The 57671-nt window shown below is 30.8% G+C and carries 62 protein-coding genes and 1 tRNA gene (2 of these 63 only partly in view); 37 read left to right on the top strand and 26 right to left on the bottom strand.

The genetic code is table 11. The features are described from left to right. Positions 1-76, bottom strand: the 5' end (the start) of a protein-coding gene (locus C8N27_RS07540) for a Crp/Fnr family transcriptional regulator (RefSeq protein WP_121146872.1). Its footprint begins 482 nt before the window's first position; the window shows 76 of its 558 coding nt (coding positions 1-76); the start codon lies at positions 74-76; the stop codon falls past the left edge of the window. 91 nt (positions 77-167) lie between these two features. Here C8N27_RS07540 and C8N27_RS07535 point away from each other — a divergent pair, with 91 nt between their 5' ends. After that, positions 168-743, top strand: a complete 576-nt coding sequence (locus C8N27_RS07535; RefSeq protein WP_099214363.1) for an HD domain-containing protein — start codon at positions 168-170, stop codon at positions 741-743. A 9-nt stretch (positions 744-752) separates the two neighbouring features. Further along, positions 753-1925 (top strand): MFS transporter, encoded by a 1173-nt coding sequence (locus C8N27_RS07530; RefSeq protein ID WP_121146871.1) that lies wholly within the window; start codon positions 753-755, stop codon positions 1923-1925. 44 nt (positions 1926-1969) lie between these two features. On the opposite strand, the gene fahA is transcribed toward C8N27_RS07530, so the two are convergent. After that, positions 1970-3250 (bottom strand): fumarylacetoacetase, encoded by a 1281-nt coding sequence (gene fahA / locus C8N27_RS07525; protein WP_121146870.1) that lies wholly within the window; start codon positions 3248-3250, stop codon positions 1970-1972. 168 nt (positions 3251-3418) lie between these two features. On the opposite strand from fahA, the gene glyA reads away from it, so the two are divergent. After that, a complete protein-coding gene (glyA, locus tag C8N27_RS07520; RefSeq protein WP_099214366.1) occupies positions 3419-4693 on the top strand; it encodes a serine hydroxymethyltransferase in 1275 nt (424 codons plus the stop codon). Between the two features lie 66 nt (positions 4694-4759). Here glyA and rmuC read toward each other — a convergent pair whose 3' ends face one another. Further along, positions 4760-6139, bottom strand: a complete 1380-nt coding sequence (gene rmuC / locus C8N27_RS07515; RefSeq protein ID WP_121146869.1) for a DNA recombination protein RmuC — start codon at positions 6137-6139, stop codon at positions 4760-4762. A gap of 105 nt (positions 6140-6244) precedes the next feature. On the opposite strand from rmuC, the gene C8N27_RS07510 reads away from it, so the two are divergent. The 6 genes from C8N27_RS07510 to C8N27_RS07485 all read left to right on the top strand — a co-directional run bounded on the left by C8N27_RS07510 (position 6245) and on the right by C8N27_RS07485 (position 9915). Continuing rightward, positions 6245-6796, top strand: coding sequence for a 1-acyl-sn-glycerol-3-phosphate acyltransferase (locus C8N27_RS07510; protein ID WP_099214368.1), 552 nt, complete (start codon positions 6245-6247; stop codon positions 6794-6796). Positions 6797-6876: 80 nt separating this feature from the next. Then, positions 6877-7431 (top strand): DUF4251 domain-containing protein, encoded by a 555-nt coding sequence (locus tag C8N27_RS07505; RefSeq protein ID WP_121146868.1) that lies wholly within the window; start codon positions 6877-6879, stop codon positions 7429-7431. A 47-nt stretch (positions 7432-7478) separates the two neighbouring features. Then, on the top strand, positions 7479-8078 hold the full coding sequence (locus C8N27_RS07500; RefSeq protein WP_121146867.1) for a Crp/Fnr family transcriptional regulator: 600 nt from the start codon (positions 7479-7481) through the stop codon (positions 8076-8078). Positions 8079-8294: 216 nt separating this feature from the next. Next, positions 8295-8636, top strand: a complete 342-nt coding sequence (locus tag C8N27_RS07495; RefSeq protein WP_121146866.1) for a hypothetical protein — start codon at positions 8295-8297, stop codon at positions 8634-8636. Between the two features lie 23 nt (positions 8637-8659). Beyond that, a complete protein-coding gene (locus C8N27_RS07490) occupies positions 8660-9532 on the top strand; it encodes a pirin family protein (RefSeq protein WP_121146865.1) in 873 nt (290 codons plus the stop codon). A gap of 200 nt (positions 9533-9732) precedes the next feature. Further along, on the top strand, positions 9733-9915 hold the full coding sequence (locus tag C8N27_RS07485; RefSeq protein WP_099214373.1) for a hypothetical protein: 183 nt from the start codon (positions 9733-9735) through the stop codon (positions 9913-9915). Positions 9916-9969: 54 nt separating this feature from the next. Here the strand turns inward: C8N27_RS07485 and C8N27_RS07480 are convergent, their stop codons facing one another. The 5 genes from C8N27_RS07480 to C8N27_RS07460 form a co-directional block, all read right to left on the bottom strand. Then, complete coding sequence (locus tag C8N27_RS07480) at positions 9970-10887, bottom strand: polysaccharide deacetylase family protein (RefSeq protein ID WP_121146864.1); 918 nt, start codon at positions 10885-10887, stop codon at positions 9970-9972. 84 nt (positions 10888-10971) lie between these two features. Continuing rightward, positions 10972-12306: a M23/M56 family metallopeptidase gene (locus C8N27_RS07475; protein WP_121146863.1), complete on the bottom strand. Its 1335-nt coding sequence runs from the start codon at positions 12304-12306 to the stop codon at positions 10972-10974. Beyond that, positions 12299-12682 (bottom strand): BlaI/MecI/CopY family transcriptional regulator, encoded by a 384-nt coding sequence (locus tag C8N27_RS07470; protein ID WP_121146862.1) that lies wholly within the window; start codon positions 12680-12682, stop codon positions 12299-12301. Before C8N27_RS07470 ends, C8N27_RS07475 begins: the two co-directional genes overlap by 8 nt. 168 nt (positions 12683-12850) lie before the next feature. After that, positions 12851-13552 (bottom strand): LytR/AlgR family response regulator transcription factor, encoded by a 702-nt coding sequence (locus C8N27_RS07465; protein WP_121146861.1) that lies wholly within the window; start codon positions 13550-13552, stop codon positions 12851-12853. Beyond that, complete coding sequence (locus C8N27_RS07460) at positions 13549-14343, bottom strand: sensor histidine kinase (RefSeq protein ID WP_121146860.1); 795 nt, start codon at positions 14341-14343, stop codon at positions 13549-13551. Before C8N27_RS07460 ends, C8N27_RS07465 begins: the two co-directional genes overlap by 4 nt. Before the next feature lie 211 nt (positions 14344-14554). Here C8N27_RS07460 and C8N27_RS07450 point away from each other — a divergent pair, with 211 nt between their 5' ends. Together C8N27_RS07450 and C8N27_RS07445 are read left to right on the top strand one after the other, a co-directional pair. Further along, positions 14555-15427: an ABC transporter ATP-binding protein gene (locus tag C8N27_RS07450; RefSeq protein ID WP_121146859.1), complete on the top strand. Its 873-nt coding sequence runs from the start codon at positions 14555-14557 to the stop codon at positions 15425-15427. A 13-nt stretch (positions 15428-15440) separates the two neighbouring features. Further along, a complete protein-coding gene (locus tag C8N27_RS07445; RefSeq protein WP_121147011.1) occupies positions 15441-18722 on the top strand; it encodes a M1 family aminopeptidase in 3282 nt (1093 codons plus the stop codon). A gap of 39 nt (positions 18723-18761) precedes the next feature. On the opposite strand, the gene C8N27_RS07440 is transcribed toward C8N27_RS07445, so the two are convergent. Continuing rightward, the gene (locus C8N27_RS07440; protein WP_121146858.1) at positions 18762-19505 is read right to left on the bottom strand and encodes a slipin family protein; all 744 of its coding nucleotides are present in this window, start codon (positions 19503-19505) and stop codon (positions 18762-18764) included. A gap of 314 nt (positions 19506-19819) precedes the next feature. On the opposite strand from C8N27_RS07440, the gene C8N27_RS15900 reads away from it, so the two are divergent. Continuing rightward, positions 19820-19975 (top strand): hypothetical protein, encoded by a 156-nt coding sequence (locus tag C8N27_RS15900; RefSeq protein ID WP_167444734.1) that lies wholly within the window; start codon positions 19820-19822, stop codon positions 19973-19975. A 68-nt stretch (positions 19976-20043) separates the two neighbouring features. Here the strand turns inward: C8N27_RS15900 and C8N27_RS07435 are convergent, their stop codons facing one another. Continuing rightward, positions 20044-21051, bottom strand: a complete 1008-nt coding sequence (locus tag C8N27_RS07435) for a helix-turn-helix transcriptional regulator (protein WP_121146857.1) — start codon at positions 21049-21051, stop codon at positions 20044-20046. 150 nt (positions 21052-21201) lie between these two features. Between C8N27_RS07435 and C8N27_RS07430 the strand changes: the two genes are divergently transcribed. From C8N27_RS07430 to C8N27_RS07400, 8 genes are all read left to right on the top strand, one after another. Continuing rightward, positions 21202-21657, top strand: a complete 456-nt coding sequence (locus C8N27_RS07430) for a phosphatase domain-containing protein (protein ID WP_208639309.1) — start codon at positions 21202-21204, stop codon at positions 21655-21657. A 145-nt stretch (positions 21658-21802) separates the two neighbouring features. Further along, entirely contained in the window at positions 21803-22099 is a 297-nt protein-coding gene (locus tag C8N27_RS07425; RefSeq protein WP_099214383.1) for a phage repressor protein, read from the top strand. A 707-nt stretch (positions 22100-22806) separates the two neighbouring features. Beyond that, positions 22807-24198 (top strand): RtcB family protein, encoded by a 1392-nt coding sequence (locus tag C8N27_RS07420; protein WP_121146856.1) that lies wholly within the window; start codon positions 22807-22809, stop codon positions 24196-24198. A gap of 111 nt (positions 24199-24309) precedes the next feature. After that, positions 24310-24999: a peptide chain release factor H gene (prfH, locus tag C8N27_RS07415; RefSeq protein WP_121146855.1), complete on the top strand. Its 690-nt coding sequence runs from the start codon at positions 24310-24312 to the stop codon at positions 24997-24999. A 4-nt stretch (positions 25000-25003) separates the two neighbouring features. Then, positions 25004-25519 (top strand): tetratricopeptide repeat protein, encoded by a 516-nt coding sequence (locus C8N27_RS07410; RefSeq protein ID WP_121146854.1) that lies wholly within the window; start codon positions 25004-25006, stop codon positions 25517-25519. Positions 25520-25905: 386 nt separating this feature from the next. Next, a tRNA-Leu gene (locus C8N27_RS15895) sits at positions 25906-25997 on the top strand. A 367-nt stretch (positions 25998-26364) separates the two neighbouring features. After that, positions 26365-27465 carry a slipin family protein gene (locus tag C8N27_RS07405; RefSeq protein WP_121146853.1) on the top strand — a complete coding sequence of 367 codons (1101 nt, stop codon included), beginning with the start codon at positions 26365-26367 and terminating at the stop codon, positions 27463-27465. Positions 27466-27720: 255 nt separating this feature from the next. Then, complete coding sequence (locus tag C8N27_RS07400; protein WP_208639308.1) at positions 27721-28614, top strand: TolB-like translocation protein; 894 nt, start codon at positions 27721-27723, stop codon at positions 28612-28614. Positions 28615-28663: 49 nt separating this feature from the next. Here C8N27_RS07400 and C8N27_RS07395 read toward each other — a convergent pair whose 3' ends face one another. Together C8N27_RS07395 and C8N27_RS07390 are read right to left on the bottom strand one after the other, a co-directional pair. Then, entirely contained in the window at positions 28664-29578 is a 915-nt protein-coding gene (locus C8N27_RS07395) for an NAD(P)/FAD-dependent oxidoreductase (protein ID WP_121146852.1), read from the bottom strand. A 24-nt stretch (positions 29579-29602) separates the two neighbouring features. Continuing rightward, a complete protein-coding gene (locus tag C8N27_RS07390; RefSeq protein ID WP_121146851.1) occupies positions 29603-30157 on the bottom strand; it encodes a TetR/AcrR family transcriptional regulator in 555 nt (184 codons plus the stop codon). Between the two features lie 644 nt (positions 30158-30801). Here C8N27_RS07390 and C8N27_RS07385 point away from each other — a divergent pair. From C8N27_RS07385 to C8N27_RS07335, 10 genes are all read left to right on the top strand, one after another. Next, a complete protein-coding gene (locus tag C8N27_RS07385; protein WP_121146850.1) occupies positions 30802-31365 on the top strand; it encodes a hypothetical protein in 564 nt (187 codons plus the stop codon). Positions 31366-31798: 433 nt separating this feature from the next. Then, on the top strand, positions 31799-32035 hold the full coding sequence (locus C8N27_RS07375; protein ID WP_121146848.1) for a hypothetical protein: 237 nt from the start codon (positions 31799-31801) through the stop codon (positions 32033-32035). Continuing rightward, entirely contained in the window at positions 32035-32328 is a 294-nt protein-coding gene (locus C8N27_RS07370) for a hypothetical protein (RefSeq protein WP_121146847.1), read from the top strand. Before C8N27_RS07375 ends, C8N27_RS07370 begins: the two co-directional genes overlap by 1 nt. 133 nt (positions 32329-32461) lie before the next feature. Beyond that, positions 32462-33625 carry a rolling circle replication-associated protein gene (locus C8N27_RS07365; protein WP_121146846.1) on the top strand — a complete coding sequence of 388 codons (1164 nt, stop codon included), beginning with the start codon at positions 32462-32464 and terminating at the stop codon, positions 33623-33625. 97 nt (positions 33626-33722) lie between these two features. Beyond that, a complete protein-coding gene (locus tag C8N27_RS07360) occupies positions 33723-34496 on the top strand; it encodes a hypothetical protein (protein WP_121146845.1) in 774 nt (257 codons plus the stop codon). Then, positions 34496-35278, top strand: coding sequence for a hypothetical protein (locus tag C8N27_RS07355; protein WP_121146844.1), 783 nt, complete (start codon positions 34496-34498; stop codon positions 35276-35278). The genes C8N27_RS07360 and C8N27_RS07355 overlap by 1 nt, the downstream gene beginning before the upstream one ends. A 160-nt stretch (positions 35279-35438) precedes the next feature. Next, entirely contained in the window at positions 35439-35849 is a 411-nt protein-coding gene (locus C8N27_RS07350) for a hypothetical protein (protein WP_121146843.1), read from the top strand. A gap of 5 nt (positions 35850-35854) precedes the next feature. Continuing rightward, complete coding sequence (locus C8N27_RS07345; protein WP_121146842.1) at positions 35855-36058, top strand: Ntn hydrolase family protein; 204 nt, start codon at positions 35855-35857, stop codon at positions 36056-36058. Positions 36059-36060: 2 nt separating this feature from the next. Then, the gene (locus C8N27_RS07340) at positions 36061-36711 is read left to right on the top strand and encodes a D-Ala-D-Ala carboxypeptidase family metallohydrolase (protein WP_121146841.1); all 651 of its coding nucleotides are present in this window, start codon (positions 36061-36063) and stop codon (positions 36709-36711) included. Next, entirely contained in the window at positions 36708-37157 is a 450-nt protein-coding gene (locus C8N27_RS07335; protein ID WP_121146840.1) for a hypothetical protein, read from the top strand. Before C8N27_RS07340 ends, C8N27_RS07335 begins: the two co-directional genes overlap by 4 nt. Here the strand turns inward: C8N27_RS07335 and C8N27_RS07330 are convergent. Continuing rightward, the gene (locus C8N27_RS07330) at positions 37147-37569 is read right to left on the bottom strand and encodes a hypothetical protein (protein ID WP_121146839.1); all 423 of its coding nucleotides are present in this window, start codon (positions 37567-37569) and stop codon (positions 37147-37149) included. The two genes, C8N27_RS07335 and C8N27_RS07330, sit on opposite strands and share 11 nt — an antisense overlap. 44 nt (positions 37570-37613) lie before the next feature. On the opposite strand from C8N27_RS07330, the gene C8N27_RS15890 reads away from it, so the two are divergent. The 5 genes from C8N27_RS15890 (at position 37614) to C8N27_RS07310 (ending at position 42243) form a co-directional block, all read left to right on the top strand. Next, positions 37614-37769 (top strand): hypothetical protein, encoded by a 156-nt coding sequence (locus C8N27_RS15890; protein WP_167444733.1) that lies wholly within the window; start codon positions 37614-37616, stop codon positions 37767-37769. A gap of 177 nt (positions 37770-37946) precedes the next feature. Beyond that, positions 37947-38312 (top strand): hypothetical protein, encoded by a 366-nt coding sequence (locus C8N27_RS07325; RefSeq protein ID WP_147431707.1) that lies wholly within the window; start codon positions 37947-37949, stop codon positions 38310-38312. Between the two features lie 1000 nt (positions 38313-39312). Beyond that, positions 39313-40515: a multidrug effflux MFS transporter gene (locus C8N27_RS07320; protein WP_121146837.1), complete on the top strand. Its 1203-nt coding sequence runs from the start codon at positions 39313-39315 to the stop codon at positions 40513-40515. Beyond that, a complete protein-coding gene (locus C8N27_RS07315; RefSeq protein ID WP_317125075.1) occupies positions 40508-41215 on the top strand; it encodes a pseudouridine synthase in 708 nt (235 codons plus the stop codon). The genes C8N27_RS07320 and C8N27_RS07315 overlap by 8 nt, the downstream gene beginning before the upstream one ends. Before the next feature lie 167 nt (positions 41216-41382). Beyond that, positions 41383-42243: a neutral zinc metallopeptidase gene (locus C8N27_RS07310; protein WP_121146836.1), complete on the top strand. Its 861-nt coding sequence runs from the start codon at positions 41383-41385 to the stop codon at positions 42241-42243. 97 nt (positions 42244-42340) lie between these two features. On the opposite strand, the gene C8N27_RS07305 is transcribed toward C8N27_RS07310, so the two are convergent. From C8N27_RS07305 to C8N27_RS07245, 13 genes are all read right to left on the bottom strand, one after another. Next, positions 42341-42820 (bottom strand): Lrp/AsnC family transcriptional regulator, encoded by a 480-nt coding sequence (locus C8N27_RS07305; protein ID WP_099214393.1) that lies wholly within the window; start codon positions 42818-42820, stop codon positions 42341-42343. A gap of 82 nt (positions 42821-42902) precedes the next feature. Continuing rightward, complete coding sequence (locus C8N27_RS07300) at positions 42903-43958, bottom strand: M14 family zinc carboxypeptidase (protein ID WP_121146835.1); 1056 nt, start codon at positions 43956-43958, stop codon at positions 42903-42905. 6 nt (positions 43959-43964) lie between these two features. Then, positions 43965-45431, bottom strand: coding sequence for an aminotransferase class V-fold PLP-dependent enzyme (locus C8N27_RS07295; protein ID WP_121146834.1), 1467 nt, complete (start codon positions 45429-45431; stop codon positions 43965-43967). Positions 45432-45533: 102 nt separating this feature from the next. After that, complete coding sequence (locus C8N27_RS07290; RefSeq protein WP_121146833.1) at positions 45534-46352, bottom strand: hypothetical protein; 819 nt, start codon at positions 46350-46352, stop codon at positions 45534-45536. 31 nt (positions 46353-46383) lie between these two features. Continuing rightward, the gene (gene glmM / locus C8N27_RS07285; protein WP_121146832.1) at positions 46384-47778 is read right to left on the bottom strand and encodes a phosphoglucosamine mutase; all 1395 of its coding nucleotides are present in this window, start codon (positions 47776-47778) and stop codon (positions 46384-46386) included. Between the two features lie 155 nt (positions 47779-47933). Next, complete coding sequence (rpsA, locus tag C8N27_RS07280; protein WP_099214398.1) at positions 47934-49703, bottom strand: 30S ribosomal protein S1; 1770 nt, start codon at positions 49701-49703, stop codon at positions 47934-47936. Positions 49704-49907: 204 nt separating this feature from the next. Continuing rightward, positions 49908-50255 (bottom strand): hypothetical protein, encoded by a 348-nt coding sequence (locus tag C8N27_RS07275; RefSeq protein WP_147431706.1) that lies wholly within the window; start codon positions 50253-50255, stop codon positions 49908-49910. A 210-nt stretch (positions 50256-50465) separates the two neighbouring features. Then, the gene (locus C8N27_RS07270) at positions 50466-53063 is read right to left on the bottom strand and encodes an FIDD domain-containing protein (protein WP_167444732.1); all 2598 of its coding nucleotides are present in this window, start codon (positions 53061-53063) and stop codon (positions 50466-50468) included. 47 nt (positions 53064-53110) lie between these two features. Then, positions 53111-53728 (bottom strand): IMPACT family protein, encoded by a 618-nt coding sequence (locus tag C8N27_RS07265; RefSeq protein ID WP_208639307.1) that lies wholly within the window; start codon positions 53726-53728, stop codon positions 53111-53113. Further along, positions 53728-54591, bottom strand: a complete 864-nt coding sequence (locus C8N27_RS07260; protein ID WP_121146829.1) for an EamA family transporter — start codon at positions 54589-54591, stop codon at positions 53728-53730. Before C8N27_RS07260 ends, C8N27_RS07265 begins: the two co-directional genes overlap by 1 nt. Beyond that, on the bottom strand, positions 54588-55199 hold the full coding sequence (locus tag C8N27_RS07255; RefSeq protein WP_099214402.1) for an HAD-IA family hydrolase: 612 nt from the start codon (positions 55197-55199) through the stop codon (positions 54588-54590). Before C8N27_RS07255 ends, C8N27_RS07260 begins: the two co-directional genes overlap by 4 nt. Then, on the bottom strand, positions 55192-56244 hold the full coding sequence (ribD, locus tag C8N27_RS07250; protein ID WP_121146828.1) for a bifunctional diaminohydroxyphosphoribosylaminopyrimidine deaminase/5-amino-6-(5-phosphoribosylamino)uracil reductase RibD: 1053 nt from the start codon (positions 56242-56244) through the stop codon (positions 55192-55194). Before ribD ends, C8N27_RS07255 begins: the two co-directional genes overlap by 8 nt. Positions 56245-56248: 4 nt before the next feature. Further along, a complete protein-coding gene (locus C8N27_RS07245) occupies positions 56249-56713 on the bottom strand; it encodes an LEA type 2 family protein (RefSeq protein ID WP_121146827.1) in 465 nt (154 codons plus the stop codon). Positions 56714-56764: 51 nt separating this feature from the next. Here C8N27_RS07245 and C8N27_RS07240 point away from each other — a divergent pair, with 51 nt between their 5' ends. Then, positions 56765-57256 carry a GNAT family N-acetyltransferase gene (locus C8N27_RS07240; RefSeq protein ID WP_121146826.1) on the top strand — a complete coding sequence of 164 codons (492 nt, stop codon included), beginning with the start codon at positions 56765-56767 and terminating at the stop codon, positions 57254-57256. Positions 57257-57284: 28 nt separating this feature from the next. Continuing rightward, positions 57285-57671 carry the start of a peptide chain release factor N(5)-glutamine methyltransferase gene (prmC, locus tag C8N27_RS07235; protein WP_121146825.1) on the top strand. The gene runs 462 nt beyond the window's last position, so 387 of the gene's 849 nt are visible here — the first part of the coding sequence; it begins with the start codon at positions 57285-57287; the stop codon falls past the right edge of the window.

Below are 57671 nucleotides of genomic sequence, written 5' to 3'. Positions count from 1 at the left end.
CTTTTTGAAAAAAATCAGGATGTCTTTCATTTATTTTTTCAACGTATTCTAAAAAATCAATATCAGTTCTAATCATTTTCAGGGTTGGGACAAATGTCCTTTTTTAAAATTCTTATTCTAAAGTTCTTTGCAAGGTAAAATTATATAATAAAATAGAATTGTAACTAATGAAGAATAGTTTATTGCAGCAAATTCAGTTTATCAAAGAAATAGACAAGTTAAAATACATCCAAAGAAAAACCAAGCTATTTGATAGTGATAGGTGTGAAAATGATGCCGAACATAGTTGGCATTTGGCTATAATGACTTTGGTATTAGCAGAACACAGCAATACAGAAATAGACATTTTAAAAGTTTTAAAAATGGTGTTGATTCATGATATAGTTGAAATCGACTCAGGAGATGTTTTTATTTTTGATACTTCAAAAGAACATAAAAACACCAAAGAAGAATTAAAAGCAGCGAAAAGAATTTTTGGTATACTTCCTGAAAATCAAGCACAGGAACTTATAAACCTATGGTTGGAATTTGAAGAAGGGATTACTAACGAAGCACAGTTTGCAAAAGCGATGGATCGTTTTGAGCCTATTTTACAAAATACTTCTAATAAAGGAGGTACTTGGAGAGAATTTATGGTTCCTAAAGAAAAGGTAATAGATAAAACAAAGAGTATCTCTAAAGGATCTGAAACAATATGGGATTATTCTCAAAATGAAATAGAATCAATATTTAATAAGTTTTAAATCGGAGGAATGAAAGTTTTACAAGCAACTCACCAAAGTATTTATACTACTCAATTTTTATTAATTTGTTTAAGCTCCTTATTTTTTTCTGCAAGTTATAATATGTTAATTCCAGAGCTACCAAGCTACTTAACAGGCTTAGGAGGAGCTGAATATAAAGGACTTATAATTGCATTGTTTACTTTAACTGCTGGATTATCAAGACCTTTTAGTGGTAAGTTAACTGATACTATAGGAAGAAAACCTGTATTAATTATTGGAGCTTTGGTTTGTGTAATAACAGGTATGTTTTATCCAATTTTAACTAGTGTTTCAGGATTCTTGTTTTTACGGTTATTACATGGCTTTTCTACAGGTTTTAGTCCTACAGCGATTGCTACTTATGTTTCTGATATTATTCCTTCTAACAGGTTAGGGGAGGCAATGGGAGTTCAAGGTTTATGCTTTAGTACAGGTTTGGCTTTAGGACCAGCTTTAGGTAGTTATGTAAAGCTGTTGACAAATTACAATGTATTGTTTTATAGTTCTTCTATAATGGCATTACTATCAATAGTATTGGTTTTTAAAGTACAAGAAACCTTACAAACAAAGCAAGCTTTTATGCTAAAAACACTTTTAATTTCTAAATCTGATGTTTTGGCGAAAGAGGCATTACTACCAGCCATGATTACTTTTGTTTCGTATTTAGGGTTTGGAGTAATACTTACGTTAATACCTGATTGGAGTGACCATTTAGGTATTATTAATAAAGGAACTTTTTTTATAGCATTTACTATAGCATCAGTTTTAGTAAGAATTATAGCAGGGAAAGTTTCGGATGTTTATGGGAGAAAATTTGTAATCATTATAGGGTTACTAATTTTAACATTAGCTTTAATTCTCTTAGGTAAATTTGAAAGTATTAATGGATTATTAGTTTCAGCAATATTATATGGTGTGGCTATGGGAATTTTATCACCTACCATTAATGCTTGGACCATTGATCTAAGTAAACCATCAACTAAAGGAAAGTCTATTGCTACTATGTATATTGCTTTAGAGGCAAGCATTGGTTTAGGAGCTCTTTTCTCTGGATGGTATTATAGTAACAATATAGCAAACATTCCTGTTATTTTTTATACTTGTTCATGCATAGTTGGTATGGGGTTTCTTTTTATGATATATATTAAAAAACCTCGCTAATTTTAGCGAGGTTTTAAATAGAATATAAAGGTTTTATATGTGTTCTATTCTTTAGCAGGTAAAACTTTACCAGAACATTCACCAAAACCAATACGGATTTTTTCATTTTTACAGTAACCGCGCATAATAACTGTATCGTTATCATTGATAAATTTACGTTCGCTACCATCGTTCATTTTAATAGGATTTTGACCTCTCCAAGTCAATTCTAACATAGATCCAAAGCTATCTTGAGTTGGTCCAGAAATAGTACCACTTCCCATCATATCACCTGCATTTACAGGGCATCCGTTTACCGTGTGATGCGCCAATTGTTGTACCATTGTCCAGTACATATACTTAAAGTTAGAGTTACAAACTACAGTTTCTTCTTTACCTTCTGGTTGAATAGCCATTTGTAAATTAATATCGTAACTGTCTTTTCCTTCTTTCTTTAAATAAGGTAAAGGCTCATAAACTTGCTCTGGGTTATCTACTCTAAAAGGCTCTAAAGCATCTAAAGTAACAATCCAAGGAGAAATTGTTGAAGCAAAATTCTTTCCTAAGAAAGGTCCTAAAGGAACATATTCCCAAGCTTGAATATCACGAGCAGACCAGTCATTAAATAATACTAATCCAAAGATATATTCTTCTGCTTCTTCAATAGGAATTCTGTCACCTAAATCGTTTGCTACAGTTGTAATAAACGCCATCTCTAATTCAAAATCTAATAATTTTGAAGGTCCAAAGTTAGGTGTAGTTTCTCCCTCACTAGGGCGTTGTTGTCCTATAGGACGACGAATAGGAGTTCCTGATGGTACAATTGAAGAACTTCTTCCATGGTAACCAATAGGAATTTGTAACCAGTTTGGTAATAAAGCATTTTCAGGATCTCTAAATAAGCTTCCTACATTGGTAGCATGTTCCTTACTTGCATAAAAATCGGTATAATCTCCTACAGAAACAGGAAGTTGCATTTCAACTTCATCCATTCTAAAGATTATCTTGTCTTTGTGTTCAGCGTTATCTCGTAGCTTACTATTTTTTACATCAAAAATATCAGCGATTCTATTACGAACTAAACGCCAAGTTTTGCGTCCATCAGCAATAAAATCGTTTAAGGTATCTTGTAAGAAAATATCATCAGTTAACGGAATTCCATCAAAATATCCTAATTGATGTAAGGCACCTAAATCAATCGCATAATCACCGATTCTTGTACCAATCGTTATAATATCATCTTTTGTAAGAAAAACCCCAAAAGGTATGTTTTGAATAGGAAAATCTGAGTTTTCAGCTACAGTTAACCAAGACTTTCTATTCGGGTTATTAGCAGTTATTTCCATTTATTGTTTTTGTTATATTTTCATCAAACCTACATATTTTTTTCAATTTACCCCAAAAAGATGAGTAAAAAAAATGTGAAAGTATTTTTGTAGATACTTCTTATAAAAACCATATAATTTGAATAATAAAATTAGTACTTTTGGCTACTTTATGTAACAACACACAACATGCAAAAAGATCATCAAATATTTGATTTAATTCAAGAAGAAAAAGAACGTCAACTACACGGTTTAGAGTTGATTGCTTCTGAAAATTTTGTAAGCGACCAAGTAATGGAAGCTCAAGGATCAGTTTTAACAAATAAATATGCTGAAGGATACCCAGGTAAACGTTATTATGGAGGGTGTGAAGTAGTAGATATCGTTGAGCAAATTGCGATTGATAGAGCTAAAGAATTATTTGGAGCTGAGTATGTAAACGTACAGCCACACTCTGGAAGTCAAGCAAATACAGCTGTTTTTGCAGCATGTTTACAACCAGGTGACACTATTTTAGGATTCGATTTATCTCATGGAGGTCACTTAACACATGGTTCACCAGTAAACTTTTCAGGAAAATTATACAATCCAGTATTTTATGGTGTAGATAAAGAAACTGGATATATAGATTATAATCACCTAGAGCAACAAGCTAAGGAACATAAGCCTAAATTAATTATTGCAGGTGCTTCTGCGTATTCTCGTGATATAGACTTTAAGAAGTTTAGAGAGATAGCAGATAGTGTTGGTGCTATTTTAATGGCTGATATTTCTCATCCAGCAGGATTAATTGCAAAAGGAATTTTATCTGATCCATTACCACACTGTCATATTGTTACTACAACAACTCACAAAACGTTACGTGGACCTCGTGGTGGAATGATTATGATTGGAAAAGATTTTGAAAATCCATTCGGATTAAAGTTAAAATCAGGAAAATTAAAGAAAATGTCAACTTTGATTAATTCTGCGGTTTTCCCAGGAAATCAAGGTGGACCATTAGAGCACGTTATTGCTGCAAAAGCAGTTGCTTTTGGTGAGGCTTTAACAGATGAGTTCTTAGAATATCAAATCCAAGTAAAAGAAAATGCACAAGCAATGGCAAAAGCATTTGTAGCTAAGGGATATGAAATAATCTCTGGAGGTACAGATAACCATTGTATGTTAATTGATTTACGTAACAAAAACATTACTGGTAAAGCTGCTGAAGATGCTTTAGGAAAAGCAGAAATTACGGTAAACAAAAATATGGTTCCTTTTGATACTGAATCACCATTTGTTACTTCTGGTATTCGTGTTGGTACTGCTGCAGTTACTACACGTGGTTTAAAAGAAGAAGATATGGAAGTAATTGTTGATTTAATCGATGAAGCTTTAATGAATGCAGATAACGAAGAAGTATTAGAGACAGTAGGAGAGAAGGTATATGATTTAATGCATAATAGACGTTTGTTTATTATGTAAAAGACAAGAGAATGTCTTTAAATAAATAAAAAAGGTCGCTCTAAAATGTTTTAGAGCGACCTTTTTTTATTCATCATTATCTTGAGCTCGTTCGAGAATTTTTTCTGGAAGCGCCTTTTTAGCTTTGGCTCCCATTTTTTTCAGTTTTTCTACACTGGTAATTAAGTTTCCACGCCCTTCAACTAGCTTATTCATAGCTGCAGCATAATCAGCTTTAGTGCCATCTATTTTCTTACCTATATTCACTAAGTCTGTCAATAATCCATGAAACTTATCGTACAAAGCTCCAGCTTGTCTTGCAATTTCTAAAGCATTACGTTGTTGCTTTTCGTTATTCCACATTGTGTCAATAGTACGTAACGTAGCTAATAAAGTAGTAGGGGTAACGATAACTATATTTCTTTCAAATGCTTTATTATATAAGGTATTGTCTTCATTTAAAGCTACAGCAAAGGCAGGTTCAATTGGTACAAAAAGCAGTACGAAGTCTGGAGACTCTATCTTATAAATATCTTCATATTTTTTTTCTGAAAGCTGCTCAACATGTCGCTTTAATGAGTTTACATGTTCTTTTGCAAAACGTTCTTTTACAATATCGTCTTCACTATTTACATATTGTTCATAAGCAGTTAAAGATACTTTTGAATCGACTACCATTTTTTTGTTGTCAGGTAAGTGAATCACAACATCGGGCATGATACGTTTACCCTCATCATTGGTAAAAGATTGTTGAACAAAGTATTCTCTGTCTTTTTCTAAACCAGATTTTTCTAAAACACGTTCTAAGACTAGTTCTCCCCAGTTTCCTTGGGTTTTACTATCTCCTTTTAAAGCTTTGGTTAGGTTTAATGTTTCCTTACTCATTTGAGCATTTAACTCTTTTAATCCTAATAATTGCTCCTTTAAAGCAGAATGCATTGAAATGCTTTCTTTTTGAGTGTCTTCAACCTTCTTTTCAAAAGTTTGAATTTTTTCTTGAAGCGGATTTAAAATATCCTTTATGTTTTTCTTATTTTGCTCAGTAAACTTATTCGATTTCTCATCTAGAATTTTGTTCGCTAAATTTTCAAACTCTTTGGTAAATTTATCTTGTAGTTTTTCTACTTCTTCTTTATTTTCTTGAAGTTTTAACTGAACGTTTTTTAATTCTTCATTCTTTCTTGCTAATTCAAGAGCAGTAAACTCTTTTTCACGACGTAATTCACTATTTTCTTTAGTTTTTTCATCTAATCTATTTAAAAAGTCTTCCTTTTGTTGAGAAAATGACTCTTCCTTTTCTTTTTTCTGAATTTCAAAATTAGCTTGATGGTTTTGTAGGGTTACAATCTCTTTTTCTAAATCAGAAGTTTGTTGTTTAAACTTCAGTTTAGAGAGTAAGTTTCCAATAACAAACCCAATTAGTAAGGTACTAATAGCAATTAAAATAAGTAAAAGAGTGGTATTCATTAGGATAAATAAAAGTTTATTAAGTGAACAAATATAGGACAAGATAGGTTAAAATTATTTGATTTTTGTAGGGAAAACCGTATCATTGACCTTTATACCTAGTAAATGATATCTAAATTTATATTTCACAAAGTTTTAGGCTGGAAGGTAGTTGGAGATTTTCCAAGAGACTTAAAAAAATATGTTGTTATTGGAGCCCCACACACGAGCTGGAAAGACTTTCCGATTGCTATTTTGGCTAGAAACACTATTGGCGTAAAAATTAATTTTATAGGTAAGGCTTCGTTATTTAAACCTCCTTTTGGTTTTATTTTTAGAGCATTGGGTGGAGCTCCTGTTGATAGGAGTAAGAGTACGAATAAAGTTGATGCTATTGTGGCTGTTTTTAATCAACATGAAGAATTCCGTTTAGCTTTATCTCCTGAAGGAACTCGTGCTAAAGTAACCTCATGGAAAACAGGATTTTATTATATTGCTAAAGGAGCTAATATTCCTGTGGTAATGTTTGCTTTCGATTTTGAAAACAAGCAAATTATTATAGCGCCTCCTTATTACTTAACAGATGATATGAACGCTGATATGAATCATTTTTATGATTTTTATAGAGATATAAAAGGAGCAAAACCAGAGTTGTTTTCAGTACCTGATAAAGAGTAAAACAAACGTTAAATAATCTTATTTTCTTGAAAGTTTTACGATATTTAAGTACCTTGTAGAAGGTTTAAAAACAGTAAGATATGAAAAGGTTTGTTTTTTTTATTAGTATGATTTTTGTGCTGTTTAGTTGTGCTTCATCAAAAAACGTAACACAGGCAGAAATAGATAACTTAAATGCTCTTATAGAAAGTAAAACTTTTGAAATAGAAGCAGAATGGGCAGAACCCATGGTTACAAATGCAATGGCACAAATAGCTAATGCAGGTCTGTTACCTATAGGAAGCAACGCAGGAAACATTAATTTAGTTGGGAACAGTAATTTTTTCAAAATGAAAAAAGATACTGTTGCTGCCTATTTACCATATTTTGGTGAGCGACAAGCAGGTGGTTCTTATGGAGGTACAGATATTGGTATTGAATTTGAAGGAGTTCCTAAAGATTTAGTTGTGTCTGAGGATAAAGAGAATAGCTACAAAATAAGTTTTAAGATAAAAGATAAAAATACAATAACTGAAAACTACAATGTTATAGTTAGAGTATATCCTAGTTTATCGAGTACCATTTATGTAAATAGTACGCAGAAAAATTCAATTAGATATAGAGGTAAGGTACTTAAAACTTCAGAAGAAAAGTAAAACATTGTATATAATACTGTATTTTTAGTAGCTCATTACAATAATGTATGGAGCTACCTAACTTTAAAAAGTATCTTATTGAAAAAGGAGGATTATCAGAAGATGATTACCTTCAAATACAACCGTTTATTTCTTTAAAAAACGTTTCTAAAAGTGATTTTTTATTAAAAGAAGGAGATGTGTGTTCTCATTTCTTTTTTGTAGAAAAAGGTTTGTTACGTTTATATGCCTTAAATGAAGAAGGGAAAGAAAATATTTTACAGTTTGCTACTGAAAATTGGATTGTGAGTGATAGAGGAAGTGTTTATTTTCAACAACCATCAACATATTATATTGACGCTGTAGAAGATACATTAGTTATAATGTTAGACGAAGACTTTATTAATAAAGTGTCAAAAATAAATACTGATTTTAGAAGAAAGAATGAACATTTGTTGCAAAAACATATACGTCAATTATACAAACGTATTAGTCAGTTATTAGGAGCTTCAGCAAAAAGACGCTATTTAGATTTTGTAAACATGTATCCAGATATTATGTTACGAGTTCCTCAATGGATGATTGCTTCTTACTTAGGAATTACCCCAGAAAGCCTTAGTCGCGTTCGCAAAGCACTAGCTGAGGAAAACTTCAAACCAAATAATTGAGGTACGAGTTATAATTGTTGATTTACGGTTGTTAGATAATCGTAATTCGTTCTTACCATAGGTCAATGCATACCTTTTTTTGTTGCCGTAATTTTACAGTGAAATAAAAAGTAGAGGTTAACTCACTAAATATTTCAGATAAAATAAACTCAATTCATTTCGATGTTAATCATCGAATAATTAATCCCATTTAATTGGTAAAAAAAAGGATTTATTATGAGACATTTAAAAACATTAGTTGTAAGTCAAAATACATCAATGCCTAAAATTTTAAATTGGCAAGTTTCAACTGTTCCTAATGTCGAGACAGCCATTGAGAAATTATACCAACAGGCATATAACGTTTTAGCTATTTCAAAAGAAACAAAAGAAGTAGATAAAAATAAATTACAGAAGATTATTACTGTATTATTCCCAAATGCAATTTTAGTTGAGTTTAACAATGAGTCTACACTTTCTGAAAGTGTTAAGAATGGATATTGGTCTAAAAAAAAAACTCAATTAAAACGTAGTTATTTAGACAATTCATTTGATATTGAATTAGCCAGTAGTTTATAGTAATTAAAAGAAAGGAATTTAAAATGAAAACAAGAAGCATAGAAAAAATAGTAAAACCAGGAACTCCACACTTTGTAGGAGATGGGTTTAGAGTTCATAATTTTATACCAGGAACTTCAACAATGCAACGAATGGATCCGTTTATTATGTTGGATTATAATTCTAAATATAATTTTCCTCCAACAGATAAACCAAAAGGCGTAGGAGTTCATCCACATAGAGGTTTTGAAACTGTAACAATAGCTTATAAAGGGCGTGTTGAACATGGAGATAGTGCTGGAGGTGGAGGAATTATAGGTGAAGGTGATGTACAGTGGATGACGGCAGCTTCAGGAGTTTTGCATAAAGAGTTTCATGAAACCGAATGGAGTAAAACAGGAGGAGAATTTCAAATGGTACAGTTATGGGTAAATTTACCAGCTAAGGACAAAATGAGTCCGCCAAAATATCAAGCAATAGCTAATGCAGAAATGGCTAAAATACCATTAGCAGATGGAGGAGGAGAAATAGAGGTAATTGCAGGAGAATATGAAGGAAATAAAGGACCTGCATCTACATTTTCGCCCGTTAATATGTTTAATGTAAAGTTGAAGAAAGGAGTAAAAACACAGTTAACCTTTCCAGAAAAATATACTACAGCTATTTTATCAGTTGAAGGTAGTGTTAAAGTTAATGAATCAAATAATGTTTTAGAAGATCACTTTGCATTGTTCAAAAATGATGGAGATACATTTACTTTAGAAGCCTTAGAAGATGCGGTAATTTTAGTATTAAGTGGAGAGCCTTTAAACGAACCTATTGCAGCACATGGTCCGTTTGTAATGAATACTAAACAGGAGTTGATAGAAGCGTTTCAAGACTTCAATACTGGAAAGTTTGGATATTTAGAAGATTAATAATAACTTTAAAAAGCAACTCTTTGATTTAGAGTTGCTTTTTTGATTAATTACTGAAAGAAGGATAGAAGCTTTTGTTGATGATAATTAAAAGTAAGGTTTTTCCGTATTAAAATTATGGTTTTTTAACTGTTGAACATTTTTTTTAAAGTTAATTTAGGGACGTGAAATAAATATTTTAACCCCCAAAAAACTTTATAATGAAAAAAGTGATTTTAAACGTAGAAGGATCTCAAGAACTAACAAAAACAACATTAAAAAATATTAAAGGAGGAGGACCTTTTCCTTTCCCTAAAGAATGTGGAGGAGACGGTTCTTATATCTATCAAGATGGAGTAAAGGTTTGCTGTTATCGACCTACAACTATGGATTATATTTGTTAATCCTTTTTAAAGAATATTTAAAACTGCTTAAGGAACCCCTTAAGCAGTTTTTTATTACAAGCCTAACTTATTCATTTTTTCTTTTTCATATCTACTATCTTCGGCAGGGTAGCGTAAAATGGCCTCATATTTTTTAGAATCCTTAGCTAAAGCATAAATTAAACTTTCGCCAGCATAGTTAGGAGTTTGATTGTAGATAGGATCGGCATAAGCTTCTTTGGTAGAAACGATAGTCCAACCTTTTTCTTTAAATAATTGAATTAAATCATCTATAAATAATGCAGCAGCAAGGTTATGGTGAAGTAATACATTATGCTTAATATGTCGCCCGGTAAGCTCAAAAGAGATTTTTTCATAAAACTGAGCACGATTCCAGATATGTTCCAAGTAAAATTTTCTAAACTTATTGATGTCAAAAGAAGAATCTGTACGTAGTTTTTTAATCAAACGACTATCTATATACCAATCAGAAGCATCAATAGTTACATATCCATTTTTATAGTTTTGCTCTTTTAAAAAGTTACGAAAAGATTCAATTTTTTCTTTCGAGTTTCCTTCTTTAAGGTATGGAAACCTGAAGTACTTTTGATAATTAGAGTATTGTTTAATAAGGCTATCGTTTTTCAGCAATTCATTTTTAAACTGCTTAAAAGTTACTTTAGAGCTATTGTAATTAGGATATGTATAAGTGTGATTCGCAATACTATGTCCTTCATTGTTCCAAGATGTTAATAAGTGTTTACCTCTTTTACTGTTTTTACCTTCTCCTTTTACAAACAAAGTAGCTTTTACCTTGTTGTCTTTTAATTTTTTTAGCAACATAGAATTCCATTTTTCAAAAGAATATCCAGGTTTGTTGCCTAAAGTACCATCATCAAATGTAAAACTGATAGATTGTGCGTATAAAGAGTTATAGAGAAAAACAGATAGGAGTATAAGTACTAACTTAGTTTGTAATATGTTTTTAATCATTATTTTAAATATGTTGTTAAACAAAATTCTCCCACAAATTTTATGGGAGAACTGCTTTTTGTTTTAATAAAAAGATACTTCTAATTATTTTTTAATGAAGTTTAAAGGATTTACTTGAGTTTCTTTGTAATGTACTTCATAATGTAAGTGTGCTCCTAATGATGCACCTGTATTACCAACATAACCAATTACATCTCCTTTTTTAACAGATTGGTTTTTTGTAACATTAAACTTTTGTAAGTGTGCATACCAAGTTTGGTATCCATCGCTATGCTCAATTATAACTAAGTTACCCCATTTATTTTGGTCAGCAGCTTTAGCAATAACACCATCAGCAGTAGCAATAACAGGTGTTCCTATTGGAGCTTTGATATCAATACCTTTGTGCATCATTTTTTTACCTTTTTTTAACGGATTTCTTCGCTTTCCGTATGTACTACTGATGTCTTTTTTACTTTTTCCTTGTACAGGAAAAAGGGTAGGAGGGTCAAGGACAAATTCCTTTGTTAATTGAGGAACAGTATTAGGTAAGAGCTTTTCAACAGTGTTTGGTTTGGTAAATGCCAAACAAAGACTTACTGAACTCATAATAAATACTGAGTAGTTGAGTTTGTACACCTTAGCCGTGGGCTTTTTTGTGATCATATCTATTCGCTTTTTGATTACTGGTTGATTAAAATAACTATACAAGTTATTAGCATGTGCTGTTTCTTTTTCAATATTTTGTAAAAGAACCTGTAGGTAATTAGATGTTTTAATATTTCCATTCAGCACCCAATTATCTGCTTGATATTCATGTATCGATTTTAACGATTTTCGATATATATACACTAATGGGTTGAACCAAAAAAGGACAATATAGACTTCTGTAAATAACACATCTATAGAGTGTTGTAACTTTACATGTGCTTTTTCATGTGCTATTATTATACTTTCTGTAGGTTGAATGTGTTTGGAAATAAATATCCAATTAAAAAATGAAAATGTACTTGTGTGATTGGTCTGTATGAATTGTAGGTCGTTACTGATGGTAACTTCCGATTGTTTTTTCAATTGAAAGAGTAACCATATAGAGTGAATCATACGTGCAAACATTAATAAGCTACCTAATAAGTACATACTGAAAACAATCGTTATAAAATTATAGGTTTGAGTACCAGTTTCTTCTATAGTATCTATTAATACAGTTTCACTATTTGCAACAAATTCGTTGAATTGTGGAATTTGAATGATGGTTGATGAAGTTTCAAAAGTTAACAGATAGGATAGGGGAGCTAATAAAGCCACTACTGGTATTAAAAGTAATAAAAATCGGTTAATTTGATGAAACGTTACTCGACTACTCACAATGATATAAAGTAAGTATAAACAAGAAAATACCAAACTGCTTTGGATGAGATAAATTAAAAAACTAGTCATTTTTTTCTTTTAAGGTTTCTATTTTATGTTCTATCATGTTTTTGATTTCTTCTAATTCGCTTAGGTTGAAATCTTCATTTTCTGTAAAAAACATGGCAAATTTGCTTTTAGAGCCGCTAAAAAAACTACCAATTACATTTTTAAAATGCTTTTTAAAATATTGTTCTTTACTAATAGTAGGTGAGTATTGTCGCACTTTACCGAAAGTATCAAACTTTAAAAATTCTTTTTTTACCAAAACACGTACTACAGTTGAAATAGTAGTATATGCAGGTTTTGGTTCAGGAAACTGTTCTACAATATCTTTTAAGAAAGCTTTATCTAACTTCCATACATATTGCATTACTTGCTCTTCAGCTTTTGTAAGTTCATTCATGCAGCAAATATAGTATTATTTCATAACTATAACTATAATTATAGTAGTAAAACTATTTTTATAGTCGTTAAAATTTTGTTAAGCGATTATAATACTAGTTTAGCTTGTGAAAAGTGAAGACTTTAAAGAATAAATAGGGTGGAAAAAAGTGTAAGCTTCCTTTAAATTTTAACTCAATAATTTATCGATATTCATTTTATACATTTTTCCAATAGGAATAATATGATCTCCAATAAAAATTCTATTTCCTTCTATACTACTAATATACCTTTTGGTTACTGCAAATGATTTATGCACTTGTAAAAAATCATTCTCTGGAAGTAATAGTAATACATTAGATATTTTTTCTCTTACCGTAACAGTATCATTGGTAGTAACTACTTTAGTATAATTTCCAGCAGCTTCTATAAACTGAATCGTATGAAGTGTAACTTGAATGTATTTTTTATTGCTACGAAGAAAAATACTGTTGGTATTTTCAGTATTATTTTTTGGAATATTTTGTGTTTGAGTTTTTTGTGGGGTACCAATAACTTTGTTTACAGCTTTTAAAAAACGTTCAAAACCAAAAGGCTTAAGTAAGTAATCAACTATGTTAAGTTCATAACCTTCAAGCGCAAACTCTTTGTACGCAGTAGTAACAATTACTTTAGGAGGAGAAGCCAATGTTTTTAAAAATTCAAATCCTTTTAGTTTTGGCATGTTTAAATCAAGGAAAATTAAATCTACTTGGTGTTTATTTAAATATTCTAAAGCTTCAATTGCATCGTAACAATGCTTTTGAAGTTCCATAGTTGGTAATAAATCGCAATAGCCCTTAATAATATCGTGAGCAATATGCTCATCATCTACAATTATGTATTTAATCATACGTTTTTAATATTCAATTTAGCAGAATAAATGTCGTCAGTTTTAGAAGTAGTAAGTGTATGGTTTTTAGGATACACCAATTCCAATCTTCTTTTTAAGTTTTGTAAACCGATACCTTTATCTTGATTTTCTTCCGAAGCATCAAAATTATTCTCAATTTCAAAATGTATAGCATTACTGTGAGCTGTTAAATTTAAGTAGACATACGCATTGTTTCTTAAATTTTCTACACCATGCTTAAAAGCATTCTCTAAAAGAATAATAAAAAGCAAAGGCATCACTTTATAATCATTATCTGCAACATCAATATTGAATTTAATGTCAATTGTTTTGTGATAGCGCATTTTATGAAGCTCTATATAATTTTGTAAGTATATTATTTCTTCAGAAAGTAAAACCGTGTCTTTTTCACCATCATAAACACTATAACGCATCATATCAGAAAGTTTTAAGATAAGTTCCTGCGCTTTTTTAGCATCTTTATCTACCAAACCATAAAGGTTGTTAAGCATATTAAAAAAGAAATGGGGATTAACCTGACTTTTTAGATGCATCAACTCAGTTTTTGCTTTTTCGTTTTTTAGTCGAATAATCGATTTTATTTGCTTAAACAACCAATAAAAGAAAGTAAATAATAAAACTAAAAAATAGAGTGTTATAAATTCTACAAAGCCTTCTAGTTTCCCAAAAGTATCATTAAAAACGACAATAATTATACCTATTAAAACAAGAGATATTCTATAAATACGCTTAAAAAAAGCCTTTTTTCTATCCGTAATTTTAAAATTCATAATTCAATATTAGTCAAATAAAATACGCCTCACAAATTAGTTGATAAACATGTTTTCTGTAGGGACAAACATACAGTTAACTGTGATAAAATACTTTTATAGTCTTAAGGTACTATTTGTATCACACAACACTGTAGGTTCATCACATAACTTTTAATAGTCGAAGCTGTATGGGTAGGTTTGTTCAATATCAATTAAATACTCAAAAAAAATGAACAGTTTAACCATTAAAAACTTAAGTAAAACGTATGCAAATGGTGTAAAGGCACTGCAAAATGTGTCGTTAGAAATTCCTAAAGGGATGTTTGGTTTATTAGGTCCTAACGGAGCAGGAAAGTCTACTTTAATGCGAACGATTGCAACTTTACAAGAAGCCGATAAAGGTTCTGTAATGTTTGATAATCTAAATGTAGCGAACGACAAGAATGCCGTGAGAAAAATACTTGGTTATTTACCCCAACAGTTTGGAGTATATCCAAAAGTATCTGCTGAAGCCTTATTAAATCATTTAGCCGTATTAAAAGGTATTACTAATAAAAATAATAGGGTAGAACTGGTAAAAGCATTGTTGCACAAAACAAACTTGTATGAAGCTAGAAAACGAAATTTGGATGGGTATTCAGGAGGAATGAAGCAACGTTTTGGTATTGCTCAGGCATTATTGAACAACCCTAAATTACTTATAGTTGATGAGCCTACTGCGGGATTAGATCCTGCCGAACGTAATAGATTTTACAACTTATTAAGTGAAGTTGGTGAAAACACGATTGTTATTTTATCAACACATATAGTAGAGGATGTTAAAGAATTGTGTACCAACATGGCCATTATTAATCAAGGGAAAGTAGCATTAAAAGGCAGTCCTTTAAAACTAATAGACAGCTTAGAAGGCAAAGTATACCAAAAAACAATACAAAAACAAGAATTAGAGGAGTATAAACAAGCGTATAACATAATTCATGAAAAATTATTCCTAGGAAAACCAATCATAAATATTTTGAGCGAATCTGACCCTAAAAATGGGTTTACCTCTATACCTGCTGGATTAGAAGATGTGTATTTCTCACAAATTAATAACTATTAATACAAGTAAAATTATGTGGTACGAAATATTCAAATTTGAACTAAAATATAGAGCTAAACGTCCAGAAACGTATGTGTTTTTTGTATTTCTCTTTTTGTTTTCAACCGTAGGTGTCGATTTTATTTTTCAAGGAGTAGAAATAGGGTTGATGAAAAAAAACAGTCCATTAATTATAGCGAAAACCATGGGAGCCATTACGGGAATTTTTATGATTATGGCATCTATGATAATGGGAGTTCCCATACTTCGAGATTATCAGTACAATATAGAAGCATTGTTATTTACAAACCCTATTAAAAAGCGCGATTATTTATTAGGACGATTTGTAGGTTCTTTTACTGTATTGTTAATCATCTTTAGCGGAATACTATTTGGAATGATGTTAGGTGAGTATATGCCTTGGCATAAAGATATGCTGCCGTTTAACGCTGCTACTTATATACGGTCGTTTACAATTATTGTTTTACCCATACTGTTCTTTGGAGCTTGCCTATTTTTTGTATCAGGAATGTTGAGTAGAAAATTGTTAGTTGTTTACACACAAGGTATTATTTTGTTTGTGGTCTTTTTACTAACCAAAGCGGTAACAAACGAGTTTTTACAAGCAATTTTAGACCCTTTTTCATTAACAACATTAACACAGGTAGCTAAGGACTTATCAGCTGTAGAAAGCAGTGTATTTAATATACCATTTAGCGGAGTACTGTTTTACAATAAGTTATTTTGGAGTTTATTAGGTGTAGGTATTTTACTAATTGGTTACCGTAAATTTTCATTTAGTTTAGTAACCAAAGTGCCAAAGCAAAAAAGCGTAAAAACACAAAAGAAGCCTAAAAAAACTTATCAAATTCCTAAAATAAACATCAACTATAATTTTAAAACACAGTGTATACAATTGCTAAAGCTTTCTCAATTTTATGTCAAATCACTATTAAAAGAAACATCATTTTGGGCAATTGCTATTTGTGGAATCATTATCATTTTAATTAATTCTGTGAATTTAGGAACAGTATACGATGTAGATAGTTACCCTGCAACCTATTTTATAGTAGAAGAACTACAAGAAATGTCGATGTACTTTTTCATCATCATTCTCATATTTTATTCAGGGGAACTTATTTGGAAAGAACGTGCTGTGAAGTTGAATTTGATATATGATGCTACTTCTATTTCTGATACAATTGCTTTAACCAGTAAGTTTATTGCTCTTATTGTTATTTACATAGTATTGATGTTGAGTTTGATTGCAACAGGAATCCTCTTTCAGGTAGCTAACGGATACTATCAATTTGAGCTTGATGTATATTTTTTCGGATTCTTTGTAGAAATATTACCTTTTTTAATTCTGTACACTTTTGTAGCCTTTTTCTTCCAAGCAATTAGTAATAACAAGTTTGTGGGTATCTTTTTAGTACTCCTGTTCTTCATCGCAAATATTGCCTCAGAACATGTAGGATTTCAGCATAGCTTATACAAGTTTGGAGGAAAAACTTTAGGAACGTATTCTGAAATGAATGGTTACGGACACTTTTTACAACCTTATTTATGGATTAAAGTATATTGGTTTTTGCTTGGTAGCCTACTATTACTCATAAGCTCACTATTAATAACAAGAGGTACAGAAACACCTCTTATAAAACGCTTAAAAGCCATAAAAAGACGTATAACCAAGCCTTTGATACGATACGTAATGATTACAAGTATGTTTTTTATAGGTATAGGAAGTTATATATTTTACAACACAAACATTCTTAATGATTATTGGACAAATGCTGAAGAAACAGCCTTTAGAGTTAACTACGAAAAGACGTTAAAACCTTTTGAATACCTTCCACAACCAAAGATTACATCAGTAAATTTAAAAGTAGAACTATATCCTAATAGGAGAGCTTATGAAGTTGAAGGTTATTATATGTTGAAAAATACATTTGATAAACCTATCAATGAAATTCATATTCAAAAACTGATCGCATCTCATGTACAGCTAGACTCTCTAAGTTTTGAAGGAGTTACGACAGAAAAGACAGAGTATAATCCATTTGAATATACTGTTTACAACTTATCTAAAGAGTTACAACCTAACGATTCTATAAAGATGAGTTTCAAACAAACCTATAAACCAAAAGGATTTACTGACGAAAACTTAAAAACTCATATTGTGCACAACGGAACGTTTTTTAACAATGAGGAATTTCCCACAATCGGTTACAATAGAAAGTATGAACTTCGAGATACAGACGAACGAGCAAAATTTCAGCTAAAACCAAGATTGAATAAGGTTAGGAGGGAAGATACTCATGAACTTGTAAATGCACGTTCAGGGAGTGATTCTGACGGAATATATTTTGAAATGGTTATCGGGACAGATTCAGATCAAACAGCGGTGGTTCCTGGAAATTTAATCAAGCAGTGGAAAGAGGGACAGCGCAACTATTTTCATTATAAAATGAACCAGCCAATGATCAATTTTTATAGTATTGTTTCCGCTAGGTATACTACTGTAAAAGATAAGTGGATTTCTAAAGACAAAACAGTCGATTTGGAAATTTACTATCACAAAAAACACGATTATAATCTGGATAGGATGATGAATTCTATGAAAAAGTCGCTCGATTATTTTAGTACTCATTTCAGTCCGTATCAGTATAAGCAATTACGTATTATGGAGTTTCCTAGGTATGCAGAGTTTGCACAATCTTTTCCAGGTACGATTCCGTTTTCTGAAGCAATTGGTTTTGTGTTGGATATTGACGACAAAAAAGATGTAGACATGGCTTTTTATGTAACAGCGCATGAAGTAGCGCATCAATGGTGGGGAATGCAAGTAGAAGCAGCCAATGTACAAGGAAAACATATGATTTTAGAAACCTTAGCACAATATGCAGCCTTAATGGTTTTAAAAAACAATTATCCGAAGGAAAAAGTAACGCAGTTTTTATCATATCAAGAAGAAACCTATGATAGAGAGCGAAAGAAAACTAAAATGCCAGAACCTTCTTTAGCATTGGTAGGAAATCAAGACTATGTGTATTACAATAAAGGTGCTTTGGCAATGTACATATTACAAGATAAAATAGGAGAGGATAAGGTGAATTTGGCATTACAACGATTTATTGAAGATTGGAATACCTACAACGGAAAAATAAAAACAATGACGAAGAGATATGCTACAACAAAGGATTTATTACACTATTTAAAAGAAGTAACTCCTAGTTCGTTGCAATACCTTATTCACGATTTAGTTGAAACTGTAAATAGCAAAGAAATTATTCTAGATACAACTATAAATAAGTAACATAAATGAATAAAGTCTAAATAGACCAAACTTTTGAGTCTATTTAGACTTCTTTTTTTTAGTTGGTAATACTTCCTCAGGAAAAGGGAATAAAATTGTTGAGTTTTTCTCCGCTGCTATATTTGATAGTGTTTGATATAAACGTAGTTTAATAGCAGAAGGAGATTGATCTATAAGTTTACCAGCTTCTAAAAGTTTAGAAGCAGCCTGTTCTTCAGCCAACGCAAGAATAATACGTGCTCTTCTAGAACGTTCAGCCTCAGCTTGATTCGCCATCATACGACGCATATTTTCAGGTAATTGAATATCCTTTATTTTAACATCATTTATTTCAATTCCCCATTCTTTAGTTTCCAACTCTACAATCTCCTTGATGTTTTTTCCCATCTCTTCTCGCTTAGAAAGTATGGTATCCAACTCAACTTTACCGCAAACATCTCTAAGTGCTGCTTGTGCTAATTGTGTAATGGCAAACTTGTATTCTTCTACCTCTAAAACAGCACGCTCAGGGTCATAAATTTTAAAGAAAACAACTCCATCAATACTACAAGGCACATTATCCTCGGTCATTACTTCTTGAGAATCTATATTAAAAGTAATCACCCGAATATCAACAATTTGAATGGTTTCAATAAATGGAATAATCCATCTAAGACCAGGATTTAAGGTTTTAATGTATTTACCAAACCTAAATTTAATAGCTCGCTTATACTCAAAAATTATACGGATTCCAGCAAGTAGAAATATACCTAAAATGCCGAAAAGGATTGTAAATTTGTTCATGGCTATAGTATTATAAATGTTACGGTATGCTTAAAGAAAAAGTCAATAAAACAAAGAGGGTAGAGTTATTACTTTTGATAATTCAAATTACACTTACTTAATAAGTGCAATAACATGATCCTCATAAATTTACGAATTTTTAAGAGTAAATAAAAACATAATAGCTTTTATGTTTTGTAAATCAATGTATTAACTAGATAGTATTATAAACTCTATAAATAAAAAATTATGGTTTTACCATAACTCTATTATGGTTTTTAACTCTTCTTATTATTTGTAGTTATTTAAATTTGAAGAACTTAAAACTTTATATGATGTTAAAAAAGATTACAAATTTAGGTACTTCCCTAAACAAAACAGAACAAAAAGCTATTAACGGAGGTGGAGGTATTACAGAATGTGAATTTAGTGCAGACCCTAGTACCGATTGGTGTTGCCATTTACAAGGTGGTTGTCCTTCTGGTAATTAAAAGTACTAAATAATATAAGCGGATTAATAGTCCGCTTTTTTGTTGTGCAAAAAGAATAAAAACTACATCTACTTTTTAATAGTGTATCTGTTTAGAGAGTCTTCAAGTTTCTGAATCATTCTTTTTCTAAGTTTTTCAGGTTTTAACACTTCTATGCTATTACCAAAACCCAAAATTAAACGTTCCAATTCATAATTAGGAATTACTAAAATATTAAAAATAGCCCCGTCATCTGTGTTTTTTATTAACCTTTGAGATTTATGAAAAGGTTTTGTAATAACATAAGGAGTATTTGATTTATCTACCCAAAAAGCAATACGTTGTGGTTTAGTGTTTGAAACTGTTACACCAACAACATCTTTATAATAAACATCACCATTAATAGCTTTATCTATATATGTTGTGTTTTCAACTTCCTCTACAGAATTTATACGATCTAAAGCTAAAGTTGTTTCTTTACCTTTTACGAGTGCCAATAAAAACCACCTATTATTAAATTCCTTTAATAATTGTGGATGCAAGGTTATTGTACTAGCTTTTTCTGCTTTAAAAGACTGATAATTTATCTTTAATACTTTTTTTTCCTGTATAGCATTGTATAAAGGATCTATAAAAGACAAGCCTTTTAGCTGTTCGTTTTTATCTAAATGAATAATAGCCCTATTGTTTTTTTGAGAAGAGTATACTGAATCTTCTAAACGTTGTAGCACTCCATCCATTTCTTTGAATAAAGAAAAGTCTTTAAACTGACGTAATACTTGAATAGCATCATTCATCACTTTCACATCGTTTTCAGTCACAGGAATATTCATAATAGAATACCCTTCTTCAGCATAACGGTAATATTTACGTTGATAGACTTCAATCGGAGCATTATACCCTAACTTATTACTACGCATCAATTGAATATCTAACTGAACGGTTCTTTTACTCACATAAATATCTTTTCCTTCGTATTCGTACAAAGCATCAGAACAAGCATCAATTAAATCATTCAAAGTCCAAGTACGCATTGTGTTTCGAAGACATTGATCAATTGTTTTATATCGAATTAGGGCGTTTTTATTAGAAGCCATTTTATAATTTTTTAGTAAAAATGATAAATTCTTTTTTAGTACGCAAAAATATTGCGCAATACAGTGAAATATTTGCAGTGTGATTAAGAAAAAGAGGTCGTTTAAGTGGGAGAGTTGCTATGAACATAAAAATATATAAACCGCAGAAAAATGAAAAAACTAAAAAATGAATATAGAAATCAAGATGAAGCTTTACCAAAAGCTATTATTTGTGATTTAGACGGAACTTTATCTTTGATAAATAACAGAAGTCCTTTTGATGGAAGTAGGTGTGAACAAGATTTACCTAATGTACCTATTGTTAGTTTAGTAAAGAATTACCAACAATTAGGATATAAAATACTTCTTTTATCAGGTAGAGAAGCTAAATATCAACCAGAAACAGAGTCTTGGTTAAAAAAGCATGAAATAGTTTATGATGCACTATGGATGCGTAAATCAAGAGACAATAGGAAAGATGCGATTATTAAAGAAGAGGTATTTAAAAGAAAAATAGAGCATAAGTACTTTATTGATTTTGTTTTAGATGATAGAAATCAGGTGGTTAATTTATGGAGAAAAGAATTAAAACTACCTTGCCTACAAGTATTTTATGGTGATTTTTAAAAAGATATATTATAATTTAAAATCAATCTAATAGATAAAATCAACTAAAAATATCATATTTGCAGCAGTTCATTGAAATGGCTTAGAAATTTTATGAGATATGTAAGGCAATAGTGTTTTACATAATTTATAAAATATAATACTAATGAATTGGAAAATTCAAAAATTAAATAATGGAGAAACCATTATTTCAAAAGAGCCAGGTAATTCTATGTTGCCTATTTTAAAATCTAAACAACCTGTAAAACTAAAACCAATAAACTGGGAAGATTGTAAGGTTGGCGATATTGTTTATTGCAAAGTTCGTGGAAACTGTTTTACGCACCTTGTAAAAGGAAAAAACAATAAAAGAGGTTTGCTAATAGGAAATAATCATGGAAGAATAAACGGATGGACTAAGAATGTATATGGAATAGTAGTAGAGATATTACCAATGCCATAGGCATTTTAAGAAAGAAAAAAAGAGAATGAAGGTTCTCACATATTTTATAAATTAATTAAACGAAATTTTAACCTATGCTAATGCAATTCATACACATATCGGACGCTCAAAAGCGATTTTTATGGAGTTATCAATAAGGTTATTGTAGTATAAAATCACTAAAAGCGTCCAAATTTTATAATTTGGACGCTTTTTTTATAAAAAATTTCAAGTCTTTGAAATCAACATGTAAAATGCTACATAGCTTACAACCAAGAGATTACTAATCTGAAGAAATTCGGACAGGACACTTATATGTCTAAACTAATATAAGAACTTGATTTTCAGTAAAATAAAATCGTTTTAAACTTGTGTAATTTAAAAAAGGCTCACATCTTTGCACCAGTAATTTTTATACAGAGCGTAGTTCAAGTATAAACATACTAAACAACAAAATAATAATTTTTAAAAACGAAGTAAACATGTTCAAATATCAATTAAACATAAGTACAGTAAAAGAACCAGGTTCTTTTGTACACATGCTTCGCGATTTTCTTCATACATAGAGATAACAAGAATTTATAGATGAAAAATCCGAAGCCTCAATAACGTTTCGGATTTTTTTATGCTACACATTTCCGTATAGTTTCAATTTCCGAAGCAAAGAGAAAAATATTGATACAAAGCACTAATTAGAAAATTGGTGCCCAACCTTATAATGTCTCAACATGGGAAATAAACTAAAAGGAAAAGATCTAATCAAATTAGGCTTTCCAAAAAACAATAGTATAAATATTGCCTTAGGGCAAATTAACCGATATAGAAAAAAAGAAAAAAAAGAACGCATTTTAGAAGAAGCGAAACAAGTACTGCTTTATCCAGAAAAATATAAAGGAAATGCTATTTGGGGTAAAGTTGCTGAAGGTTTAACCAAGCCTGTTGAAATTAAAATGCATCAGTTAAGAAATACAAGAGCTTCGTTTTCAATTTATGGAGAAAATGAAATTGATGAACAAGCGAAGTTTCAGTTATACGATGCTTTAAAATTACCTATAGCAGTACAAGGAGCTTTAATGCCAGATGCACATTCAGGGTACGGATTACCTATAGGTGGCGTACTTGCTACAGAAAATTCAGTAATTCCGTATGGTGTAGGAGTAGATATTGGCTGTAGAATGGCATTGAGTATTTTTCCGATGAAAGCTTCTTATTTAAAAGGTAAGCAACATCAATTAGAAAATATATTGAAAGAACATACCAAGTTTGGAATGTATGAAACACATGATAAAAAGCAAGATCATGAAATTTTTGAACGTAGTGAATTTCAAGATATCCCTTTACTAAAACGGTTAAAAGTAAAAGCATATAATCAATTAGGAACCTCAGGAGGTGGAAATCACTTTGTAGAGTTCGGAAAGGTAACCATATCAGATGAAAATAATGAATTTAATGTACCTGTAGGGGAATATGTGGGCTTATTAACGCATAGTGGATCACGTGGATTGGGAGCAAACATTGCAAAACACTATACCTATTTAGCAAGTAAACAATGTCCGTTACCTAAAAACGTACAACATTTAGCATGGTTAGATTTAAATACGCACGACGGACAAGAATATTGGTTAGCAATGAATTTAGCAGGTGATTATGCAAAAGCATGTCATGATAATATTCATAAACGAATAGCAAAATTATTAGGTGTAAAACCATTAACTATGGTTGAAAATCATCACAATTTTGCGTGGAAAGAACAAGTAAATGGAATTGAGCGTATTGTACATAGAAAAGGAGCAACACCCGCTAATAAAGGAATATTAGGTATAATTCCGGGATCTATGACTGCACCAGGATACATTGTTAGAGGTTTAGGAAACCAAGAGAGTTTACAATCGGCATCACACGGAGCAGGAAGAAAGCATTCAAGAAGAAAGTGTAAAGAGAAATTTACCAAAAGTGATATTAAGCATCAGTTAAAAATGAATGAAGTTACGCTCATTGGAGGTGGAGTAGATGAAGCTCCAATGGCCTATAAAAATATCAAAAAAGTAATGGCAAATCAGGAAGAATTAGTTGAAGTATTAGGAACCTTTGCCCCGAAAATTGTACGAATGGATAAGTAAAATAACAATTGTCATTACGATGAAGGAAACAGAATGAAATAATGAAGTAATCTGCCTATTGATTAACAGATTACTTCGTTTTACTCGTAATGATATGAATAGAAAATTAAAATGGACATAAAAATAATACAATTTACAGCGGGTCGTGGACCTTCAGAATGCTGCTGGGTAGTAGCAAAAGTGCTAAAAGCATTTATAAAAGCTGTAGTAGAACATAAGATAATATATGACATTCTTCATAAAGAAAAAGGAATAGAGAATGGAACCATACAATCAGTAAGTGTTCAATTAAAAGGAAATAACCTGTCTTTATTTTTAAAAGATTGGATGGGCACTATTCAATGGATAGGAAAATCAACCTTTAGAAAATACCATAAACGTAAAAACTGGTTTATTGGTTGTTTTGAATTGGAATATAACAATGAGTTAACCATACAAGAAAAAGACATCGAGTTTCAGGCAATTAGAAGTTCTGGACCTGGTGGACAACATGTAAATAAAGTAAGTTCTGCTGTACGAGCAAAACATAGCACAACAGGAATTCAAATATTGGTTTCAGAAAGTCGTTCACAGCATCAAAATAAAAAAATAGCTGTACAACGTTTAAAAACCTTGATAGCAAATCATAATATAAATCAATTACAAAACACCATAAAACAAGAATGGGAAAACCATTTAGACTTAGAAAGAGGAAATCCAGTAAAAGTATTTGTAGGAACTGATTTTAAAGTTAAAAACAACAAAAAAAGATTTAAAACAACACGTAATCAATTAAAAAGCGATTTGCGTAAACAATTATAATAAGATGAAAACATTAGCAAACAATTACATATTTAAAGCATTAGATGCTTTTCCTTATGAATTAGAAGAAACAATGGAGGCATTAACATATGCTTTGGCGTATGAAGAAAAAAATGTAGTAGCGTTGTGCTTAATGGGACGCATTTACGCAGAACACTTAGGTGATTTTGAAAAAGCAAAACTGTATTATACAGAAGCTTTAGCAGAAAACATGTATGCTTTTAACGTATATCCGAATTACATTAATGTGTTATTATGGAATGAAGACTATGAAGAAGCTGAACGATTCATCGATTTTGCATTAACCGTAAAAGGTTCCGACAAAGCAATTTTATATATAGGAAAAGCCCAATTATATGAACAGAAAGAAGCGTATAAAAAATCATTACAAACTTTAAACCTTGCTAAAAAGCACACGTATAATAGTGATTATATGCGAACTGTAAGAGAACATATAGAACGTGTAAAGGATAAGCTTCCTAAGAAAAAGAAGAAAAAAAGTAAGAAAAAGCAAGAATAATTTTTAGTACGCAAAAACATTGCGCAATACTGTGTAATATTTGCAGTGTAATTATGAAAAAGATATTTGAAGAGAGATAAAATGCTAAGAGAACCTCATTATAACAAAGGGTATAGTGAGGTAGCTATAAAAGTTCATTTACATATTATAGATAAAAATATCAAGCAAGTCTTGTTGCGTGTTTCTGTATAGCACCATTGTATACATTCTTACAGTAAATGTATTAGAACTGTATATGCAACTAGTCTTGAAGGTTTTGATTATTTACCAAAAAATAATCTCACTCTATGTACGCAGGTTCGAATCCTGCCATAACGAAAGTTATGTAGCTAAGCCAGGTTAAAGCAATAGAGAAAATTCGTGTGGGTTCGAGTCCCACTATCCGAAAGGATATGGCGGAACGGTAGACGCGCTAGTTTTAGGTTCTAGTGAATTCAGACCAGTCACGTCTGTTTTTTGCACAGGTTCGAGTCCTGTCAAAACTTCTAAAGGAGTTTTGTAGCTCAGTTGGTAGAGCACTACGCTGTTAACGTAGATTATTTAAGAAAGCTCATCACCTTGTAAAACTGATGAACCAAAAGTGTTGAATGTTTAATGAGTTTTTAAATAAACACTTATAAACGTACTTTGAAATAATAACCATTACATAAACAGTGTATTGAACTTTAGTATGTCAGTTATAGTATTAATTAGTATAACCCATGTAGTAAACAACAATACAAAAGCTATGCAATCTTATTATTTCCGTAGGCTTATAAGCATTAACATTCAATACTTTTTACAAAAACAAACAAATTTCTCCATGGTGAGAAAACAACGTATAAATAATTAAAAACAAAAAGATTATGAAAAGAATAACAATTAATCAAGGAAAAGTAGGATTAGTATTTAAAAAAGGAGATTACATAAAAGTAATCAAAGCGGGTACACATTGGTTAGGATTTAATCAAACAGTAGCAGTATATGATTTAACAAAAGATTTTTATACATCAGTAGCTTTAGAAGTATTGTTACAAGACACAACTTTAGCAGAAATGTTAGAAGTTGTTGAAGTACAAGACAACGAGTTAGTTTTTATGTACGAAAACAACAACTTTCAAAGAGTTTTAAATGCGGGAAGACACGTTTTCTGGAAAGGATTTATTACTAGAACCTTTCAAAAAATAGATATAAGCAAGATTGAAATTACTGAAAAAGTAGATACATCTTTATTCAATAATTATGAAGTGAGCAAATATGTTAGGACTTTTGAAGTTGCCGCCTACGAAAAAGCTATATTGTTAGTGAATGATACCTATCAAAAAACATTGGTAGGAGGGACGTATAGGTTTTGGAAAAATGAGACAACTATTAAAATAGCGAAAGTAGATACCAGACAATTGCAATTAGAAGTTGCAGGTCAGGAATTGTTAACCAAAGACAAAGCAAATGTTAGAGTTAACTTTTATACGCAATACAAAGTAACTGATATTGAAAAAGCGTTGTTAGCTAATAAAGATTATGAAAAACAATTGTATGTAAACATGCAATTGGCATTGAGAAAATATGTAGGACACTACACATTAGATGAATTATTAGCCAATAAAGAGGATGTTTCTATAGCAGTTTTTGAAGAAACAAAAATGAATGCTGAAAAATTAGGTGTAGTAATTCAAGGTTGCGGAATTAGAGATGTTATTTTACCAGGAGAAATGAAAGAAATCATGAATCAGGTATTGGTAGCACAAAAGAAAGCCCAAGCAAATATTATTACCAGAAGAGAAGAAACAGCATCTACAAGAAGCTTATTAAATACTGCTAAATTAATGGAAGACAACGAAATGTTGTTTAAATTAAAAGAAATGGAGTATGTGGAGAAAATAGCTGATAAAATTGGAGAAATTACAGTTACTGGAAACGGAAACGTAATTAAACAGTTGAGAGAAATATTTGTTACCAATAAGTAGTAATATGGCTAATTATACTAGATTTAAACTTTAAAAGCGAAAACTTATATAATTAAGTTCTCGCTTTTTTTATTAAACCTTTTATTTTAAAGTTCAAACTTTATTGAAAGTGTAGATATGTAACATTAGTATTCTTTACTCATCTACTTAGTATGCAACAACTCAGTAAATATTTGTTTTTAACATTATATTAACCAATGTGTTACGGTAATAGCTGTATTTATGTACTATCGTTTTTCAATAATCAAAAGTTACATGATGAATAAATTACCTTTCTTTATACTAATCTTTGTATTAATACCCTTTTTTTATGCTTGTAATACAAAAAAGCAAACTTCAAAAGATAGTAATTTACCTACTATAGAAAGGACCTATCTTGGTCAAAAACCACCAGGTTTAACACCTAGACCTTTTGCTCCCGGTATTGTTACTACAGACGGATGGGAAGTTAGCGGAGTCTTCACACCAGACCTAAAAGAATTTTATTTTATTAGAGAAGGAGAGGAGGACCAAGAGCAAGAATTTGTTGTGATTCAATATAAAAATAACCAATGGAAAGATTCTGTTATATCATCTAGGGTTGGCACACCTTTTATTTCTCCCGACGGTAAAATTATGCATTTAAGTAAACGTTATAAGGAACGAACTGAAAATGGTGAATGGTCAGAAGTTAAAAAACTTGATTATCCTTTTAAAGACTTACCAATTATGCGTCTTACTGCCTCTGCGAAAGGAACTTATTTTTTTGATGAGTTTAAATCAGACTTTACAGGAGATATTCGATATTCACGATTCGTGGATGGAAAGTATGAAAAACCAAAACTACTCAACAGTAAAATTAATAGCGGAAAAAGTTTTCACCCATTCATTGCACCAGATGAATCGTATCTTATTTTTGATAGTAAAAGAGAAGGAGGCTATGGCGATTCTGATATTTATATATGCTTCAAACAACAAGACGGTTCATGGGGTGAGCCTATTAATATGGGGGATAAAATTAATACAAACGCTTGGGAAGCTCTCGCTTGCGTAACGCCAGATGGTAAATTTCTTTTTTTCAATAGAAATATGGGATCAAAAGACTACGAAAATGTAGACATATTTTGGGTTAGTGCACAAGTTATTGAAGACTTAAAACCTAAACGTTAAAAAAAGGTCTGTTTTACCAGACCTTTTTTAATTCATAAGTTAATTATCACTACCAGTTTTCTTCTATTATTTGGTGTGTAATAGCAGCTGCAACTTCACTACCTTCAGCAACCGAAGAAGCAACACCGCTCCAACCTGTTCTGGCATCACCAATAATATAAAACCCTTTAATTTCTGTTTCTTTATTCTCATCAACTTTATAAAACTCCATTCCAAAATAACCTTTTTCTGTAGGAATATTCATTTTTTTAGCAAAGTCGGTACTTTCTGTAGATTTTGTGTCAGGTAAAAAACCACCTTCTCTTTCAATAATTGTTTCATCAATAAGTTGAACACCTGTAAGCTGACCTTCAGTTGAAATCAGTTTTTTAATTTTTTTATCAATTATCTGTATTCCTTTTTTAGTAAGGTTAGATACTAGCTCTTCGTCCTCAACTTTTTCACCGTTTGTAAAAACGATAACATTTTTTGACCAATGCGATATTGTTTTTGAAAACATAGGAGCCATTAGAACATCTCCAAATACAGCCAATTTTTTATCGGCTATTTCAAAACCATCACAAAAAGGGCAGGGGTAAACAGATTTTCCATAGACTTTAGTTAAACCTTCAATACCTATTTCAGCAATATTATCTTTATGTCCTGTTGCAATAACAACTCTTTTAGCTGAATATGTATCGTGTTCTGTTTCAACCGAAAAATTATTGTTTTCATCTTTTACAGATATCGCTTTTTCCTTTTTGTAATCTACAGATGTGTATTTTTCTAACTGATGCTTAGCAATCTTAAATATTTCAGAAGGATGCTTACCATCTTGAGTTAAAAACCCGTGTGAATGTGTTGTTATATTATTTCTAGGGCTTTCGGTATTTAAAATTAGTGTTTTTATTCTACTTCTTCCTAAAACTAAAGCAGCGCTCATTCCTGCAGGACCACCACCAATAATTATGACTTCATAATTCATCTTTTGTGCTTTTTTAATGTGTTTTTATTTTTTAGAATGATTTATAATAGCATTGAAATAAGACTCCCAAGCCATTTCTACAATTTCTTGAGTTCTTGTCTCATCTTCAAGAATTAAATTTATAGCGGCATCAATTGTAGAAAAATAAAGGCTCTCTATCCAATCCATTGTAAGTTGTGAATTAAATAAACCATTAGTTTGTAGCTTTTTTAACAAGTCTCTAAAAATCTGCATCATTTCTTTAAAATCAGAAGACTCGTTTTCCATTCCTTTATAGTTTTCCCTGTAGCTATATAAAAAACGAAATTGATATCCACTTTTAATATCATTTAAAAACATTGTATAAAGTTGAGTTTTTGGATCAGTAGACGATTCTATTGATTCCTTAGTCTTTTGTAGGCAAAAACTACTTGCGTAATCAATTATTTTTTCAATAAGTTCTGATTTTCCGCTAAAATATCTATGTAGCGTTCTTCTACTTAAATTAATTGATTCAGCAATTTCTTCCATTGAAGCATTAGGGGCTTTACTAAATGCTTTAATTGCAGCAGTTATAATTTTAGTTTTAGTATCATTCATTATGTCTCAATTATGAAACAAAGGTATAGATTGTCACATAAATGAGACATGTTTATTTTATCTTTTCTACTTTTTTTATTTCTATTTTACATAATATCATGCTAACGAAAAGCTTCTGAAAACTTTTTGCAACGAGAATTTCAATTACAGACGAATTACAAATACGAAGCTAAAAGCTTTTACTTTTTTTTGGCGTTGGTAAGCGATGGATAATTGTGTTATTAATAAATTGCAATAAGCAATTTGATTTTATAAAACAATCGAGCGTTTGGTAGCGGCAATTTTACATAATGGCAAATTATAGCTACAAATGATTTCCTTATAAATCTAAAATTTCTAATCCACGAGAATCGAGTATTTCTAATTTTAATGACCCAAGTACTGAATATCGTAAAGAATAAATACAGCTTCTGGGATATTTACTTAATATAGAATTATAGCTTACAAATGGCGTACAAGACATAAATAACAAACATTGATATTTGTACTATAATTAATAGCCTGTTAAATAGAACATGTCCATTTTATAGTACTTACAGAGATTTCGAGGCAAAAAGTTTACAATTTGCATGGAATTTCAAACTCTTATATTTTTCCTTTCTCTTTATCTAAATTAGATGTTTAAGATTATAGAACAATATTAGATGAAAAAGTTATTATTGCCTGTTTACAAAAAGAAAAATGAGCCTAATTCTTCATATCCTTATTATATTTTATTTGATATAGGACAGCGTTTAGAATTTAAATCTAAACGTAAAGCAGAAGATTATGTTAGAAAATTAAGTTCTTATGTTACCGATTCAATTCGTGTAATTAACACTTTACAAAAAGAGTTGTATAGTGTTTATCTAGAGCAATATTTTAAAATGCCTCATAATTACTGTGTTAAAATACGTATGGTTATTGATGATTATTTAGAAAGATTGCATTTCTTTCATAGTTACCAAAGCAAAGGTGATTCATGTATAAAATTCATTAGTGTTTATTCACTTCTTAATATTGCTCAGGATGCTTGTAAACTATTACGTAAATCCATGAAGCAATTGAAAGATTACAACACAGTAAGCCGTTTAAATGGTTATTTACAAATGATAACTACTATCTACGAAAAACTTTCAAAGCTTAAAAAAGGCGACTTGTCGACTGTGTATAAAGAAAGTACTTTAACTATAATTCATAACAAAAAGGCTACTATGACAATGATGTAAAATTTATATTTTATGTCATATTTAAACCAAGTACCAGATGTGGTACCAGTACACCGATTAACAGAGGGCGACAAGTTCGCCAGAACTTCACATGGCGCACCACGCCCAGAGATTTTAAATTTAGTTTGTATTTATGATGAAGTATGCGAGGCAGAAACATCAGACGGGCGTGTTCAAACTTTTAACAAACGCACATTGGTGCATAAATTATAACAGTATTATGAAGTATTTAGAAAACTTTATAGTGCTGTTTTTTAGTTTTATACATGCACTTATTTACTCTCCTGTATTACTGGGAATTGGCGCTTTCTTCTTATTCAAAAGAATTACAATAATACATGTGGTTTACTTTATCACATTTTTACTTCTAGGTTTTGTCATTGCGCTTGCAGTAGACATTCATTACTTCACTCACCATTTAACATTTTAAGCTATGGGAAATACTTCAAAAAATATACTTATAGCTATAACAGCTTTAGATAAAACTATAAAAAAGGATTCTGGTTATAATTTCTATTGTGACCCTATGCCTCTTGTGCATGCTAGTAATTTTCTTTTTGATAGTTCATATAGAAAGTCTTGTACTCGTCAAGATTTGCTTCTTCAAATGGAGGGTAAGTTAGAGGAATTGTCTTTTTTGCTTTCTGAATTTAACAAACTTGATAAATAATGCCTGCCAAAGACAAAATAACATGGGAAAACAGGCGTGTATTTATTACCGATAGAGTAAATCAAGTCTTGGAAGAAAAAGGATTGCAAATTCGTGTAACCTTAGAGGAACTAGAAAAAGGATTGTTAAAACATCATCCTGATTTTGTTAGTGTAAAGAAAACAGTTTGCGAACGCTTTATTTTCTGCGATTATAGAAGCTTTTGGAATCAATTAAAGCCGTGGCAAGGTAAAGAGCGACAAACTGTCTTATTCCAGCCTAAAACAAGCCAATTACAATTATTTAATAACTAACCGTTAAACCGTGCCGTAAAAAAGCCGTTTTAACGGCTTTTCTTATTGGCTTGGCTAAACATAACGGTAAAATCGAAAATTCGAAGCAATCCACCGTGATTGCTGAGAATTTTAATATCACCAACCCTCTTAAATGAACGCTCCTGCGACCTTTATTGTAAAAAATAACGGACTGACACAATTTTATGATGTCAGCTATCTGTCATTTTCAAGAAATGGCGATACTTCTAGTTTAAAACAAAATGCAAAAACGCCTTATTCAGAAGCTATAAAGAAACTCACAAGACAAAATAGTTTGAATGTAGTTGATAAAATTGAGTTTAAACATCAATTACATCAAATGATAATGGCTAAAAAAGGCAAGCAAATAAAGGATTTAGGGACACTTTCGGAAAGTCAGGTTAAAAAGTGTCGTAAAACAATTGAATGTATGTTGTCAACTGTATTCTTTTCTAGAGATAGAAATGTAGATTATAAGACACAGCAATATGCAACATTTGTAACGTTGACACTACCTGCAAAGCAATTTCATTCAGACAAAGAACTTCGAAAAGCGCAAACGAGATATATTGAAAATTTACAAAAAACATATAATGTAAAGCATTATGTATGGAAAGCCGAAGCGCAGAAAAATGGTAACATCCATTTTCATTTGTTAATAGATAGATGGATAGATTGGACGGTACACAGGCACTTATGGAACAAACAACTTGACAAGCTTGGATATATTGATAAATACCAAGAAAAGCACGGAGATAGAAACCCTAATACAATAGACGTTCATAGCTTAAAAAAGGACAAAAAGGGGCGTAAATTGAAAAATATAGGCAATTACATAATCAAGTATATGACTAAAAGAGAATTTGGAAAACGTGCTATAATAGGCAAAATTTGGGGGTGTGCTAATGCAACTAAAAAACTTGATTATCCTAGATATGCAGAGGGCGAAACATATTTTTATAAAATTATTGAATTGATTAATAAATACGATTTTAAACAAGTTGTATGTGATGAATTTTTTGCCCATTGGGTTGGTAAATCTTTTGATGTTATTAGTAAAAGAACACGTAATTTATGGCGTGATATAAAAGAATGGTTTCAATTAAGAAATGGAAACATACAACCTCGTACAATCATGCAAAAAGAGTATGACCGACTAACTAGACAATACACTTATACGACTGAAGAAAAAGAGGTTGTAATATCTTCACAACTAAAAAATCAAAAAACTTCAATCGAAAAACAGTTGTCTATGTCTTTTCTTCAAAATTCTACAGGTGGATTTGTACGCCTGTAAAAGAAACTAAACGGCAAAGAAATAGTTTCCACTTAAAAAACTGTTATCCAAACACTTTTGTACAGAATTTAATTATAAACTTAATTTTTTTGTACAAATGAGAAAAACAGTAATTGACGGTGCAACGCAAAAAACGCTAGAGATTTTAAAAACTGATGACCCACAGTTATTAGTTTTAGAGAATGTCTCTGTTAATGCAAAGTTGAAAACCGAACTAATCAGACAAGAAGGAGGGAGTGACCAACGTTTATTTAATACAATGAACGTTTTATTGACTTTAGAGGGTCAAAACAAAATCCAAGCTTTTTTAAACAAGCAGGCTATTAAACAGTTTCAGTTAAAAACAGTACCAAATGGTGATGCGGGTACAAATGTAGTAATTGATACTGCTGCTATTGATTTGGCTTATGGTGGTGAAATTATGCTAAATCAGAATGATAGTGTAAACAACTATCTTACGAATTTAGAAAAGACTTCAACGAGTTCAATTTATAGTTTTGGAGGTCAAAACGTTAGTCCTTTCCCTTACATCATGAAAGAACAAACTTTCAAAGCTACTGAAACACAAAAAGAAATTAATTTAATTGAGACTGATTTCTTAGTTTTTGACAAGGACAATTTACCAACCGATATTGATTTTAGAATCAATGGGCAAAAGCAAAAACGCACTTCTGAAACTTTATTGATAGACCAAAAAGACATATTTAATATCGTTGGTTTTGATGAAAACGATAAACCAATTTTTGGTACTGCAAAAGCGGTTGTTTTAGATGTTAGAGGGATGCAGTCTGTTTATTTAGAACAAAACACAGACCCTCGTTCTGATATCAAATACTATTCAGTAAAAACTCCATTTAAAAAAGTTAAGTAATGATTAGTTATACTTTAAATAGCCCCCATTATAATTATCAAGGTGGGGGTATAAGTCCAACATCATATCAAACTGTAACCACTACAGAAGACAAATTTTATCAAACATTTGATAATACTGTTAATATGATTGACCCTTCGGGCTTGGTAAGTGGTGCTATGGATTTGTTAGGTATTGGTCCCGAAGATTGGGCAAGCGTAGAACAACGATTTCGCGGTTATTTTAATCTTTTAAAACAAGAAGTAGACCGCCGTCTAAAATTGGTTAAAAGTTTAAACGACTTGAATGAAGTTGATAAGTATATCAGTATGGCTGCTACAGCTTATGCTGATACAAGTGGATGGAGTAGTTCAAATAGTATCAACGGTCATGCATTAGTAGGTAGACTTTTATTTGAGTTAAGAGATGCAATTCGTGCAGAGCTTTCTAAAAAGTATAAATTAACTGCAAAAAGCGGTGTATTATATGGCCAACAATACCGTGATCCAAGAGGTTTTGTATTTGGTTATAAAGGTGTAGTTAATTATAAGGTATATAGTGCTAAACCTATAACTAAAACACCTGTAAAATCAGTAGATGTAACAGGAAAACCAGTAACAGACGTAGGAACAGGAGTTCCAACGACAGATGTAAACATACCAACCGATTCCCCTTATTTTGAAGATAAACCAAAGGAAAACGAAGGTTCATTTAATTGGTTGTATGTGATTATTCCTGCTGCTGTAGTTGGTTTATGGAAGTTAGGCGAGTATTTATTTAAGAACATAAAAAAGAAAAAATAACCATGGAAAAAGCAAAAACTTGGTTGAATAACGCATGGGCTAAAACAAAGGAGTTCATGACAAAAGAATACTATGGTATTCCAGTATGGGGCTATGCTTCGGGGCTTATTGTTATCGTTGTCGTAGCTTATTTATTAATTCCTAAAAAAGAATATAAGTAATGGCTAAATATCCTTTAACAAAAGAGCAATACGAGATGGCTAAGAAAATGTTTCAAGGTCAAGGAGCTTCTTACGGAAAAAAGAAAGGAAGTGGTATAAGAGTAGTTACTGCTTATGGCTCAAAACAGGGTTTGTTTATGGCAGGTTGGAAAGTTTCAAAAGGTGTAAAGTGGAATATTAAAGTATTTCGTGACAAATACCAAAAAGAAGTTGCTCCAACTACATCAAAGACAGGTAAAGAGTGGTGTAGTGTACGAGTTGTTTTAAAAGCTCCTATGCATGATTCTGTAAGTATTCAGGGCATGATAAACTTGAATAATAGTAAGGTTTATATTGAAGATTGGAATTGGATTTTAAACCCAAATGCTCCAAATGGTGGTTATGTAGGTAAACGTTTTAGTAAAAAGTAATAGCTATGTTGAAAAAGATATTTTCAGTAGGTAAGGGGTTGCTTACCATAGGGAAAAAAGTTGATACAGCTATTGACTATGCGGAAAAAGGGTATAAAAATGTATTGTTGTTTAAAAGTGCAATAAAGCATCTAAAAGCCTTTAGAGCCGATTGGAAGGAAATAATGGGGGAGGATAACTCCCCTAATGTTGAACAAAAACCTGAATAGTTATGTCAGAATTTTTTAGTCCGTATAGAGAAAAATACGGTAAACATGTAGTAAAGCATTATATTCATTTAAAACCACCTTTAGACGGTTTTGCAGACGATAAATTGCTGACAGAAAACTTTAAACTAGGGGAGATAAGAAAGGCAAGTTTTATTATGCCAGACGAGCAAAATTTATTTGCTTATGTTCCTTTAGATAGTAGAGTTTTACAAGCTGCACAAATTCTAAGGGATGCACTAGGGAAGCCTATCAAATTAAACAGTTCATTCAGAAGTGTACGTTATGAATTAAGCAGAAAACCACCACGTTCAGGAGAAAGTCAACATACGTATGGAACTGCTTTGGATTTAAGCGGTAGTGGACTGGTTGAACTTGTACAGGAAGCTTTAGAAACTAAAAACAAATTATATCAACGTTTACGTGCTGTTGGTGTTAATGGTTTTGGTGTGTATGTGGAAAAAGGTTTTATTCATATTGATGTAAGAGACGCTAAGTCTGACGGAGGTTATGCGTATTGGGAGGGAAGTGAAGATGAAGAGTTAAAAAAAAAAGGAAATTCTACGAATACAATCCTGAGACCGATTTTAACTATTCTGGGCTTTGTAACGACTGCCGTAGGTTTATACTCAGCAATTAAAAAGCGTAAGAAATGAAAGCTACAGCTAAATTTATAAAAGATAATGCACTTCTAGTAATAGGGGTGCTTATCTTAATATCGTCTTTGTTAAATCGTGTTTTGTTTTCTTTGAAAGATTCTCTTTCTGATGGTGTTGTTTTTAAATCTTTTGATAAAAGTAAAAGTACTTTGTCAGATGTACAAGCATCAGCTATTGCTGAGCGTCTTTATACTTCCATGTCAAATTGGGGTACTGATGAAGTAGCAATTTTTGATATTTTTCAAAGTTTAACTAAGTATGATTTTGCTAAGGTTTATGAAGCTTTCGGAGAAAGGGCGTACGATAACATACTAGGTATAACAGGTGACTTTACAGATTACAATATAGATTTATTTGGTTGGTTAAACCATGAGTTGACTAAATCAGAATATGATAAATTGAAGAATTTAAATCCCTCAATATTTGGAAGTGTTATTGTGTAGTTTCTGTTTTTATTAAAGATATAGAAAGCCTGTCTACGTTCTTTATTTTCTTGGTTGTATATTCTGATTTACTTATTTTTTTATTTGGTTTTATATACTCGTAAATGTTAATTATCTCAGTTCCTATAAGAACATCAGTTTTTGAGTAATAGTAAACTTTATATTTTAAGTTCTTATATGTGCTATATTTTGATATGTTTTTTATTTTGAAATATATTTCGTAACCACTATGAAAAAATCTTTTTCTGTAGGATATGTCTTGTTTTAGGTAATAGTGAGGTCTGTTTTCTTCATCAGACAACCTACTGTAAATCATATCAGCTTTGTAGTTTCTTTCAGAGTTTATATCATAAATATACAACCCAGTTAATAATAATAGTACAATTCCTAATTTCTTTAGTATTCCTTTCATAACAATAAATTTTAAAAATTAACTCCTCAAATATATTAAAAAGAATGAAAACGATAGCTTTAAACGCATTTAATGGGGTTTCGGGTATTTCCTTGAGTATAGTAGAAAATACACCTATACCAGTCATTATCTATGCGTGTGTGTTGCTTGCAACAGAGATTTACAAGTATAAAAACCGAAAATTAAAAGACAAAGAATAATGATAATTAGTGTGTTCTTGTGGGTGTTAGCAGTCTTTATTTTGTTTGTTATTATAGTTACTGTGTCCGTTTACGTGATATTAAAAATTAACAAATGTAAACACTTAAAACAGTATAGAAACTCGTTGTTAAGTGGAGATTGCCAAGCTTATGAACAACTACAAAAACGATTATAAAATGAAAAAAAAGATATTATTAAATGGTATGGAATTTATGGCACAACCTGTGTGTTTTTTGATACCTAAGAATGGAGACCCTAGGAAAGGAACATATGTTAGTGAATTATTAAATGAAAATGAGTTTTTATATGGTAAATTAATGCCTTACAGGGGAGTTAATGAAAGCCCCGATGGTATAGAAGCTAGAATAGGTTTAAAAGATTCCCCTATTACTCATGTCCCTTTGGATAATTCTTTTAATTATTTGTTTGACGATTTACATATTCCTTACTGTGATTATTATTTTGAGGGTTTAAGACTCACGTTATTAAACGAATGGGTAGACATCTATAATAATTCGGGAGGTGTAGAAATCCAAATGTAGTTCAATATTTTATGTTAAATAGATAAGTAAAAGCATCCTAAAAAGGATGCTTTTTTATGTTTTCAAAATTGCTGAAATAACTTTTTTTTTAATTTTTTTTTCTTTTTTAAAACCGCACGTAGTAGTATTGAATTTTATTGCTTTTTTAAATAATATATTTTAGCTGCCAAATTTTTTTGGGAGGTTGCTCCAGCGGAAACCCAAACTAAAATTTTTGCGGTAAAATGTATTGTTAGTCATTTGCAATTTAGATTCGATATTACGCTGATTTTGAGAATACAAATAAATTTCATTATGTTTGTAGTATTATTAACAACGATCATTGACATTTTAGCCTCCTTAAATTATAGATAAAACAAGGGAATTTTATAAGTACTAAACGCATCATGTAATTTGATTGGCGTTTATTTTTTGTACTATAATTAATATTATGTTAAATAGAGTATTTATGAAACAAGAAGACAAAATAAATTTCACTTAATTTTTAATCCTTTACCTTACTGGAATTCTATATTTAAAATAATATAATTTAACTACCCTGTTTTTGATATGTATGTTTTTAAAGATGGTAAAGTTATATACGAGGGATTTAAAAATATTTCTAAGCTAGTGCTTCATGAGTTTTCTAGAGATTTTCCTAATACAGTCCTTAAGTTTAAAGAAAAAAGACTCGCTATTCAGGAAAAAAACAAAGTGAAAAGATTAACGTTTTTGCTATAAAAAATAAAAATTTAAAAATTTTTAACAAAAAAAGTAGGGTTATATAAATTATAGCTGTTTTATAGACTGTAAGATGTATATAGTATACGACGCTGTTATAGAATAAAAGGCCCCTTCACTTTTTACAATTTTTTTGTTTCACTACCAATTTTATTCTTGACAGCGTCTTTTTATTAGACTTATAAAATTATGATATTGTTTGTTTGAGGCTGTTAAAAAACAGCCTTTTTTTAACTTTTATCCTCACTTCAAAACAAAATAAAGGCAGTATTTTTGCCTAATGCAAAAAAATAATCAATCAAAGTTAGAATTCATTGCTTTAATGGCTTCCTTAATGTCATTAGTAGCTTTGTCAATAGATGCATTACTCCCAGCTTTAGAACAAATTGGTATTAGTATTCGTGTTCAACAAGGATCACATGATAGTCAATTATTAGTAACTATGATTTTTTTAGGTCTAGGTTTTGGTCAATTAATTTCTGGTCCAATCTCAGACAGTTTAGGAAGAAAACCTGTTATTTATGGTGGTTTTATACTTTTTGTTATTGCCAGTTTTATTTGTGTTAGCGCTGCGAGTATAGAAATGATGATTGTAGGAAGAATTTTACAAGGAATTGGTCTTTCTGCCCCTAGAACAATTAGTATTGCCATGGTTCGTGATAGTTTTAGTGGAAACTACATGGCAAAAATCATGTCTTTTATTGTAGTAATTTTCATTTTAGTTCCAGTTGTAGCACCAGCTATAGGTAAGTTAATGTTAGATGCTTATGGGTGGAAATCTATATTTTATAGTCAGTTAATTTTTGGTGTTGTAGTAATGTTTTGGTTGTGGAAACGTCAACCAGAAACCCTAAAAGAAGAAAACAGAATGAAATTTGCATTTCGCTTATTTTTAGATGGTTCCAAAGAGTTTATAAAATACAAACAGGCAGTTATTTTTACATTAATATCAGGTTTTATTACAGGATCATTTATGGTGTATTTAAGTGCTTCACAACAAATTTTTCAAGAACAATATTTATTAGTAGACGAGTTTCCATACATCTTTGCTGGTTTAGCCATTTCTGTTGGTTTTGCTACCTTTTTAAATGGTTCATTCGTTATGAGGTTTGGAATGCATAAGTTGGTATCATTCTTTTTAATTATCTTTTCAATCGTTCCTATTATTTACATAACGTTATTTTACCAAAAAGAAAACCCAAGTATTGTAATACTACTAGTATTCTTTGCTTTACAGTTTTTCTCAATAGGATTTTTATTTGGGAATCTTCGTGCGTTGGCAATGCAGCCTGTAGGGCATATTGCTGGTATTGGAGCTGCAATTAATGGGTTTGTATCTACTATTATGGCAGTACCAATTGCTACATTTATAGGAAAGTATGTTGAAACCACTACTCTCCCACTTTTTATGGGATTTTTTATATGTGGAGCATTATCTTTACTCCTTTTAAATTTCACCAAGTTAAAACCAGTTAATGAGTAGTATTATGAAGTTAGATGTTATTTATGAAGATGAATATATATTGTGTGTTTCAAAACCTAACAATGTAGTTGTGCATCATGCACATCATTCTAGAAATGTTGCTGATGAAGACTCTTTATTGCAAATGATTCAGCAGCAATTCAATCAAAAAATGTATCCTATACATAGGCTTGATAGAAAAACATCTGGAATTATATTACTCGCTAAGGAAACTGGGTTTGTTGCCAAATTTCAAGAACTGTTTACTAAAAACGAAATACAAAAAACGTATTATGGAGTTGTTAGAGGTCATGCTCCTGAAATTAAAGTTATTGATTCTCCTGTTAAAGGAAGAGATGCTAATGTATATAAAGATGCAGAAACTCATTTATTTACTGTAAAAACTGTAACGGTAGATATTCCTGTTAAACCTTATGATACTTCTAGATATAGTCTGGTTAAACTACAACCTAAAACGGGAAGATTACATCAGTTACGAATTCATATGAATAAAATTAGTCACCCTTTAATTGGTGATCCTAAGTATGGGGATAAAAATCATAATACAATGTTTATTGACAACTTTGATTGTGAGAATCTTTTTTTGCATGCTTATTCTTTAGAGTTTATTCATCCTTATTCAAATGAAAAGCTATTAATAAAAGCTGACTGTCCTAAGGATTGGCATATAGTTTTTGAAAAATTTAATTGGACTTTATAGAAAACTCTACTCTGCTCAATTTCAGTTAGTTACTTTTCAATGTTAACATTAATAACTTTATAAATTTTAATTTTCTTTAAATAAAAAGCAATAATTCAATCATTTTAACGCTTAGGTTATTGATTGTTTAATTAATTAACTTTTTATATGATATAAATCAAAGAAAAATGAAAAATTTAAAACCCTTCATATTAGCAGCTACAGCAGCCGTATTAATGGTAAGTTGTAGTGATAACGACATTAATCCTGTTGATAATCAAAATGCTAAATTATTAGACGCCCATTCTCATGAAGTATGTAGTTACATTGATGGTAACTGGGGTCAAAATGCTTACATTGGTTCAACCATTGTAAATCAATCTGAAACAAATTTCTTAAATAACCAAAATGTTAAAATAGCTGATGTATTTAACATTAGTACCATTCCTTTATATTTTGCTAAAGGTTCTGGAACAGCAAACGCTATTTCTTACGGTAGTGGTTATATTATTTATGGTGAAGAGCTTTATAACATGGCTTTAAGCCAAGGAGGAAGAATTTCTTGTGCTATGGTTCAAGCTCATGAGATAGGACACCAATTACAATACCAAAACAACTTACCTTCAAGAAGTGAAAGTACTGCTAGAGCTACTGAATTAGAGGCTGATGGTTTTGCTGGTTATTATATTAAAAAACCTAATGGATACAATGCTACTTGGACACAAGCGGCTCCAGCTTATAACTTTGCTGCTTCAATTGGTGATTATAATACAACTAGCCCTGGGCACCATGGAACTCCAGCTCAACGTCGTTCAGCTTTCCGTTTAGGGTACTTATTAGGAGATTATGACTTAACTGTAAGCAGTTTTGATTATAACTTTTTTTACTACTATGATAACTATGTATTACCAGGTGCTTTACGTCAGGATTTAAAGAAACCAGACGATATTGATGAAGGATTACATAACTTTATCTTATCTAAAATGGAAGAGTTAAGAAAAATTAACTCAGGAGAGATTTCTAAGGAAGAATTTGAAAATTTAAAATAAACTAACAAAAAACTAATATTTTAAAAAGTTATTAGTTGAGCAATTAAAAAAGGGTAGCAAAATTTTGCTACCCTTTTAACTTTTATAAAAATAATTTTTAAATATCTTTAAAAATAGCGTGCATTAAACGTTTTTTATCATTGATGCTTTCTTCAAGCGCAATCATTGTTTCCGTTCTGTTTACACCGTGTACATCATCTATTCTATAGATAATATCCTTTGCGTCATTGGTGTTTTTAGCACGTACTTTACAGAAAATATTGTATTTTCCTGCAGTTACATATGCAACAGTTACGTTTGGAATTAAACGTAGGTTATCAAGCACATGTTGTGTCATAGATGTTTTCTCTAAAAAAATTCCAACGTGAGCAATAAAAGAATACCCCATTTTCTCATAATTCAAGGTTAAAGTAGACCCTTGAATAATTCCTTCGTCTTCCATTTTCTTTACACGTACATGTATAGTACCGGCAGATACCAATAACTTCTTTGCAATGTCTGTAAAAGGTGTACGAGCATTTTCAATTAAAATGTCTAAAATTTGATGATCAATCTCATCTAGTATGAACTTCTTCATTTTTTTGTTTTCTTCAAGTAATATTGCTAAAATATAGTTTTTTTCTAAAAAAAATAAGTTTTATTTAAAGAAAGTAGAATTTTTAACTGTTTTTTATGAATTCTTTATGAGCTGAATACATAGATAAGTTACCTTCATTCTCCTTTTTTAAAACGAGTGCAAATTTATCATTTTCTATACTTTCTACATACTGATAAGCAACATCTTTTTCATTATTTTTTGATCGATAAATTACATCGTAGAAGTTCTTGATATTGTTAGGAATAGCTAAATATTTTTCAAATTCCTTGAAGTTTTCTGCTAACGAAATATGATATATTCCCTGTAATAGCGCATAAAAATTGAATTTTCTAACCTCTTCTCTGTCGTAATCATTCGGAAAGTGTCCAGCTTCAATTAATATTGTATTGTGTCCTAATTTTTGAAAATTATCTCCTGTAGCGGTTGGATAAAACTCATCTGTATAACGACCAATATGATTAGGTATAATTTCTTGTAACAATTCATTCATGGCTACAATTACATTCATAGTTTCTTTTCTTCCTTCTGTAATTGTTCTTTTTTCTTCTTCTGAAGGTGCTAAAAAAGAAATTGTTGCTGGATTTTTAGTTCCTTCAACACCAAAAATGGTCCTTTGATCATGAAGATTGAAACAAAATTCAGGATTTACTTCTTCTAAAATACTACGTAAAAGTTTACTCTCTTTAGCTTCTAGTTCTACAGCATCTCTATTTAAGTCTACATTTTTAGCGTTTACACGTGTATAGGCTTGTGCTCCATCAGGATTTAACATTGGAACAATAGTAATACTACAATTGTCTAAAATAGATTTTGTTATTTCGTGGGTAGAAAAATGTTGAATAAACTTTAAAAAATCAAATACAGCTTTAGTTCCTGTACTTTCATTTCCATGCATTTGACTCCAAATAAGAATTCTTTTTTTACCTTTTCCTAGCTTTAACTGGTAAATGGCTCTCCCCTCTTCTGATTCACCTATAATTTTTGTTTGAATTTTAGAGTTTTGTAAGCCTAAATATAAAGGCTCTATATCTGTTAATGTTATCCATCTTCCAGATATAGAGTCTTCTTTAATTTTTGAATAATTTTCTTCTAAAAAAAAGCTATTTAAATGTGTCATATCATATTATAACGAAAACCAATCTGCTACCAATTGTTTTTCAACAGGTTCAACAGTTTTGTGTACATAATCGTTTTTAGCAGTATCATATTCATAGTCTTTTGACCATTCTTCTATATTATTTGCTAATGCTTGTAATGATTCACAAATAAACTGTACTTCTTCATTTGTAATTGTTGGGTGTACTGATAATCGTACCCAGCCTGGTTTTTCTGTATTACAGCCTTCTAAAATTTGTCCTTTTATTTCGTTTGATCTTATTTGATCTACATTTAATAGGAAATGACCATAAGTTCCTGCACATGAACAGCCTCCTCTTGTTTGAATACCAAAACGATCATTTAATAACTTTACAACTAAGTTGAAGTGATATTTTTCAAAATAAAAAGAAAAGATACTCAAACGATCTTTATGATCAGGGGCTAATATTTTAACTCCTTCTAAGTTTTCTAAACAATTAAAGATAATTGGGTTGATTTCATCTTCACGCTCCTTAATTTTGTCTGTTCTCATTTGGTCTTTTACTTGAATGCATAAAGCTATTTTAATTGTTTGTAAAAAAGCTGGAGTACCACCGTCTTCACGCGTTTCTACATCATCAAAATAATCATGTTGTCCCCAAGGATTAGTGTAGCTAACTGTACCTCCTCCTGGGTTGTCAGGAACCATATTCTTGTAAAGTTTTTTATTAAAAATTAGGACTCCAGAGCTTCCTGGTCCTCCTAAAAATTTGTGTGGAGAAAAGAAAATAGCATCTAAATACTCATCTTCATTTTCTGGGTGCATATCAATATCAACATACGGTGCTGAACAGGCAAAATCAACGAAACATAAACCACCATAACTATGAATCAAAGAAGCTACTTTATGATAATCTGTTTTTATACCTGTTACATTAGATCCTGCTACTATTGAAGCTATTTTTATTGGTCTATCTAAGTATTTTTTTATGGTTTCTTCAAACTTATCTAAGCATACTAGACCTTCTTCATTACAAGGAACAACCTCTACATCTGCTATAGTTTCAATCCAAGAAGTTTGGTTTGAGTGATGCTCCATATGACTTACAAAAACGATAGGTCGTTTTTCATCTGGAACTTGTGTGTTTTCTTTTAAGTTTTCATTTATTTTTAATCCTAAAATACGCTGAAACTTATTAACAACTCCCGTCATACCAGATCCTTCCGTAATTAACACATCATTAGAAGATGCATTTACGTGGCGTTTAATAATATTTCGAGCTTCATGATACGCTAAAGTCATAGCTGCCCCTGAAGTTGAAGTTTCTGTATGAGTATTGGCTACGAATGGTCCAAATTTATTTAAAAGTTGTTCTTCTATAGGTCGATATAACCTTCCACTTGCAGTCCAATCTGTATAAATCATTTTCTTTTCACCATAAGGTGTTTGAAAAGTCTGATCTATACCTACAATATTTTTTCTAAACTTATCAAAATACTGTTCTAAATCCATAATTGAAATCTCTAGTTGTTTGTTAGGTTGCGTAAAATTAGCAGTATACTACTAGTTAGCCTAAAATAGTTATAATATTAACGTATTTATAACACTTTGTTATTAAAGCCTAAATTTACCTCCTATTAAAATGGTATTTTCAAAAAAGTAAAAACTTTGTGATGCTGTATCTACAGGACTTTTAGTTGTTCTAACATCTGGCATATAAATATAACCTCCTTTTAAATCTGCTTGTACAAAAAAGTGCTTTAAGAACGTAATATTTAACCCTCCGCCAACAGAAGCTCCATACCCTGATAAATGGAAATCATCATGACGTTCCATTCCTAATAAAGTTGTGTTAGTTCTTGGATATAATATTCCTAACCCTACTCCTTCTGTTAAATTGATTTGTAAGTTTTCTAAGTTTAAACCAAACCAGTGACTCACATCATCAAAACGTTTTACTTCAACATTTACATAGTTTAAACCGTCAGTATGCTCAAAACGTAAAAAATCTGCAGCTAAATTGATTGTTTCATTATTATATGTTCCGTCATATTTAGCATTTCCTATATTGATGTTTCCGTTAATTTTAACATCTTGATCGGCTATCATTACATATTTCATGTGATCTACCCCGATAGAAACGGTGTAGTTTTCTTTAAAGAAATATCCTATTCTATAATTTGTTTGTGGAATAGTTACTCTTCCTGGATTAAAGTAGTCATTAAAAGAAAACTTTGTTTGTCGGTCTTGAGCTTTTACATTTTGTAATGTAAAATCATAATTTGCTCCTTTAAAACGAATGTCTGAATTAGAATAACTAGCCCAGTTCCATCCCCAATAAACAAAGAATTTTCCTTTGTTGGTTACTTTTTTCTTTTGAACGATTTCTTCGTTTTTCTCCTGTGCTATTATTGATGCTGAAACTATCAGCATTAATAAACTTACTATTTTTAATTTCAAAGAACTATTGTATTATTTGTTGTATTTCAGTGATAAATCTTTTGGCCAAAGCATCTGCATTTTCTTGACTTGTGCTTTCTGTGTAGATTCTAATGATTGGTTCAGTATTAGACTTACGTAAATGAATCCATTCTTCAGCAAAATCAATTTTTACGCCATCAATTGTATTTACATCTTCATTTTTATAGTTGTTAGCCATGGTTTCTAAAATCTTGTCAACATCAATTTGTGGTGTTAATTGGATCTTATTTTTACTCATAAAGTAACTAGGATATGAATCTCTTAATTCTTTACAAGACATTTTTTTATGTGCTAAATGTGATAAGAATAAAGCAACTCCTACTAACGAATCACGTCCATAGTGAGATTCTGGATAAATAATTCCTCCGTTACCTTCTCCTCCAATTACCGTGTTGGTATCTTTCATCATTTGAACAACGTTCACCTCTCCTACTGCACTTGCTGTATAAGTTCCTCCATGCTTTTCAGTAACATCACGTAAGGCTCTTGAAGATGATAGGTTAGAAACAGTGTTACCACCTCCTAATTGACCTAAAACATAATCTGCACAAGCTACTAAAGTGTACTCTTCTCCAAACATAGAACCATCTTCAGATATTAGCGCTAAACGATCTACATCTGGATCAACTACGATACCTAAATCCGCATTTTCTTTTACTACTAATTCAGAAATATCGGTTAAGTGTTCTTTTAAAGGTTCCGGGTTGTGTGGGAAGTGTCCATTAGGTTCACAATATAATTCAACACATTTTACACCTAACTCTTCTAGTAAAGCAGGAATAGCAATTCCTCCTGTAGAGTTAACACCATCAACTACTACTTTAAAGTTAGCTTTTTTAATGGCTTCTACATTTACTAAACGAAGTTTTAAAACTTCTTTAATATGTTTCTTTATATAATCTTTCTTTTTCTTGTATATGCCTAAATCGTCAACTTGACCAAACTCAATAGTAGCATCATTTTCAGCAATCTTTAAAATTTCAGCTCCGTCTTCACCATTTAAAAACTCTCCTTTTTCATTTAAAAGCTTAAGTGCATTCCATTGCTTAGGATTATGAGAGGCTGTTAAAATAATACCTCCATCCGCTTTTTCTAATGGAACAGCTACTTCAACAGTTGGTGTAGTTGATAAACCTAAATCGATTACATCAATTCCTAAACCAACAAGGGTATTTGCTACTAAGTTACTTATCATTTTACCCGAAATACGAGCATCTCTACCTACAACAATTGTTATCTTTTCTTTCTTTGAATTTTTGTTTTTTATAAATGTACCGTAAGCCGCTGCGAATTTTACAGCGTCAATTGGAGTTAAATTTTCACCTGTATTTCCGCCTATGGTACCTCTTATACCTGATATAGATTTAATAAGTGTCATATTCATTTTTTATTGATGAGCAAATATAAAGCTATTTAAGAAAGTATCCTTTAAAAAAGGGTAAGCTTTAACTGTAACATTTGTTACACAAGGAACTAAAAAAACCGTTAAACTTTACAGCTTAACGGTTTATAAATTTTAAGAAGTTGTTAGGATTATTTTCCTTCCATTTTCTTCTTTAATTCAGCTAATCCACCGATATCTCCTAAAGTAGTTTTTTCTACTTCTTGAGCTTTAGCAGCAGCAGCTTTAATGTTCTTTTGTTCTTCTTCTCTAAAGATAGAAGTGTGAGAAACAACAATTCTTCGGTACTCTTTACTAAACTCAGTTACTTGGAACTTAGTTTCGTCACCTTTAGCTAATTTACCTCCGTCTTCTTTTTCTAAGAAACGAGTTGGAGCGAAAGCTTCAACTCCATCAGCAAATACTACAGTTGCACCTTTATCATTTTTCTCTTTAATAGTACCTTCGTGGATAGATCCGATTTTGTACGTAGCTTCATGAGCATCCCAAGGGTTATCTTGAGTTTGCTTATGACCTAAGTTTAATTTACGGTTCTCTACATCTAATTCTAATACTTGTACTTCTAATTGATCACCTACAGTTACGAAATCTGATGGGTGTTTAATTTTCTTAGTCCAAGATAAATCAGAGATATATACTAATCCGTCGATACCTTCTTCTAACTCTACGAATACACCAAAGTTAGTGTAGTTACGTACAGTACCAGTGTGTTTAGAACCTACTGGGTATTTAGTAGTGATATCTGTCCATGGATCTGGGTGTAATTGCTTCATACCTAAAGACATTTTACGCTCTTCGCGGTCTAATGTTAAGATTTGAGCTTCTACTTCATCACCAACTTTTACGAAATCTTGTGCAGAACGTAAGTGAGTTGACCATGACATTTCAGATACGTGGATTAATCCTTCTACTCCTTCTTCAACCTCTACAAATGCACCATAATCAGCTAAAACAACTACTTTACCTTTTACTTTATCACCAACTTTTAAATCAGCATTTAAAGCTTCCCATGGATGAGCAGATAATTGTTTTAACCCTAATTGAATTCTTGACTTGTTATCATCAAAGTCTAAGATTACAACGTTTAATTTTTGATCTAATTCAACAACTTCGTTCGGGTGGTTGATACGAGACCAAGATAAATCAGTAATGTGAATTAATCCGTCAACACCTCCTAAGTCAACAAATACACCATAAGAAGTAATGTTTTTAACAACACCTTCTAATACTTGTCCTTTTTCTAATTGACCGATAATTTCACGTTTTTGATCTTCTAAATCAGCTTCGATTAACGCTTTATGAGATACTACTACGTTTTTAAATTCGTGGTTGATTTTCACAACTTTGAATTCCATAGTTTTTTCTACATATTGATCGTAATCACGGATAGGCTTCACATCAATTTGAGAACCTGGTAAGAATGCTTCAATACCAAATACATCAACGATCATACCTCCACGAGTTCTACACTTAACAAAACCGTTAACGATTTCACCAGTTTCGTGTGCGTTGTTAACACGATCCCAAGCTTTGATTACACGTGCTTTTTTGTGAGATAATACTAATTGACCTGAAGAGTCTTCTCTTTTGTCAACTAATACTTCTACTTTGTCTCCAACAGCTAAATTTGGGTTGTAACGGAATTCGTTTAACGAAATTACACCTTCAGACTTAGAGTTAATGTCGATAATAGCATCACGATCAGTAATACGTACTACTTCACCTTCGATAACATCGCGCTCGTTTACGAACCCTACAGTACCTTCTAAGGCTTTTTCAAATTCTTTTAATTTAGACTCATCAACTTCATCAATACCTTCTTCGTATTTATGCCAGTTAAAAGTTGCTAAAAATTCTGCTGGATTTACAGCTTCTGCTGTGTTTTTTGTTTCTTCAGACATGTCTGAAATAAATATTTGTATCTTTTTGTTAACCAGATTTCTAACGATACTAACGCCAAGAGAAATTAAACTTAATAAATGTTATTTTCTACCCTTTTTAAATCTGTACTCGTAAAAAGGCGTGCAAATTTACGAATAATTCTTGAAGTAACCTAAAATGTTTTGGTTTTTAGGAGGTTAGTTATTTTGATTAAGTAGATTAATTTAATAATCATCATCTGGTTGCGGTTTTAATAAAAACTTTAGCACAACTTTTTCGTCCAATTTCATAAAATCGTTGTAAAGTATCTCAACTACTTCATTTTTTGATTTTTTAGCTTTTAATAAATCGTATGCTTTAGCAGGTGCATCTTTAATTACCTCTTTTACGAGTTCTTTGCCCATTTCCAAAATTTCTGATTTAGAAAAACCATTTTCTATAAAAGGTTTTACATTCGCTACTACACTAATAGCAGCACCTCTACAAATGTTTTCTTTTGTTACTTCAGCTTGCGCTTGCGAAAAAAGTTGAAAAGAAATAAATAGACATACAATGAAAGTTAGATTTTTCATTTTCATATTTTTTAAAATTAAGTTAAATCAGAGATAAAAGTAATTTTAATTTACTTAAAATCAAACTGTAAAATATTTTTTATTAAAAAAATGATTATTCTATTTCCTTAATCTCTACTTTAAACAGATTATCAAAAACTTCAAAAATGCTTTCGGCTTCTTTTTTTCGTACGGAAATGGTGTACTCGCAGTCTAATTCTAACTTATGTTTTATCGTTTTAATGCAAAATATCCTGAAAAAATATTTTTCTCATCCAAAACAGCCTTAAACCAATAACTATTGGAAGGCATTTTTATATTATTGTAAAATCCATCCCATCCAATATCTTTAGCTGTTAATGTTTTTAAAAGTTTGCCAAATCTGTCGTAAATTTCAATTTTTGAGTTTGGGAAATTCTCAACACCTTTTATTTGCCAAAAATCATTATATCCATCATTATTAGGGGTAAAAAAAATAGGGTAATCAAATGAGTCTGTAGACAGCTTTACTATTAAATTTAGGCTTGTTTCAGAATAACATTGAGACAAAGTATTTGTAACCCTTACTTTTATTAATTCTCTACCACTGGTTTTATTTGTATAAGGGTTAGGTAATGGTGAGGGTAATTTATTTCCTAAAGCATCATAATAAGAAACCTCCACTCCTGTTTGATTGCCTAAAACTATTGATTCTACATTTGAAGTATCAAAAAACTCTGAAATACCATCTTTGTCATCGTCATAAGCAAAAATATCTTGTAAAGAATTAGCTTGAGGTGATTTAATTACAAATAAATTAATTTTCATTTCAGTAAAACAATCAGTTGCTGTTTTTATTACTTTAGTTGTAATTACTTCTTTATTAATTATAGAATTTTTATAATTATTTAAAGAATTTACAGGAATAATATTATCCATGGCATCATAATACTCTATAACTAAGCCTTCATTGTTTGTTGTAATTTCTTTTTCTTTAGACTTTAAATCAAAAAAGGAGAATCCATCATTATTTTCATCACAAACAAAATAATCAATAGATTTAGCTTCAGGTAAAGTGTTTATATTTACTTCAAAGTTAGTAAGGGTAAAGCAATTAGGATTTAATTTATTTTGAATCCTCACATATATCCTTTCTCCTTTATCTTTAATTTGATATGTTTTTTTTAATTTAAAGCGCCCTTCTTCTGAGTTTTTATAATTAGAATAATAGGATACTTCAAAACTATTGGAAGGTAAACTGTTGAGAATTTCTGAATCTTTCAATAATTCAAAATCATAAATTTTGTTAATATCATTTTCACATATTTCTAAATTTGAAGGAGTAGCAATTTTTAAAGGCTCCCCAACGTAAACTTCTTTAGTTAATGTTTTTGTAACATTTCCCTTTTTATATGTAACTGTAACTATATAGTTTCCTTCTTCAGAAAAAGTATGGTTGACTTTCTTTTCTGTAGAAGTGTTTAGTTTTCCTGATTTTGTATCTCCAAAATCCCACTTAACAGAGTCTGAATCGGCATTGAGTAAAAAGGTAAGTGCGTTATTACAAGAGCAGGAAGTTTCTGTTACAATATCAGTAGGCAAAATATTATCTATAATTTTATTTTCATAGATATATGTAATTTCATTATCGTAAGGGTCATTTATTCTACCAAAATATAAGATATCTAAATCATTATCATTATCAAAATCTCCTAATTCTACTCCTCCAAACCTACATTTAGGTAAATTATGTAACATTTCAGTTAAAGTTCCATCTTTATTGTTTTGATATATTTTAGTTATTTCTGAGGATGTACCCCATGGCCCTGTTCCATAATTAATAACATCTAAAAAGCCGTCATTATTAATATCTCCTAACTCAATATCATTTTCTAAAACACCTTCATCTTCTACAGTCAATAAATTGTTGAATTTCATTTCACCTTTATTAATAAAGACATATAGGTCGCCTGTACCATCTCCTGTATCATTGTCTACATTAGGGCTTCCTGTGAAAACAAGATCTTTTAGTCCGTCATTATTCATATCTCCAACCTCTATAGCTAATGAAGATAAATTAGGTAAGCTGGTATTTTGTTTTGAAAACTGAAAGTTTCCTAGGTTTTTGTATAGGTTTACAGAAAAATTTGACTTTGTAGATAGAGCTAACACTAAGTCTTTCAAACCATCTCCGTCAAAATCCACCCATCTGGCAACATTAGAAGTTGAATTACCCCTTATACCATAGAGCTTATCAATAGTTGATATTTCTTCTTCTCTAAAGTTATCGTCGCCTAAATTTTTGTAAGCTTTTACTATTAATTGATTGTTTACATCTATTCCCGCTAAGAAAACATCTAGTAATCCGTCATTATCGATATCAACCCACCTGGATGTTCCATCAGTGATACCTGGTAATTTAAAAGAAAGTTCTTTGAAACCACACCCGTTGTTTAAATTTTTATAAATTTTTGAAATTCCATATTTTGGAGGTCCTCCTGTTGTACCTGAATATAGTAAATCAAGTGTCCCGTTGTTATCATAATCTCCCCAAGAGCAATCTCCATAAATCACTCTAGGAATATTTGTTATAGTACTTTCACTAAAGCTAGAATCGCCATTATTTTTATAAAATACCGCATTTTTAAATTGTAACTTAAAATCTACACCAGTTACAAAAACATCCAAAAAACCATCGTTATTATAATCTACAAAAGAGCTTAAGCCAATATATCCTCCTCTAAAGTCTTTTGTGTTTAATTTATTAAAAGTTTGAGAAAAACTAGAAATAGAGAAGATGACTAGCAACTTAAAGAAAATTACATTAGGTGAGAAAAAAAGCTTATACATAAAACAATTTTTAATGAAGCTGTAAAAATAACTATTTTTCAAACAAATCATTCTATTTCCTTAATCTCCACTTTAAACAAATTATTAAAAGTTTCAAAAATACTTTCAGCTTCTTTTTTACGTACGGAAATGGTGTACTCGCAGTCTAATTCTAATTTTTGATTGATAATATCTAAGTTTCGTTCTTTAATAATACGTTGCACTTTATTCATCATATCGTATCCAAACTTTAATTTATAATGAATATCTATGGTTTTCTCAACAATTTCAGAAGCTTCTAAAGCTAATTGTGCGGAAGTTCGATAGGCGTTAATCAATCCTCCTACTCCAAGTTTAGTGCCTCCAAAATAACGAACAGAAACAATTAAAATATTAGTTACATCAAAAGATTGTATTTGTCCGTAAATTGGCTGACCAGCTGAGTTACTGGGTTCCCCATCATCATTGGCACGAAAACGGATTTTCTCAGTTCCTAATTGCCACGCATAACAATGATGACGCGCTGTATGATGTTGTTTTCGAAGTTCTTCTAACCGTTCTTTAATATCCTCTTCAGAAAAAACAGGAAAAGCATACCCGAAAAACTTACTGTTTCGGTCTTTGAATAAGGTTTCTTCAGAAGGCTTTGTAATCGTTTTGTAAGTGTCTTTTATTTCTTCATTCATTACGCCGAAACTACTAATAAAATACTAATTATGGCAAGCCCAATACCAATCCAATTCTTTTTGACCAATTTTTCTTTAAAAAATGTAAGAGCAAATACCGTGGTTAAAATCACTATAGATACATTATTTATGGTAAAAACTGTAGAGCTTTCAAGTCCTTTTGTTTGTAGTGCTTTTAACAGAAATTCCATGGAATAATAATTTGGAATTCCTAAAACGATACCACCAAGTACTGTTTTCCATTCAAAACTCCCTTTTTTACTTATTAATTGAGCCATTAAAAAGAAAAATCCAAAAAGTAATGCACATCCAAAAATAGTTGATAAAAACATTGGTACGGCTTCTTTAGGAACATAAGTGGTTTCCGTATATTTTAATAATGTATCAATACTTCCAGAACCTAAAAAAAGTAATAGTGGGAACAACAAGTTCTTAAACTGAACAGGAGAAGTGTCACTTTTTGCTGAAGATAAATATACTGCTATTAATGCTAAAATTATTCCTACAACTTTAACTAAACCTATACTCTCATTATATAAAAAAATTCCAATTACTACAGGGATTACTACTGACATTTTTCCTGCTACTGAAGCTACTGAGAGCCCATTTTTTTGAGCAGTAACTCCCATTACATTAAATACAGCTATAAATAAAAAACCTAAAATAAAAGCTCCTAAAAACCAAGGTTTACCTGGTATTTCAGAGACAGGTATAGAAACCTCGGTATGAACAAAACCAAAAGATAACGCTACAGCATAGTTTAAAACAATTGCTTGTAATGTATTTACCTTACAAACATCAAAAAGTTTAAAAATAACAAACAGTAAACTAGAAATAAGAATGCTAAAAATTAAGTATATCACACTGTAAACTCTTTTCGTTTTAGTAAATCAACTACATCTTCTGTTTTGGGACAATTATTCCATATCTGAATACCTAATTGTTCTGCTGTATCAGTATTCTCTTTGGTATCATCTATAAAAAAGGTTTCAGAAGCTTGTAACCCGTTTTCTTGAAGTACAAACTCAAAAATGTTTGTATTTGGTTTTCTAAAATTGACTTCATGCGATAAATAAAACTGTTCAAAACAATCTTTAAACTCATTATACAACTCTTCTCCCCAATCATTTTGAATCCAAGAAATATGTAAGTCGTTGGTGTTACTCAGTAAAAACAACCTGTACTGATTACTAGCCGCTAATTCTTTTAAAAAACTCAATCGATGTTTAGGGAAATCTAATAAAATGGCGTTCCAAGAACGAACCAAATCTTCTTTTGAAATATTAAATTTATCATGAAAAAATGACACAAACTCATCAGTAGAAATCAATCCCATTTCATATTGATAATATTGCTGCATCATATCTTCTGAAATTTCTCTAACCCCTAATTTTGCAAGTTCTTTATATGTTGCTTCTTTGTCTAAATTGATGAATACATCACCAAAATCAAAAATGATGTTTTTAATCATTTCTATATATTCTTAAAATATCGTTATCTATTTTTTCTTCGGAAGAAAGTTTAGCATTAAAAACAGGACGCTTTACTCCTTCTTTTATGTTTATATCTCCGATAAAAACCTTGGCTTCATCCCACAAATTTTCATTAATAAATGTTTGTAGTGTTTGTGCTCCACCTTCAATAATTACGGATTGTATTTGATGTTTATGTAATACCTCACAGATTTGTTTTGCTATTTGAGAAGAAAAATCGATAGTTTCATAAATAACATTTTGTTTTTCTTTCCTCTTTTCTCTTTTATCTTCTTTTTTTTCTGTAATAATTATCGTTTTAATATTTCCATCAAAAACAGTTGCTTCTGTAGAAATTCTTAAAGTTTTATCAATAACAATCCTTATCGGATTATTTCCAGACCAACTTCTAACAGTTAATGACGGATTATCAGCAATTACAGTATTTGTTCCTACCAGAATAGTATGTTCTTCACTTCTCCATTTATGTACTAATTGTTGAGAGTATTGATTAGAAATCCATACAGGTTTTTGTTCTTCTTTTGTTAACGGAGCTATAAAACCATCTTTAGTCTCAGCCCACTTTAAAATAACATAGGGTCTCTTTTTGCTTTGAACAGTAAAAAAGCGCTTATGATGCTCTTTACAAGCCTCTTTACAAACACCAACAGTCACATTTCTACCAGCTTTTTTAAGTCGTTCTATACCTTTTCCTGCGACTAAACTATTAGTATCTACACAACCTATTACTATGTTAGGTATTTCTTTATTAATAATTAAATCGGCACAGGGTGGGGTTTTTCCATGGTGCGAACATGGTTCTAACGTAACATATATAGTTGCTTCTTTTAATAAATCTTGGTTCTGAACCGAGTTAATAGCATTAACTTCTGCATGTGGCCCACCATAAGGTGATGTAAAGCCTTCACCAATTATTTTATTTTTACACACAATTACTGCTCCAACAGAGGGATTAGGTCTTGTAGTACCTATTCCTTTTTTTGCTAACTCTAAACAACGTTGTATATACTTTTCGTGATTCACAGCGCTAAAATTTAATTTTAATATCTTCTACTTTATCAATAGGATATACATGTGAAAATCCTAAAACTTTATATTTTAAGTCTCCTTTAAAATGTACTTTCAATCGCTGATTTATTAACGAGTTTAATATTCCTCCTAAAATCCCATTTTTATTATTTTCAAATACTCTTTTTGAAGGAATTACAACCTTTAACGGAATATAGAATTCTTTCCGAGCTGGAACTTTAAATTCTTCAGAAGAAACTTGTGCTACCTCTACTTGATCGATTAATACTTTTATTTCATCAGTAGCTATTTTGCCACCTATATCGTTTGGGTTTTCAAAATAAGCATTAGCACCAACTCTTATAGTATCAGTAGAAGCCGATAAAAGTTTTATATCATCAACTTTTAAAAAAAATGGTTTTTGTTTTACCGAGCAACTAATTATTAGTAATAAAAAAGGTAAAAAATAAATGAATTTCTTCATGAAAACTCGTGTTTTTTTGGTACTTTGCTCTTGCAAAAGTACTATATTCTTATGACTCCATCTGATTTTATCATTAGAGAAATAAAACCGCAAGATAATGCCGAAATGGCTAAGGTAATTCGTGAAGTATTAATTGAACTTGGTGCTCCCAAAGTAGGCACTGCTTATGAAGATAAAGCAACGGATGAAATGTATGAAACTTACCAAAAAGATAGGGCTGGATATTTTGTTGTAGAACATAATCGTGTTGTTGTAGGAGGAGCTGGTTTTGCTCAATTAGATAATTTTGAAGGAAATATTTGCGAGCTACAAAAAATGTACTTTTTACCTGTGGCCAGAGGAAAAGGTATTGGTAGTAAATTAATAAACTTTTGTTTAAACAAAGCTAAAGAGCAAGGCTTTAAACAGTGTTATTTAGAAACCTTACCATATATGAAAGCAGCTACAACCTTGTATAGGAAAAATGGTTTTATTGATTTAAAAGAGCCATTAGGTAACACAGGACATTACTCTTGTAATGTATGGATGTTAAAAGATTTGTAAAAAAATATTATAAATAGGAAATAACATAATGCAACTAAAACAATACAAATCGTATTTTTCTGAGCAATTAAAATCCGTTTATCCTCAAACAGAAATTGATACTTTTTTCTTTTTTTTAATTGAAGAGTATTTAGAGCTCAAACGTATAGATCTCACGTTACGACCTGATTTTGAAATTTCTTCTGATAAGAGAATATTATTAAATGAAGCTCTAGTTCGATTAAAAGAAGAAGAACCTATCCAATATATATTGACCAAAACAGAGTTTTACGGACTTCCTTTTAAAGTAAATCAAAACACGCTAATTCCACGCCCTGAAACAGAAGAGCTTGTTGAGTGGATTATTAATGAGGTAGATAAAAACCAAGAATCTTTATCTATTTTGGATATTGGAACGGGAACAGGCTGTATTCCT

The sequence above is a fragment of the Tenacibaculum discolor genome (assembly GCF_003664185.1).
Classification (GTDB): domain Bacteria; phylum Bacteroidota; class Bacteroidia; order Flavobacteriales; family Flavobacteriaceae; genus Polaribacter; species Polaribacter discolor.
This window is presented reverse-complemented; position numbering and strand designations above follow the sequence as displayed.

Coding starts and splice junctions, on each gene's coding strand:
- C8N27_RS07295 (WP_121146834.1), bottom strand. CDS start 45,431: ATGGATTTAGAACAGTATTTTGATAAGTTTAGAAAAAATATTGTAGGT.
- C8N27_RS07500 (WP_121146867.1), top strand. CDS start 7,479: ATGGAGCTACCTAACTTTAAAAAGTATCTTATTGAAAAAGGAGGATTA.
- C8N27_RS07460 (WP_121146860.1), bottom strand. CDS start 14,343: ATGAATTTTAAAATTACGGATAGAAAAAAGGCTTTTTTTAAGCGTATT.
- C8N27_RS07425 (WP_099214383.1), top strand. CDS start 21,803: ATGAATTGGAAAATTCAAAAATTAAATAATGGAGAAACCATTATTTCA.
- C8N27_RS07405 (WP_121146853.1), top strand. CDS start 26,365: ATGAAAAGAATAACAATTAATCAAGGAAAAGTAGGATTAGTATTTAAA.
- C8N27_RS07430 (WP_208639309.1), top strand. CDS start 21,202: ATGAAAAAACTAAAAAATGAATATAGAAATCAAGATGAAGCTTTACCA.
- C8N27_RS07530 (WP_121146871.1), top strand. CDS start 753: ATGAAAGTTTTACAAGCAACTCACCAAAGTATTTATACTACTCAATTT.
- C8N27_RS07375 (WP_121146848.1), top strand. CDS start 31,799: ATGGGAAATACTTCAAAAAATATACTTATAGCTATAACAGCTTTAGAT.
- C8N27_RS07445 (WP_121147011.1), top strand. CDS start 15,441: ATGTGGTACGAAATATTCAAATTTGAACTAAAATATAGAGCTAAACGT.
- C8N27_RS07350 (WP_121146843.1), top strand. CDS start 35,439: ATGGCTAAATATCCTTTAACAAAAGAGCAATACGAGATGGCTAAGAAA.
- C8N27_RS07510 (WP_099214368.1), top strand. CDS start 6,245: ATGATATCTAAATTTATATTTCACAAAGTTTTAGGCTGGAAGGTAGTT.
- C8N27_RS07420 (WP_121146856.1), top strand. CDS start 22,807: ATGGGAAATAAACTAAAAGGAAAAGATCTAATCAAATTAGGCTTTCCA.
- C8N27_RS07335 (WP_121146840.1), top strand. CDS start 36,708: ATGAAAGCTACAGCTAAATTTATAAAAGATAATGCACTTCTAGTAATA.
- C8N27_RS07465 (WP_121146861.1), bottom strand. CDS start 13,552: ATGATTAAATACATAATTGTAGATGATGAGCATATTGCTCACGATATT.
- C8N27_RS07470 (WP_121146862.1), bottom strand. CDS start 12,682: ATGAATGAACTTACAAAAGCTGAAGAGCAAGTAATGCAATATGTATGG.
- C8N27_RS07480 (WP_121146864.1), bottom strand. CDS start 10,887: ATGATTAAAAACATATTACAAACTAAGTTAGTACTTATACTCCTATCT.
- C8N27_RS07395 (WP_121146852.1), bottom strand. CDS start 29,578: ATGAATTATGAAGTCATAATTATTGGTGGTGGTCCTGCAGGAATGAGC.
- C8N27_RS07340 (WP_121146841.1), top strand. CDS start 36,061: ATGTCAGAATTTTTTAGTCCGTATAGAGAAAAATACGGTAAACATGTA.
- C8N27_RS07320 (WP_121146837.1), top strand. CDS start 39,313: ATGCAAAAAAATAATCAATCAAAGTTAGAATTCATTGCTTTAATGGCT.
- C8N27_RS07475 (WP_121146863.1), bottom strand. CDS start 12,306: ATGACTAGTTTTTTAATTTATCTCATCCAAAGCAGTTTGGTATTTTCT.
- glmM (WP_121146832.1), bottom strand. CDS start 47,778: ATGACACTTATTAAATCTATATCAGGTATAAGAGGTACCATAGGCGGA.
- C8N27_RS07330 (WP_121146839.1), bottom strand. CDS start 37,569: ATGAAAGGAATACTAAAGAAATTAGGAATTGTACTATTATTATTAACT.
- glyA (WP_099214366.1), top strand. CDS start 3,419: ATGCAAAAAGATCATCAAATATTTGATTTAATTCAAGAAGAAAAAGAA.
- C8N27_RS07300 (WP_121146835.1), bottom strand. CDS start 43,958: ATGACACATTTAAATAGCTTTTTTTTAGAAGAAAATTATTCAAAAATT.
- C8N27_RS07255 (WP_099214402.1), bottom strand. CDS start 55,199: ATGATTAAAAACATCATTTTTGATTTTGGTGATGTATTCATCAATTTA.
- C8N27_RS07245 (WP_121146827.1), bottom strand. CDS start 56,713: ATGAAGAAATTCATTTATTTTTTACCTTTTTTATTACTAATAATTAGT.
- prfH (WP_121146855.1), top strand. CDS start 24,310: ATGGACATAAAAATAATACAATTTACAGCGGGTCGTGGACCTTCAGAA.
- C8N27_RS07485 (WP_099214373.1), top strand. CDS start 9,733: ATGAAAAAAGTGATTTTAAACGTAGAAGGATCTCAAGAACTAACAAAA.
- C8N27_RS07355 (WP_121146844.1), top strand. CDS start 34,496: ATGATTAGTTATACTTTAAATAGCCCCCATTATAATTATCAAGGTGGG.
- C8N27_RS07390 (WP_121146851.1), bottom strand. CDS start 30,157: ATGAATGATACTAAAACTAAAATTATAACTGCTGCAATTAAAGCATTT.
- C8N27_RS07385 (WP_121146850.1), top strand. CDS start 30,802: ATGAAAAAGTTATTATTGCCTGTTTACAAAAAGAAAAATGAGCCTAAT.
- C8N27_RS07490 (WP_121146865.1), top strand. CDS start 8,660: ATGAAAACAAGAAGCATAGAAAAAATAGTAAAACCAGGAACTCCACAC.
- C8N27_RS07265 (WP_208639307.1), bottom strand. CDS start 53,728: ATGAATGAAGAAATAAAAGACACTTACAAAACGATTACAAAGCCTTCT.
- C8N27_RS07270 (WP_167444732.1), bottom strand. CDS start 53,063: ATGTATAAGCTTTTTTTCTCACCTAATGTAATTTTCTTTAAGTTGCTA.
- C8N27_RS07450 (WP_121146859.1), top strand. CDS start 14,555: ATGAACAGTTTAACCATTAAAAACTTAAGTAAAACGTATGCAAATGGT.
- C8N27_RS15890 (WP_167444733.1), top strand. CDS start 37,614: ATGAAAACGATAGCTTTAAACGCATTTAATGGGGTTTCGGGTATTTCC.
- fahA (WP_121146870.1), bottom strand. CDS start 3,250: ATGGAAATAACTGCTAATAACCCGAATAGAAAGTCTTGGTTAACTGTA.
- C8N27_RS07345 (WP_121146842.1), top strand. CDS start 35,855: ATGTTGAAAAAGATATTTTCAGTAGGTAAGGGGTTGCTTACCATAGGG.
- C8N27_RS15900 (WP_167444734.1), top strand. CDS start 19,820: ATGTTAAAAAAGATTACAAATTTAGGTACTTCCCTAAACAAAACAGAA.
- C8N27_RS07325 (WP_147431707.1), top strand. CDS start 37,947: ATGAAAAAAAAGATATTATTAAATGGTATGGAATTTATGGCACAACCT.
- C8N27_RS07505 (WP_121146868.1), top strand. CDS start 6,877: ATGAAAAGGTTTGTTTTTTTTATTAGTATGATTTTTGTGCTGTTTAGT.
- C8N27_RS07275 (WP_147431706.1), bottom strand. CDS start 50,255: ATGAAAAATCTAACTTTCATTGTATGTCTATTTATTTCTTTTCAACTT.
- C8N27_RS07305 (WP_099214393.1), bottom strand. CDS start 42,820: ATGAAGAAGTTCATACTAGATGAGATTGATCATCAAATTTTAGACATT.
- C8N27_RS07440 (WP_121146858.1), bottom strand. CDS start 19,505: ATGAACAAATTTACAATCCTTTTCGGCATTTTAGGTATATTTCTACTT.
- rmuC (WP_121146869.1), bottom strand. CDS start 6,139: ATGAATACCACTCTTTTACTTATTTTAATTGCTATTAGTACCTTACTA.
- C8N27_RS07370 (WP_121146847.1), top strand. CDS start 32,035: ATGCCTGCCAAAGACAAAATAACATGGGAAAACAGGCGTGTATTTATT.
- C8N27_RS07495 (WP_121146866.1), top strand. CDS start 8,295: ATGAGACATTTAAAAACATTAGTTGTAAGTCAAAATACATCAATGCCT.
- C8N27_RS07535 (WP_099214363.1), top strand. CDS start 168: ATGAAGAATAGTTTATTGCAGCAAATTCAGTTTATCAAAGAAATAGAC.
- C8N27_RS07360 (WP_121146845.1), top strand. CDS start 33,723: ATGAGAAAAACAGTAATTGACGGTGCAACGCAAAAAACGCTAGAGATT.
- rpsA (WP_099214398.1), bottom strand. CDS start 49,703: ATGTCTGAAGAAACAAAAAACACAGCAGAAGCTGTAAATCCAGCAGAA.
- C8N27_RS07315 (WP_317125075.1), top strand. CDS start 40,508: ATGAGTAGTATTATGAAGTTAGATGTTATTTATGAAGATGAATATATA.
- C8N27_RS07400 (WP_208639308.1), top strand. CDS start 27,721: ATGATGAATAAATTACCTTTCTTTATACTAATCTTTGTATTAATACCC.
- C8N27_RS07365 (WP_121146846.1), top strand. CDS start 32,462: ATGAACGCTCCTGCGACCTTTATTGTAAAAAATAACGGACTGACACAA.
- C8N27_RS07240 (WP_121146826.1), top strand. CDS start 56,765: ATGACTCCATCTGATTTTATCATTAGAGAAATAAAACCGCAAGATAAT.
- C8N27_RS07310 (WP_121146836.1), top strand. CDS start 41,383: ATGAAAAATTTAAAACCCTTCATATTAGCAGCTACAGCAGCCGTATTA.
- C8N27_RS07410 (WP_121146854.1), top strand. CDS start 25,004: ATGAAAACATTAGCAAACAATTACATATTTAAAGCATTAGATGCTTTT.
- C8N27_RS07290 (WP_121146833.1), bottom strand. CDS start 46,352: ATGCTGATAGTTTCAGCATCAATAATAGCACAGGAGAAAAACGAAGAA.
- C8N27_RS07435 (WP_121146857.1), bottom strand. CDS start 21,051: ATGGCTTCTAATAAAAACGCCCTAATTCGATATAAAACAATTGATCAA.